We start from the raw sequence: 56621 nt of genomic DNA, 5'->3' as shown, positions 1-56621 counted from the left end.
GTGCAGCCAATGCTGCTGAAAAGTTAAAGCGAATAGCAAAAGAAGCTTTAGTAAATGAAATTATGATAGCAGATTTTTACCCTGACCAAGCAAGCCGACTAAAGGGACATCAGTTACTGGCGGAAAAATTTGATCTTAGAGCTAAATAGCTAACAAGACTAGAATGAAAAGAAGGCGAAACTAATGAAAGAGAAAAAACAACTTAAAATTGGTGGAATTATAGATGGAGTAGGCTGGAATTACATGGGCTGGCGTCACCCAGATATGCCAGCTAATGCCAGTGAGAGCATTGATTACTATGTACAAAAAGCTAAAAGGTTAGAAGAAGGAAAGTTTGACATGATCTTTTTAGCTGACGTCAGCCATATTGGACCGGGGATGATTCCTCATTATCTCAGTATGTTTGAAGGTGTAAGTATTCTGTCTGCCTTAAGCATGGTGACTCATTCTATTGGGCTTACTGCAACAATTGCAACTTCCTATGCGGATCCATTCACTGTTGCCCGTCAGATGGCTTCTCTTGATAAAATCAGTAATGGCCGGGCAGGATGGAATGCTGTCACTTCTAATCCAGGAGGATTAGCAAATTATAGCCGCACCCATCTTTCTAAATCAGACTTGTATCCAATGAAAAAAGAATTTTTAGAGGTTGTGAAAGGTCTTTGGGACTCCTATGAGGATGACGCTTTTATACGGGATAAAAAAACCGGAGTATTCTTTGATCCACGAAAAATGCACACTCTAAACTATGGAGGAAACTATTTTTCCGTGGAGGGTCCGTTAAATATTAGCCGTTCTAGACAAGGAAGACCGGTTATTTTCCAAGCCGGCACTTCTCCGGATTTCATGAATATTGCCTCGAAGCATGCTGAGGGTGCATTGGTTAATGGGGAAGATATAGAGTATGCGAAAGCATTCAGTCAAGAACTAAAGAGAAGGGTGAAATTAGAAGGTCGTTCACCTAATGATTTTCTAATCATGCCTACCCAAAATCCTATTGTAGGACGGACAGAAAAAGAAGCAGAGGAAAAATTTCAAGAGCTGCAGTCACTAATGCCTAACTATCGAATACCAAAGCTGAAATTTTTTGGTTCGGCAGAAAAAGTAGCAGATCAAATTCATCACTGGTACGAGGCAGGTGCGATGGATCTATTGCTGCTAAGACAGGAGCACCCTTCAGGATTTGATGACTTTATTGATTTAGTCGTTCCTATTTTACAAGAAAAGGGAATCTTTCGTAAGAAATATGAATCAAACACTTTACGTGGCAATTTGGGTTTACCTTATCCGGAAAATAGATATTCAATTTAAAAAACCATCTTTAAACAATTTAGACATCTTTAACCTCTTTCCCAATGTTAGGTACAAAAAATAGTACTAGGGCAATTAAAATTTCCCTCTTCCATAATAAGAGTAATGATTTTATTATTGTCTATGCAAATATATTTATTATTTACAAATAGCTCTAATTCAGCTGATGGAGTGACTATATCCAGGATCATCTTCAAAGAAGCATTAAACATCAAATGCTGGACTATTTAAACAAGCAAGGATACGCAAAAAAAATTAGCAAGGAAGAGGAATAAGTACTTGTGAGAAGGGTTCTATCCTATTGGTGGATCTATACTTTTGACCTTCGATCTGGATGAATTCAGCCCGATATAATGGGAATAGGCCCTTAAGCTAAGTTGACACCTGAATTTCACCGTGATATAGTTAGTCCGCTAAATATATTTTGACTAGCGGAGGTTTATCTATGAACGATAAGGTTGGATGCGATATTCGTGAGTCGTTAGATAAAATTTCATCCCAAATGCGTCGAGATTACAGCGAAAGTCTAAGAGAACTTAATCTTCATGTAGGCCAGGATAAACTACTCGCTCGTTTGTGGTTAGGTGATGGAATAACACAAATGCAGCTATGTGAACATTTAAAATGCGAGCCGCCTACGGTAACAAATATGGTTAAATCCCTGGAGCAAAATGGGTTCATATACCGTAAACGTGATGAACAAGATGCAAGGGTTATGCGGATTTTTCTAACAGACAAAGGCAAAGAATTAAAGAAACCGGTTGATTTCAAATGGAAGCAGCAGCAAGAAAAATTACTGCATTCCATTTCACCGGAAGATCTCTTACTATTAAGGCAACTAATGAATCAGATGGAGAAAAACTTATTTTAAGTTTTCTCTAAGTTTATAATTAGTATGCTAAATAATTATTTAGTACCATAAATATTAAATACTTCTATATCGTTTATTTACTAAGAGAAAGGTTATGGGAATCCAATGAAGACGGTGTGTCCAGCCGAAACAATGATAGCAGTATGGCTAAAACGCATTTGCTTCATTTTTGCAGGACCGCGGTTTGTTCCACAGAGAATATGAAGGACAAACATTGCGTGAGAATATGGAAGTTCCTTATCAATACGGAAGTGCTAAATATTAAAATAATTAATAGAGGAGAGGATTCAAATGAATAATACCCTTGAAGTGCTTCATAATCACACATCCATTCGGTCTTTCACAGATCAACCACTGACAGAGGAACAACGGGAGGCGATCTTTAAGGCAGCTAATCAAACTTCGTCTTTCAGCCTTCTACAGGCCGTTTCCATCATTAGAATTACAGATCCAGATCTTCGAAAAAAAGTGATGCAGCTCTCTGCCAATCAGCCTTATATTGAAGAAGCAGCAGAGTTTTGGATTTTTTGTGCAGATTTTAACCGGAATCATCAAATTGCCCCGGATGTTGACCTTGAATATATTGAGTTTCTTTTAATCGGTTCATTCGATGCTGGGCTAATGGCTCAAAATGCTTTAACTGCAGCTGAATCAATGGGACTTGGTGGTGTATATATCGGTGGAGTAAGACTTAATATTACAGAATTAACTGAGGTATTAAATTTACCAAAGTATGTGGTTCCTTTAGTTGGTCTATGCATAGGACATCCTGCTGGAGAGAAACCTGGACTAAAACCACGTTTACCTCAATCGATGGTCATGTTTGATAATCAGTACCAGCCACTCGATGAAGAAAAATTAGCAGCTTATGACCAACAGATGCGTGAATATTATCAAGATCGTCCTGTTAAAGCGCCTTTCACAGTGAAGAAAGTAAAGGGATGGAAAGATCATATTGAGGATCATCTTGAAAGAAGCAAACAGCCCTTCATGCTTGAGTATTTAAACAAACAAGGATTTGCTAAAAAATAAACGGTTATTACTTAAATTGATTTACAAGGAGATATAGAAATGAAGAAGCAATACAATACGCGTGCCATCTTGGTATCGCTGCTTATCTGCGGTTTTGTCGGCATGTTCAGCGAGACCGCTCTAAACATAGCAATGACTAATTTAATGGACGTGTTCCAAATTTCAGCCGCAACCGCACAGTGGTTAACAACCGGTTTCCTGCTGACTCTTGGTATTTTAATGCCGATGAGCGGGCTGCTGCTGCAGAGGTTTACAACGAGACAGCTGTTCACAGGTTCGCTCGTAAGCTTAATTCTAGGTACATTGATCGCGGCGCTCGCGTTCAATTTTGAAATGCTGATGTTCGCTCGCGTTTTACAGGCGGCAGGCATGGGATTGTTGCTGCCGCTCATGTTCAATACGATTCTTGTCATATACCCGCCGGAAAAGCGGGGGGCGGCGATGGGCTTCGTTGGACTTGTGATCATGTTTGCGCCAGCAACCGGCCCGACCATAGGCGGTCTATTAATCGAGTATTTAACATGGCATTATATCTTCTGGTTCTCGCTGCCGTTCCTGGTTATTGGGTTGTTGATAGGGCTGAAGTATTTGGAAAATGTCACCGATGTCACGAAGCCCCGGATAGATCTGCTGTCTATCGTATTGTCAACGATCGGCTTTGGAGGAGTTGTCTTCGGCTTCAGTAAGGCAGGCGAAGGATCTGAAGGCTGGAGCAGTGCAGTTGTGGTCACTTCAATCGTCGTTGGGCTCATCGCGCTGGTGCTGTTCATACTGCGGCAGAACGTTATGCGCGATCCGATGATGAATCTGAGCGTTTTCAAGTACCCAATGTACGTCGTTGGGCTGCTCCTGGTACTGTCATGTATGTTGATCATTATGTCGAGCATGATTATCCTGCCGATGTTTCTGCAGACGGGTGCAGGACTGTCTGTGTTCACTACTGGACTCATGCTTTTGCCGGGCAGCGCGCTGAACGGGATCCTCTCCCCGCGTATGGGGCGCTTGTTCGATAAATATGGGCCGAAATGGCTCGTTATTCCCGGACTCGTGATCGTTGCAGTCATGTTATGGTTCTTTACTACCCTATCTCCTGCTTCATCAGTGGCCTTTATCGTGGCTTTGCATATCGGGCTCATGGTGGGGGTAGGCATGATATGGATGCCTGCTCAAACAAACGGGCTCAATCAATTGCCGCCGGAGTTATACCCGCACGGCACGGCAGTCATGAACACACTGCAGCAGGTCGTAGGCGCGATTGGAACAGCGGTCGCAATCAGTATCCTTACGGGCGGTATGGAGAAATACTTGCACGGCTCCTCCGCTCCGGCCAAACAGGCCGAAATGGCAAACGCGATGACGGCTGGATCACAAAACGTGTTTCTGTTCACGATGATCATAGCACTGATTGGCGTGGTCATAGCGCTCTTCATCCGCCGCGTCGTAGTCAGCCGCGAGGCGGTACATTCGACACATTGATGGCCCTGAGATTACTCCGTTAATGAAAAAGAGAATGTTTACCTCATTGAAGTTAACGACAATGAGTACACTCTTCTTACACAAAAAGGAATGTATTCAAATTAAAAACAGCCAAGAAGATGCTTGGCTGTAAGATACTATTTTTTTATTAGATTGTATTTCTAGTTTGACCAAATCGAAATAAGAATATAAGGAACAATGGGAGAGGGATTATAAAATTCTTCTCCTATTTTCGTTAATTAAATTAAATAGTCTTCTTCATTCCACAGTGGCGGCATTCACGAAGAAAAACCATGTTTTTAATGGAGCTCTTAAAATGAGCATTTCCGCAATGGTCGCAACAGCCACTTTTAATATCAGGATATTCTCGAATGTTATAGATTACACTTAGATCAATTTCCTGCCTGACAATATTATCTGGGATGCACGGGAAGCTAATATTATCGGCATCACGGATAAGCGTACAGGCAAAATTGTATGGCAGATTGGACCTGACTATTCAACACCTGAACTCGAGCATCGGGGATGGATTATCGGACAGCATCACGCCCATATCATTCCGCAAGGCCTGCCAGGCGAAGGCAATGTATTGGTGTTTGATAATGGCGGATGGGTTCCGCGTGCCGAATGCTGCACCGGGAGGAACGGATTCAGTCATTGAAATAAAAGGGGCACAATCGGTTGGTGAGGGAGCTCTATGCGTGGCACGGTACGATGAAACGCTGGAAAAGCAGAATAACTGATACTGGAGGAACAGCAATGAAACGATTAAACGGACTGCTGGTTTTTAGTTTGGTATTATCCCTGTTTTTAGCGGGCTGCTCCAACAATAGTGCAACAGGTGCAGAAGGTGAAGAGACAGCAAAAATACGTATTGGGATTGATACAGCAGCAGGCGGATCCTTGCAGATCCGCGCTGCAAATGCAGAGGGCTATTTTAAAGACCATCAAATTGATCCGTCCCTTTCCAACTTTGCATACGGGATTGATACGATCAATGCATTATTAACAGAACAAACAGATACGGGCCTGGCAGCTGACTATGCATTGCTGAACTCATTAAACCGGGGGGACTTAGTCGTTATATCATCATTAACGCATAGCACACCGGAAACGATCAAACAGTCAGAAATTTTAGCAGTAAAAGGCATTGATGAGCCGTCACAGTTAAAAGGAAAAAAATTGGCGTGGCAAAGGAAACCGTCTTTGAATACCACTGGGCGAAATATTTCGAACATTTAGGCATTAAAGAAGATGAAAGTGCGCGGTTTTTTCTCAGGGAGAAAGACCGCTTTTGTTATATGCTGACTCACAAAGCAGCCCTAATCATCCATACACTGCTTCTACTTAGTTAAGCAGAGACATACAGTAAAAAAATGTACCGGGAAATGTGAAAAATTGCTTCCACAGCTGCAGGGAGACCTGAAGAAGACACAAATTGTAGTCTTTTATTTTTTAGGAGGGGAAAAATGAAAAACTATAGCTATATCTCACATTTAGAGTGCCCAAAATGCGATGGAGTATATGAGGAAAAAAAGGTACAACAATTATGTAAGTGTGGTTCACCATTATTAGTGCGCTATGATTTAGAGAAAGTGAAAGCAAACGTGTCACGTGAAGAGATTGCAAATCGTCCAAATAGCTTATGGAGATATCATGAGTTACTGCCTGTTCATGAAAAGGAGAATGTTGTAACACTTGGTGAAGGAATGACGCCACTTGAAAAGTTCCCAACGTTAGGAGCAGAATATGGATTAAAACACTTATACATAAAAGATGAAGGTGTAATTCCAACGGGTTCTTTTAAAACACGGGGTGCGAGTGTTGGTATTTCAAAGGCAAAAGAACTGGGTGTAAAACATTTAGCTATGCCAACAAACGGTAATGCAGGTGCGGCTTGGGCGCTGTATGCGGCAAAAGCAAATATCAAAGCTACAATTGTCATGCCTTTAGATGCACCGCAAATTACACGTAAAGAAGTATACATTGCCGGTGGAGACTTGCATCTTATCAACGGTTTGATCAGTGATGCAGGAAAGGTTGTTGGCCATTTAGTACAGAACCATGGCGTATACGACGCTTCTACACTTAAAGAGCCGTATCGTATTGAAGGTAAAAAGACAATGGGCTATGAGATTGTCGAACAATTTGGATGGAAGGTTCCAGATGTTATTTTGTACCCAACAGGCGGAGGAGTAGGCATCATTGGAATTTATAAAGCCATTCTTGAACTGCAGCAATTGGGCTGGATCGAAGACGGGAAACTTCCTCGTTTAGTAGCTGTTCAAGCAGAAGGCTGTGCGCCAATTGTAGAAGCTTGGAAAAAAGGCGAAAAAGAATCCAAATTCTTTGAAGACTCAGCAACTTGCGCATTTGGCATTAATGTCCCTAAAGCATTGGGGGATTTCTTAGTTCTTGAAGGGATTTATGGAACAGAAGGTTGTGCAATTGCCATTTCAGATGAGGAGTTATTGAAAGCGCAAAAACAAGTAGCTTCGTTAGAAGGAAACTTTGTCTGCCCAGAAGGAGCCGCAACCTTTGCTGCAGCTAGAATCCTGCGTGAACAAGGATGGATCCAGGCAGACGCGCATGTTGTATGCCTTAACACGGGCTCAGGCCTCAAATATCCGGAAACAGTTGAAATCGAAGGTGTAGAAACACTTCAGCCGGGACAGGAAATATAACCTTCGGAAGATGATTACGAGAAAAAGAATTTACCTTGTCATCATCAAATGCAAGAGGGGCCATGCCTAATTACATGAATCCCGTTCTTTATAGTATTCATCAACTGCAAAGGAAAACAATGATAGAGGAGTGTTTAAAATGTGCCTAAGCGTGCGAAGAATGTATAACGACTTTCCTGCAGAGACAGATGTTCAAGTAAAAAAACGGCATCCAAACACTGCAGGAATGCGTTCAAGTTTGCTGGCAGGCCGCCTCTTTTTTGGTCCGCAGCAGCCAGTTTGTTCAACAAAACTGTAAACTTTACGCCGCCATTTGCGAAGCTTGCGTAGAAGAGTTCAACGATACTTGCTGCCATGAATGTGCACAAGAGGTTCACCTAAAAGGAATGTATGTTTTGCTTAGTAACAAACGAAAAAAAGGGGCCCCGCCCATTGTGAAGCAATTTGAAGGAGTCTTCTGGCCTGTAATGCTATCAAAAAGTTAGTAATCACAAGTATACTTTTGTATAGGTATACTTGTGTTAATATAAAATACTCTCAATATGATAATGGAGCCTTAATAAAATAAGATTTTTATCATTCCTAGCGAGGATACCCTCTTCTTTATCCCGCTAAGTAACCGGCAGGTGAACTTCTCCATTAAGATCTTTGATTTAGGTGGAGAGGTTCATATAGTATAGTGTTTGTTAGCATACTGGTACGTATTTGGAGGGGAAACATATGGAATGGTCAAAAGGGGAGTTTATTGTAAGTAATGAGGTTTCATTAATGAATTTAGATACTGTTTCATATTTGCTTTCATCAACATATTGGGCTGCGAAAAGAACTAAAGAAACCATTGAAACAAGCATCCATAATTCAATTTCTTTTGGCGTGTATCATAATAGCAAACAAATCGGTTTTGCCAGGGTAGTGACCGATAAAGCAGTGTTCTCCTGGGTGCTGGATGTGGTGATTGATGAAAGATACAGAAAAAACGGGTTAGGCCAATGGCTGATGGAATGTATATTAGAACATCCAGAAATTAAAAATACCAAGTTTTCACTTGCTACTTCAGACGCTCACGGTTTTTATAAAAAATTTAACTTTAAAGAAAATCAGTGTATGACAAGAGTATAAGAAAGCATGCAAAGTGAATAAATGAAGTGATTAAAACTTAAAATGAGAAGTCTAAATGACTGTAAAAAAGCAGCCCACACAGCGGGCTGCTTTTTTTTGTATTCAGGGACCGTCGTATGTATGTATAAGTATACAAAAAGAAAAAAGCGACATGAGCTGCCTAAAACAATTCGCAAGAAACAAAAGAGAAAAAGAGCTTTTAACGGGTTCTTACTGCCCGGCTAGATGGCTTATACCATAACTTTAAAGAGCATTGTGATGACTTGTGCCTTCCTATGAGGGAAGCTGTGTGGCTCCAGATAGAATGTGAAACCATCCTTAACGAAAAGCGGCAGAAACTTTTTCAGCCTGCTTGAGGGAATACACTAAGGATGAAGATGTAAGTTACTATGAATACAAAACCTGTCATCAAACATACAGCTAAAAGCAAGGTGAACACAAAGTTATTGAATCTAAAACATGATCACAAAAGGCCCATGGCTATCCCAGTATTCAACATAATACATTATGTGTAAAATTCAAATTAAAAATTAATATAAACATCGTTAAAATTATGAATACAAGGATGCAAAAAAGTTGCTAAAAACCTGTTTAAATTGCCGCAAAATACGTTATTTTAGTGGGTGCAAGAAAACAATTTTGATCTTTCACCAAACTTTCACTCTTGAAGAGTAAAGTAGCATTTGTACCAGAGAGGTACACACAAGCAAAATGAAAATTTTTAGGAGGAATTTACATATGAAAATAAAGAATAAATTATTTGGACTAGCAATGGCAGGAATGATTGGACTGAGCTCTTTAGGTACGGTTTCCGCTTATGCTGCCATAGACACAACAACAAGCACAGCAGCTGTCCAAGAAGAAACAGCGAAAAATACAAAGGCAACCTTAGATGCAGCCGCTCAAGAAAAAGTGCAGGCAATTATGGATAAACTGACAACTGGATTACAAGACCTTGGCGTTGCATTGCCAGAAAAAGGGGATAAAGCAGACTTATTTACGGATCTAGATGCGGATACAAAAGTGAAAGCAGAAGCGATTATGGATAAAGTAAAAGCTGGCACAATTACATTTGAAGAAGCACAAACTCAGCTGAAAGAACTTGGTGTGACGCTTCCAGAGAGAGCGGAAAAAGACAACGATCAAGTAGCAGACCTATTAGCAGGGCTTGATGCTGATGCAAAAGCGAAAGCGCAGGATTTGATTGATCAGGCAGAAGAACAACTAGCGGAGTATGGTATTAATCACCTTCCGCTGCATGGACTGAACCAATCAGCTAAAGCAGAGTAAGCCACTATTTTCCATTTGCTTCACTATTCTTTTAAAACGCTGTAATACTCATTACGGCGTCTCAGCTTGTAGACATAGCCTTCAATTTGAAGACGCAGACTCTAGTAGACAAAGTAGTTCTCAACTCTCTGATTTGAGACCGCTTTGTCTTTTTTAAGCGGTTAGCCGATTAGACGTCCCTGTTTAAGCTGGCTGTTCTGGTTTTCACGACCAGCAGGCCAGCTTTTTAAAGTCCATTATATAAAAAAAGCCTGTAAACATTGCCTTCAAAATGAAGGCTTTGTTTACAAGCTGAAGCATAAAGTCCGCTTTTTTTGTTATTTTGATAGAAGAGATTGTGCTTCATCCAGAGCCATTTTGTTGCCGACCGCGGAGTAATCCAGCCACGGCTGTTCCTTAATCACGAAAATCTGGCCCTGCTTAACTGCTTTAAGTCCCTGCCAGATGGCGCTTTTTTGAATTTCTTTGAATGACTGCTGTGCATCATCTTCTGCATCGACAACGACAAAAATCGTATCGGCATCAAAGTCTGGCAACACTTCCTGAGAAATAACCTCGTACGGTTCATTTGAATTAAGTTCTTCAATCCCTTTAGCAGGTGTTAAGCCAAGATCGTCAAACAAAATCGGTCCAAGTGGACGGGCTGTTGTAAAAACACGAAGCTCTTTTGCATTGATACGAATGGCCATCGCTGTGCCTGACTGAATGGTGTCCGGCAGTTCAGCTTTGACTTGCTGCGCCTTTTGGTCGTATTCCTGAATAAATGTGCTTGCTTCCTTTTCACGGTCGAGCAGCTTGCCAAGCTGGGTTAAATGGTCGCGCCATGTGCCTTGGTCAAGGTCAATGACTTCGACAGGCGCAATGTCTTCATACTTGCTGAGGTCCTGGCCGGCAAATTCTTTATCAACGAGAATTAAGTCGGGTTCTAATGCAAGCAGTGCTTCCATGTTGACATCTTTTGCTTCACCAAGTTTTTCTGTTCCTTTCAGCTGATCGGCTACGTGGGGAAGAAAGTCTCCTACTTTGCCGCCGACAACAGAGCCAGCTGGCTGAATGCCAAAGGCTAATAGGTTATTCGTTACGTGAATAGACAAGGAAGCAATTTTTTGCCCGTTTTCTTGCGATTCTGCTGATTCACCAGATTCCTTGCTTCCACAAGCGGCAAGCAATAAGGTAAGGCACATACATAAGCAGAAGAATGTTATTTTTTTCATTACGTAAGCTCCTATCATGAATGAGTAGATTTTCTAAATACATATAAAAAATAGGGGGCACCGAGCGCTGCAGTCACGATGCCGGCCGGAATGCCAGCTGGCGCAAACAATGACCGGCCGATCGTATCAGCTGCCATTAAAATCAGCATGCCAACCAAGCCGGAGAGCGGCAGTACATACTGATGAAGCGGCCCGGCAATCCGGCGGGCAATTTGTGGAGCGGCGAGTCCAATAAAACCAATCCCTCCAGCCATGGAAACACTCGCACTCGACAGAGCAACGGCGCAAAGCAGCAGGCCGGCCCGCTGTTTGGCCACATTAACACCAAGCCCGGCTGCCGGCGCTTCACCAAGCGACAGCATATTTAATGTGCCTGCATGGAAAAACGAATACGGTACCAAAACGAGCAGCCACGGCAGCAATGCTATTACGTGTATCCATTCCCGTCCCCATATATTTCCTGCCAGCCAATAAGCCGCAAAAGAATACACTTCTTCATCAAGGCGAAGCGACAGCACAAGTGTCAGGGCACTAAAACCCGCTGCGAGCGCGATGCCGTTTAACAACAAGCGCTGCGGCAGAAAGCCGGCCTTGCGGTCAAAAGAAAAAACAGTAATCAACCCTGCTGCGCAAAGTCCACCGATAAAAGTAAAAAGCGGAATGAAAATGGTAAAGCTGCCTTCAAGCGTACCAAAAAAACGCAAAAAGAGAATCAGCCCGAAAGCGGCTCCGGCGTGAATGCCAATCACCCCGGGGTCTGCCAGCGCATTGCGTGATAAGCCCTGCAGCAGGCATCCGGCAATTCCTAGACCGACTCCGGCCAGCATCGCAATTAATAGCCGGGGAAGCCGGTAATCGAACAGCACGATGGAGTCACGGGGTGAACCGAGTCCAAGGGCAGTTTTTAGCACTTCAACAGGACTGAGGCGAATTGTTCCGGTATTTAAGCTGATAAACAGCACACACAGGCATAACAGTAATAAAACAAGCGCGGCTGTTCCAGCTTTTTTCTGGCGTGTCTTCATGATTCGCCCCTCCTTTGTCGGCGGGAGAGGAACAAAAAGAAGGGTACGCCCAAGAGAGCAACCATCGCACTGACCGCCAGCTCACGAGGCGGGTTTACCATACGGGCCCCGTAATCAGCCAGCACAAGTAAGATCGAGCCTCCCAAGGCGCTGATCGGAATAATAAACCGATAGTCAACGCCAACTAGTTTACGGGCAATGTGGGGAACGATCAGCCCGATAAACCCGATTGAGCCGGCTGCTGAAACCGATGTGCCCGCCAGAAGAACGGCGATTCCGATCGCAGCCAGGCGGATCAGCGGCACGTTTCCGCCAAGTCCAGCTGCGGTTTCTTCTCCAAGAGAGAGCAGTGTAAGCGGCCGGGCAAAAGAGAGAGACAGTAAAACAGCGGACAGTATAATCGGTGCCAGGTATGTAAGATGCCCCCATCTAATGCCCGCGGTGCCACCTGCAAACCAAAAAGCAAGGTCCTGACTTAAGTCAAAGTAAATCGCAATTCCTGAGCTGAGTGAGCTGAACAGAGCAGCTAAAATGGCCCCGGCGACCGTCAGGCGAATCGGCGTGATGCCGCCCGGTGCACCAGAGGCAATGAAAAAAATGCATAGTGCACTGATGACCGATCCGAAAAAGCAAAACACAATCAACAGAGAATACGGTATGCCGGGGAAAAGAGCAAAACAAAGAGCTGTCATAAGAGATGCGCCAGCATTGATCCCTAAAATACCCGGGTCCGCCAAATCATTCCGGGTAACCGCCTGCATTAAAGCGCCGGAAACGGCCAGGGCACAGCCGACAAGCGCAGCGCCAAGCACGCGGGGAAGGCGAAGCTCATGAACAATTTGATGGGACGTTAGCTCTGCATTGAAATGAAAAACAGCGGCCCAGACGGTGGACAGGTTAAGTTCTTTCGCTCCCGAAGAAATAGCGGCGAACAGTGACACTCCCAATAAACAAGTTCCCGCCAAAAAAATGATAATAAATAAGGTGTACCGGTTTTTCATCAAAAGAGAACAAGCACCTTTCTAACTGCTATTGATAATCACTTTCAATTAAGTATAATAATAGGAGAAAAGAGCGTCAATGTACGATTTTTAGCTTCTTTTCATGTATTATTTTTGTTTCATTATTTTTTTATCCAGTAGGGGGCATTGCAGGTGAGAATGGAAATTTTAAAAACATGTCTTTTAAGCAGAAAGCAGACTCAGCAAGCTGTGCCTTCTTTTTGTCTTTTATCGATTGAAAAAAGCAGCGGATCGTTAATTATAAATGGAATTAAGCAGGCACTCAGAAAAAAAGCTGTTTTTCTGCTGCATCCAGGCACATCTTTTTCCATTGAAGCGGTAAATGAGGATGAAATAGGCGGCTATATGCTGCTATTCGACTTATATGAGGAACAAAGCCGGACCGCTGGAAAACTGGTATACCAAAAAGTACAGACGTTTTCGGCAGAAGGGCTGGTTTCCTATCACCGTTCGGCGATTTGCCGTCTTCTATCTTCTATACATCATGCCGACCCTCCATATGTGAGGGAAGGAGCAGCGGCAGAACTGATTCACTGGCTTTCTGATCAGCCGTCATCCATTCGGCTTGAAGACAATGAAGAGCGTATTCATCAAACACTTGGTTATATGAGCACTTGTTTTACTGAACCTATCACCCTGTCAGGGCTGGCTGAAATGGCCGGTATGAACCCGGCGTATTATTCTCATCTGTTTAAACAAAAAATGAATAAGACACCGATGGAATGGCTGACCCATCTCCGGCTGAACACGGCGAAAGAGCTGCTTTTAGCAGGAGAGATTAAAATCAAGGAAGGCGCCCGCCGAACCGGGTATCAGGATGAACATTATTTCAGCCGCCGGTTTAAGCAGACCTTCGGTATTTCTCCGTCCCATTACAATAGAAGACATATTAAAAAAGTGATTTCTCTTTCTTATCCGTATACCGACCATTTGCTTGCATTGGGCGTAACTCCTGCAGCCGGCCAGCTTCAGGAAAGCTTCGACGGCCGAATAAAAGAGCTGACGCTTCCTTATCATGCGAACGAGCCATGGGATATTCAGCGGCAGTTTTTTTAGAACAGAGACCGGACTTAATTCTGTGTAAAAACAACGTCGCCGGTATGGCGAAAGAGCATATTGGGGACATTGCTCCTGTTGTATCCATTGACTGGACAAGCATGGACGTATACAGCCATGCAGAAACCATTGCCCGCTTGCTGGGAAAAGAAGAGGCTTTTTCAGCATGGCATGCAGCGCATAACAAAAAAGTCAGAGAAGCACGGGCTTCAGTAGAAAACCGGATTGGAACAGGAAGATCTGCTGCTATTTGGAGTGTAACCAACAAGGGAGTCCGGATGTATGGAGCCCGTAATATGGGACATGTATTTTATCGGCTGCTGGGCTTTCGTGCTCCTGAGTATATTCAGGAAAAGATAGAGGAACATCCAATGGGTACAATGTTTACCTGGATGCCCGCTTCTCTTGAACTGATGAAGAGGGATAGAAGTGATTTCATGTGGATTGTCACGGATAGTGACCACCGCCGGCGGATGATGGAGCATGAAATTAAAATGGATCCTCTCTTGTCAGCCCATCCCGCTGTTCAAAATGGCCGCTGCTTTTTCCTGGACTGGCAGAAGTGGAGTGTGTATGCGCCTCTTGGTATTGAGAAACAGCTTGAGGAAGCCGTGTTTTGTTTACGATCTTACGAAAACTGAAGCATGCCGTTGTAAGTAAAGGGGTACTTGACTAGCTGCTACGATAAAGGTGGGAAGCGTTGATCGGATTTTGAAACCAACACCCCTCTACGCACTTATTATCTCAAAACGCAATAAAAACCGCCTTTTTTAGGTGGTTTTTTATTTTGCTTCTGCTGTGTAAAGGTATGAGGCTTTTTTACAACGGTTCGTCCATACAAATGATAAATATTTTCTCAGATAGAGCAGCAAGCATGCCGATTACAGCTCGATATTCGCCCATTGTTCGTTCATAACTATATGAGTACTTTGTTCGGCATTGGGACGGGCAGCGAATGCGTTAGATTTATGCACATGAACAAATAGATTTATTTACGCCCCCTGAACTAGATGAAAGGCGGTGCGTATTTTCAAAGAGCCGGGCATATTGGAGGGCATAAAGAGGCTTCTTACTAGTTCCACATAAGAGTACTAGCATTTAGCTGGCATCTACTTTTGTTCGTTACATATGAAGATTAAGGCTATATAGAAGAAACACGGAATACAGCCGTCAGCTTAATATTATCTTTCAACTTCTCTTCTCTCTTTTCAGTACAGGCAGCTATAAATGTCAAGGTGGCCGCTGATTCTAAAATAAATACTCCTTCTGATGTTCATTGTCTCACTTCTTTCTCCTCTAAATCTCTTTTTCTGAATAGAATGGAATTTTAACGATAATGATTTTTCTTTTTACGAAAAAGGATGACTTACATACTTAAAGACTGTGAAGCAATCGTCGATACATACATTAAAGACAGAAGGAATAGGAGCGGTGGGAGTGGGAAAAATGAAAAGCATTGCGTGGAAGTTGTCAGCTTTAATTATCGGACTGTTTTTGCTTTTATTTGCCGTGTACGCCATTATGACGAACATGAAGCTTTATGATAAAAGTTTAGAAGATACGGAAGCATATACCGTCAGAACTACGCAATTGTCAGCAGCCAAAATTGGTGATCGATTAAGTGAGACAGAAGAAATGCTGAGCACAATGAAATTCATACTTGAATCTCTTAAAGCCGAAGGAAAGTTGTCCGAAGAAGATGTCCTGCGCAGTTTGAAGACTAATCTGGATGGAAACGAGCATTTATTTGCAGTCGGTGCCGTTATTGAGCCAAAAGAAGCTTTAGCTGGAAAAGATACAGATGAGGCACTTAGGGACAAGGAGAAGCGGTTTGTCCCCTACGTATTTAAAGGAGAAAGTGGTATGGAAACGGAGGGGATTACCGGCTATCAAGAAGAGGAAAGCAGCTGGTATCAGGTCCCGCGAAAAGAGCACCGGGCTGTTTTAACAGAGCCATATGAATACGAAGCAGGTGGAAGAACAATTAATATGGCAACCCTTGCTTTGCCGCTTTTTGATGAATCTGGTGCTTTTTTTGGTGTTTTGACCGCTGATTTTTCTATTGATTTCATGGGAGAGCTGGCAGTTGAGAGTGCACCGGCGGACGGGTACAACCGGATTTTAACGGATCACGGGGTGATTGTTGCAGACAGTACCGATGCAGATCAGGCAGGCCAAAACATCTCTGAAACGCTTGATTGGAAGGCAATTAAGGCGGAAATCGATAAAGGGAAGGAATCGACTTTATATGCAGAATCAAAGAGCCTCGGCGAAAACTCTTTTAATGTATTTGCGCCTGTAGTTGTGGAAGGAATAGAAGAAACATGGTCTGTTTTAGCTGTCGTTCCAAAATCAAGCATTCTGCAGACTTTCAACCAGACACTTCTTTTTACGGTTATTGCAGCGATTGTTATGATTTTGATTATGACGATCGCAACTGTTCTTTTTATTCACCGCCAATTGAAGCCGCTGCACTCTTTACGTTCATCTATTGAAACGGCGGCCACAGGAGATTTAACGCAAAAAGTGGATGAAACAAAGCTTCGCGATGATGAAATTGGTGCCGTGGCGCAGGCGTTTAATCATATGCTTGACCGAGTGGGGGAAGTTGTTCAAACGGTTCGGTCATCAACCGTACATTTGAACGAGTCGACCAGCCGGGTTCATCACGTTTTTGAAGAAGTCGTGGCATCAAGCAGCGAGGTATCCATTGCTATTGATGAAATCGCCCAAGGAGCCTCTAAACAGTCTGAAGACACCGAAGATACAGGGAATCAAATGGCGCAGTTGTCTGACCGTATCGACGCGTTATCCCAATTATCTATCGTAATGAATGAGTTATCACAACAGGCGGGGAGCCGAGCACAGGACGGTTTGGTGCAGGTGGAGCAACTTCAGGATCGTAATGAAGCGGCTAACAACATGAATAGACGCGTTAAAGAGCAAATGCAGGGGTTAGCAGAGAAAATCAATGAAATCGAAATCGTTATTGAATCCATTCATAGCATTACGGCTCAGACCAATCTATTGGCACTTAATGCATCTATTGAAGCAGCAAGGGCTGGCGAGCACGGCAAGGGATTCGCTGTTGTAGCAGAAGAGGTACGCAAGTTAGCTGAGCAATCTCGAAGCGAAACCGAAGTGATTCAAAAAACAGTTCAGGATATTTTAACGGCATCTAGTCAAGCCTCCGTTGTAGTGGATGAGAACTTATCTTTAATGCAAGGGCAAAATGAGTCCGTATTAAGCACACAGGAAGCATTTGCAACCCAAGCGGAAATCGCCGGCCGAATTACCGGGGCAGTCGGTGATCTAACAAAAAGATTAAACGAAATGATTGGCCAGAAAGAGCAAGCGCTTTTGTCCATTCAAAGCGTATCCGCAATCTCAGAAGAAACAGCAGCATCCGCTGAGGAGGTAAGTGCTTCTGCGGCAGAGCAGCAAAATGAGCTTCAGCTTGTAGCGGAGGCAACGGACAATATGAACCGAATTGCCGGTGAACTGCAGGAGGCAGTCAATCAATTTCGAGTATAAACACAAAAAGGCTTGCCGGCATATAAACTGCACCCCCATTGTTAGACACAATTAACAATGGGAAGTGTAGTTTTTTTATGACTAAATATGACAGTGACACTAAATTTTCAGCTGTCCAAGAGTTCAGGGCATAGATCATTTCATTGAAGAGTTAGAAAGCTGCAAGACGTATTATAATCAGAAACGAATCAAGGTAAAATTAAAGGGTATACCTCCGGTTCAGTACCGGAATCATACCCAGGAAGCTGCTTAATATTTGTGTTTAACTTTTTGGATTCAGATCACAAACAAAGGCTCTTTTTTCGATAATTAAGTTTCATTGGTTGTAAATCGAACAAGGTGAATAATTAGATAGAAGATCTCTTCTTTGGTGCTGTATTTGCCAGTCATACTTTCGCAGTAGGCAGCAATGGATTGGGCGCATTTGAACTCCTTTGGATATTTGGTTTTGTGATGGTCGTATAGAAATGAATCTTTGGAATTCAGTTGTTTGTTGTCGAAGATTCGTCGGATAAAGTATTGCAGGTGGGTGACGAATCGGTTGTATCTCATGGATCGGTGATCAAGCTTGACTTTTAATTGATACTGTACGATGTTGAGTATGTCTTTGAGCATGGTAACAGCGAGTACAGTGTTTTCAAAGTTTTCTTCCTCGTTTTTGGCATTGACGAGGTGAAAGGCGATATTGCCGGCTTCTTCTTCTGGTAAATTGATGTGCAGATGCTCGTTTAGGTGTGTGATAACGATCATGCCTGCTGCGTACTCTTCCGGGTAGTGAATGCGTACATCATTTAAGAGTTTGTTTTGTAAGATTACACCTTTTTTGACGCGGTCGATGGCAAAGGCGATATGGTCGAGTAGCATTAAGAAGTAGCGGTCGTCGAGTTCGTTACGCCAATGGAATTTCATTTCTTCAAGTGCGCTATTGATTGTGCCCAAATAGTCTCGTGGGATGCTTTCGAGCAGGTGGACATATTCTTGTTTTGTGCGCTGATCGTTTGGCGTGAAGATTTTTTCGATAGAGCTTTCCTGAATGAGATCGCCTTCTTTGCTGTTGAAGCCAAGGCCTTTTCCCATGACAATGATTTCTTGACCGTTTTCATCGCTTGAGAGCACAAGGCTGTTATTTAATATTTTTTCTACCTTCATAAATCATCACCATTCTTATCGTGACATTTACCTGCTTCGGCATAGCCCTTCGTTTCCGTTGGATGTAATGACACGTTGATACCAGTAAAAACTGTCTTTTTTGATTCGGCTCATATCTTTTAAGTCAAATTCTCCTCGGTTTACGTAAATGAATCCGTATCGTTTAGCGTAGCCTTGGTGCGTGCTGACAACGTCTATCGCCGCCCATGGGCAGTAACCGAACACTTCAACGCCGTCGGAAAGAGCCCATTGAATTTGTTCAAGATGTACTCGGATAAAGTCAATTCGGTAATCGTCGTGAACACATCCATCTTCTGTAAGTTCGTCGGGTGCGCCGATGCCGTTTTCAGTAATGATAATCGGCAGCTGGTACCGTTCGTATACTTTTCTCAAGGTGAGGCGCAAGCCAACCGGATCGATGACCCAGCCATATTTTGTTTTATCAACGTATGGGTTTTCCTCTGGTCGATAGACGCCGGGTTCGCCCAGCATGATTTGCTGGTCACCAGCTCGAGGGCTTACGTCACTTGCGTCTCCCGTACTCTCTGCAATCGTTGCGGTCGAGTAATAATTGATGGCAATAAAGTCAGGCTGCCCCTGTTGGATCGCAATCAAGTCCCCCTTTTCAATTGTAGGTGTCCAGTCGCGCTCTGCTAGATAACTCCATAATAATCGGTTGTACCTTCCATGTACAGCAAGATCGAGAAAACTCCAGCCGCGGAGTGTTTCCCAGTTATGAGCAGCAATCGCGTCTGCTGGTTTGCTCGTTGCTTGGTACATGGACGTCATATTTAGTGCGGGTCCAATTTTTGCGTGTGGACAGAGTTCGTGGCAGAGCGACATTACCTTTCCTTGTGCAACGAGCATATGGTGGTTTTGCTGATAGAGCTCCTTTTTCGATGGCAACGATCCGCCTTTTGGAATGCCAACAGCGCCAGGATGTAAAATAAGTGTGTTTTGTTCATTAATCGTGAGCCAGTGCAGGACTTTGCTGCCAAAGTGCTCAAATAAAATACGGGCATAGTTTTCGAAGGCATCGATTGTTTCGCGGTTATTCCATCCGCCTTTTTCTTCAAGTGCGTAAGGGAGGTCAAAATGGTACAGCGTGACGATGGGTTCAATTCCATAATGAAGTAATTCGTCGATAATACGCTCGTAGTGGGCGAGTCCTTTTTCATTAATCGTTCCGGTGCCTTCTGGTAAAATGCGCGTCCAAGCGATAGAAAAACGGTATGCTTTTAGACCGAGCTCATGAAACAGTTTGATGTCTTCTTTGTAGTGATGGTAGTGGTCGCTCGCTACAGTGAAGCCGGCTTTGCCTTCTGGATGATCCATCATATCAATAACTGATTTTCCCTTGCCGTCTTCATTCCAAGCGCCTTCTACTTGATAAGCAGAGGTGGAAGCCCCCCAAAGAAAATTCTTTGGGAATGGCTTCAGGTTTGTGTAATGCATGATTTATGCCTCCAGTTTGGTAATGTGCATCAGTGGTTCGCCTAAAGAAATACGCTTTTCTTTAATTGAATCCAATTCGTTAAATTCGTCATGGTTAGTGATGATAACCGGTGTGACGGTTTCATACCCTTTTGCCTGAATGGATTGACGGTCGAACGTAACGAGTATATCTCCTTTTTCTACCCGGTCCCCTTGTTTTACGTACGTCTCAAAGTATTCCCCTTTTAGGTTTACGGTGTCAATTCCCACGTGGATCAATAATTCAGTGCCATTGTCACTTCGAAGACCAACGGCATGCTTAGATTCCATCATTGTCACGATCTCACCGGCAAACGGTGCCTTCACTTCATTTTGATCCGGTATAATGGCAATCCCTTTTCCAATCAGTCCATTTGAAAAGACATGATCGTTTACAGTGCTTAGCGGAATGACTTTTCCGGATAGTGGGCTAGCGATAACTTCTGATTGATTCGTTGTTTCCGTTTTTGCATGTGTTTCTGTTATTTCTTCTGCTGGATCTTCAAAGCCTAAAATCCATGTTGCGACAAATGCGACAATAAACGCAATGGCAATGGTAATAAGTGCGTGTATGATATTCATTGGATTCTCCCCGATAAAGGCAGGGATAGCTGCAAGTCCCGGTGAGACGAATGCGTAGCGGACAAGACCAGAAAGCCCGGCATAAATTCCCGCACATGCTCCGCCAATCATCGCTGCGATTAATGGTTTCTTTAATTTAAGCGTAACTCCGTAAAGTGAAGGCTCTGTAATCCCAATTAAGGCAGTGAAACCCGCAGAACCCGCTAGTTGTTTTAGTTCTTTGTTTTTTGTTTTCATCGCAACCGCAAGCGTAGCGGCACCTTGTGCGATGTTGGATGCAAGCATTCCTGGCCCATTAATCATTTCTTGTCCATTATTGGATAGCTGCGTTGTAGCAATAGGAGTCATTGCCCAAGCAGTTCCAGTGATAATTAGGAACGGCTGTAGTCCACCCATCAGCATTGGGATTAACCAGCTCGCACGGTTGTTAATGCCTTCTGCGCCAAGAGCAACGAGATCGTTTAAATATGTGCCAATTGGTCCAATGACAACTAACGCGAGAGGAGCGGTAATGATTAGGATTAACATTGGTTTCAAAAAGAACTTAATGATCGATGGTGAAACACGTTCAGCAAAGCGTTCAATATACGACATAATCCATACAGTAATAATTATCGGTAAAACCGAACCAGCATAATCGGTTAAGCGGACTGGTATCCCCATAAAGAAAAGAGCTTCTTCAGAGGCTAAAACTGATGACCAGTTTGGGTGCAGTAACACGCCAGCAATGGTCATGGATAACACTGGGTTGGTTCCGAATTTAATCGATGCTCCGTATGCAAGTAGTACTGGCATAAAGAAGAACGCTGCATCCGCGACAGTGTTTAAGATAAAGAAAGTTTGACTTTCATCTGTTAATACGCCTGTTAACACAAGCACCGCCAACACGGCTTTGATCATCCCAGCACCAATAATGGCAGGGATAAATGGGGCGAATGTAGTGGAGATGACGCTAATTAAACGAGAAATCATACTCTTTTTTTCTTTCTTCGCGGTACTAGCATTTACACTCGGCTGTTCACTCATTTCGTTTTTGATAGTACGGAAGGCTTGTTGGACTTCATTTCCTACGATGACCTGAAATTGACCGCCTTTATTGACGACTGAGATGACGCCGGGTAACTTTTGGATTTTAGCGGCTTCGATTTTAGAAGAGTCGTAGAATTCAAATCGAAGCCGGGTCGCACAATGGGTTATCATCGCTACATTTTCTTTTCCACCTACAAGTTTTAATATGTCTTTGCCTAGCTGTTTATAATCCATACCATCATCCCCCTTTACGCATTACTGATATGGGTAAAATAAAAAAGACCAAAATAAGATGCACCTATCTCGTTAAGAAATAGAGCAAATTATTTTGGTCTTGCCTGCTTTACCAGTAACACGCCAATTTAATTTGTTGTTTATTATGAAACGCTTACAAATAAATTATCATAACTATTTATGTATTACAAGAGCTTTTTTATAACCTTCTCATTTTTTAATATAGGCTTTTCCAATGTTATGATCCTCTAACAGGTGCACTGTGCTGGCGGAGGTCTTTCGCAATGTTGACTTTGTATACCTTCTGGCGGAGCGTATCATCCGAGAACGGGCAGTAACGGCATTCTTTTGAACACGTAATTTCACTGTTTGACAGGCGGGCTCATAGTTAGGGTCATTCTTGCTTCTTTTTATAAGCATGCGGATTCCGCTTATTGATTTTCTGTAAAATATAAATGCTTCTGATGTAGATTATGAAAGCCTTCGAAGAGAACTTGAAGTGGCAAAACAGGAGAAAACGGCGATAGAAACAAAATATGAGGAGCTTGAGAAAAGAGCACTCACCATGCAGCAAGACTATGAGGATTTAGTAAAGATTAAGATTATGGATAGGGCCAGAAAGATGGTCGTATTCGGTGATGCAGCGGCTAGAAAGCCTTCCATGCAGCTAGAGAACAATAAAGATTTGGAAATAGCAGAGTAAAAAGCATAGCGTATCAGCTGTGCTTTTTTGTATTACTTATACATCTGATAGATAAAACAGACAAACTCAGAGAATTGCTAACGGTCACCAAAAACTTAAACCAATATAAAGATGCCCCTTAAGCAGGTTATTTAGCTTCTTCTCTTCTCAACAAAATGGGATAGAAGCATTATGTTTACAAGTCCCAGCTTGAATGGATTATCTTTTCTAAACAACATTTCTATATACATAAATACAAAAGTGTTTCACTCTAAGGTCTTTTAATATTAAGACCCTATATAAAGACCCTTATTGTTTATTAATAGTGTTAATTAAGTGAATGAATCTAAAGGTATTTACCAATTTAGCAGCAGTAAAATTTTGTTGAATGTTGATTTCTCATTGACAGAATTATCTAAACAAGATAACATTTTTATTGTTAACTATTTATTATATTTAGTTAACAATAAACCAGAATTACTTTCAAAGTAACAGCCATGATTTGACCGGCTATGTTAAATCTTAAAATGGAGGCTTGGTAAAAAACATGCAAGAAAATAAGTATTATAGCGTTAGAATGAGAGCGTCCAAGAATCAATCTCATGAAAAAGGCGGACAGCACCTATCAGGCGGTGAACAGCTGGTTACATACAGCGATATTAAACAAGCAGTTGATGCTCTGCTGGCTAAAAGCTTGTCTCACTCTAGAGGAAAACCGGATTTTATGCAGATTCAATTTGAGCGCGTAGACGGTCTGGTTCAGCATCTTAACCCTCTGCCGGTTACAACTAACACGGTTCATTCTACTGAACAAGGGCAGCAGTTGGCCCGGCAGCTGCTAGAAAAAGCAGGTATTCCACCGCAAACTATTCAAAAAGCTTACCAGCTTCTCATGAAATATTCTGGACTTAGCGGAGCGATGCTCGTAGATATTCATTCCGGAAAAAGATTGGACGAACCAAACCAAAAAGGCATTCGGGTGTCTAGAATGGATTGGCCCGAGGAAAATTTCAAGAAATGGACTCTATTTAGCCAGATGGCTCCAAGTGCTCGAGTAAAAGAAGCTATGACGCTTGCCGTAAAAGTAAGCGGGCATCCGGCCGCAGTAGCAGAACTATGCTGGTCAGATGATCCTGATTACGTAACCGGCTATGTAGCCGGCAAACAAATCGGCTATCAGCGCATTACAAATTTAAAAGAATACGGTGACGAACGGGGCTGCCGCATTTTTTTTGTGAACGGCTTGGAAGATATAACCGATTACATACGTTACTTGAAAACACAGCCTGTTTTGGTGCAGTGGGAGGAACACAATGACATATGAACTAATTGAGAAAAGCAAAAAGTATCTTTGGCTTCCGTTTACGCAAATGAAAGATTATGATGAACAGCCCTTTATTGTTGAAAGTGGGGAAGGCATTAAAGTAAAAGACATTCATGGAAAAGAATATTACGATGGATTTTCTTCGGTGTGGCTCAATGTACATGGACATCGTAAAAAAGAGCTGGATGAAGCCATTAAACAACAGCTTGACAAAATTGCCCATTCTACATTGCTTGGCATGACCAATGTTCCGGCAACAGAGCTTGCTGAAAAGCTTGTTGGCATCAGCCCGGAAAATCTGACACGTGTTTTTTATTCAGACAGCGGGGCCGAAGCTATGGAAATTGCACTGAAGATGGCGTTTCAATACTGGCAAAATATCGGAAAACCGAGAAAGCAGAAATTTGTATCTATGAGAAATGGCTATCACGGCGATACCATTGGCGCTGTTAGTGTCGGTTCAATAGAGCTGTTTCACCATGTATACGGACCACTAATGTTTGACAGTTTCAAGGCACCGATTCCGTATGTGTACCGTTCGAAAAGCAGTGATCCGGCCACCTGCCGTGATGAATGCCTCCGGGAGCTTGAGCAGCTGCTGGCAGAACACCACAATGATATTGCTGCTCTTTCCATTGAGTCAATGGTTCAAGGTGCGGCAGGCATGATTGTTATGCCAGAAGGATTTTTGTCAGGCGTACGCCGGCTTTGCACCCAGTATGATGTATTAATGATTGTAGATGAAGTAGCAACCGGCTTCGGGCGCACTGGGAAAATGTTTGCCTGTGAGCATGAAGGCGTACAGCCGGACTTGATGGCGGCTGGTAAAGGTATTACGGGAGGATATCTGCCCATCGCAGTAACATTTGCGACAGAACAAATTTACGAAGCATTTTATGATGATTACACAAAATTAAAAACTTTTTTTCATGGCCATTCCTATACTGGAAACCAGCTTGGCTGCGCAGTAGCGCTGGAAAATCTGCGTTTGTTTGAATCCGAAAACATTGTACATACAGTTGCAGAAAAAAGTTCGGAACTAAACCAGCTTCTCAGCGGGCTGAATGAATTGCCATGCGTGGGAGACATCCGGCAGCTCGGGTTTATGTGCGGCATCGAGCTTGTTCAATCTAAACAAACAAAACAGCCATTCCCCGCAAATGGGCGAATCGGTTATCATGTTTCTTTGAAAATGAGGGAGCTTGGCATGCTGACACGGCCGCTTGGTGATGTCATTGTATTTATGCCGCCGCTTGTGAGCACCAAAGAAGATCTGCAGGCGATGATTGCGATTATGAAACAAGCCATTATGGAGGTAACTAACGTTGCAATTCGATGACTGGCTCAGTGGGCGTCTTTTGCAAACAAGAAAAGCTGGTCTGTACCGGACATTACGGACCATGCAGGGGGCTCCACACACCGAGATGGTCATTGACGGTGAAGAACAGATTGTTTGTTCGTCCAATAATTATTTGGGACTGGCTGCTGACGAACGGCTTATCGATGCTGCTCAATCAGCCCTGACGACATTTGGTTCGGGAAGCAGCGGATCACGGTTAACCACAGGCAATACGGAATGGCATGAAAAACTGGAAAAAAAGCTGGCCCATTTTAAGCACACCGAAGCAGCGCTGCTGTTTTCAAGCGGCTATTTAGCAAACATTGGTGTGCTGTCATCACTCCCTGAGAAAGGAGACGTTATTTTAAGCGACCGCTTCAACCATGCCAGTATTATTGACGGGTGCCGGCTGTCAAAAGCAAAAACGGTCATTTACGAGCACATTAATATGCACGACCTGGAAAGCAGGCTTCAAGAAACACAGCAGCATGCACGTCGGTTTATTGTAACAGATGGGGTGTTTAGCATGGACGGAACCATCACGCCATTGCCAGAGCTTATGCGCTTGGCTAAGCGCTATCATGCTTACGTCATTGTGGATGACGCCCATGCAACAGGTGTGTTAGGGAAATACGGGCGGGGAACGAGTGAACATTTCGGCGTGCAGCCTGATGTTGTGATTGGCACATTAAGCAAGGCAGCGGGGACAGAAGGAGGATTTGCTGCCGGTTCTCAAATGCTAATTGATTTTTTACGCAACCATGCGCGTACGTTTATTTTCCAAACGGCCATGGCACCTGCCAGCTGTGCCGCTTCGTTTGCTGCTCTTGAAATCATTGAACAAAGTGAAAAGAAACGAATACGATTATCTGCATATATAACCAAAATAAAAACGGGATTAACCAAAATGGGCTACTTTGTCAAAGGAGATTTCACGCCCATTATTCCTGTTATGATCGGCCAGGCAGAAAAAGCAGTACTGTTTTCCCGAAAACTACAGGAACAAGGCATTTATGCGCCTGCCATTCGGCCGCCGACTGTGCCAGAAGGCGAAAGCAGGATTCGGCTGACAGTTACGGCAGATCATACGGAAAAAGAAATTCAGCATATACTGGCCTCATTTAATTTGATTGGAAAAGAGCTGAGGATCATTTGAAAAATGGATTTTTTATCACAGGTACGGATACAGAGGTAGGGAAAACGGTTGTTTCCTGCAGTTTAGCAGCGCTTTTAAGAAAAGAAACAGGAGACGTGGGAGTATTTAAGCCGTTTTTAAGCGGAATAAACCGAGAACATCCGGACAGCGATACAAGCTGGCTGAAGAAAATGTCTGAAACGGCTTTATCCCATGAAGAGATTACACCTTTTGCATTTAAAGAGCCGCTTGCTCCATATACGGCCGGCAAGCTCGAAGGCGAAACAGTGGAATTAGACGACATGCTCAGCCACTGGTCACGAATCAAGCAAAAACACACCTCTTTTATTGTTGAAGGAGCCGGCGGTATTTCAGTACAGCTCGGCGAAGATTTTCTGGTCAGCGATATGATTAAAGCACTTGACCTTCCCGTCATCATTGTAGCCCGGCCTAATCTCGGTACACTGAATCACACATTTTTAACCGTTCATTATGCCAAAAGCAAAGGGCTGAAAATTGCCGGCATTATTATTAACGGAATCAGTGAAAATCCAGGCTTAGATGAACAAACCAATCCGGAATCCATGAAGCAGCTTTGCGGGGTGCCGATTTTAGGCATGACACCTAAGCTTCATGAAATCTCAAAAGAAAGTATTGAAGATATGGCACAAAAATATTTAAATACAGAACTGATTTTACATCAAATGGAGAGCGTAAAATGAATAAGTGGTCAAGTTTGGCGGAGCAAGTACTGCTCGGGAGAAACCTTACAAATGAAGAAGCACTCTCTATTTTGAATTGCCCCGATGAAGACGTTTTGCTGCTGATGCATGCAGCTTTTCAAATACGGAAAAAATATTACGGAAAAAAAGTGAAATTAAATATGATTATGAATGCAAAGTCGGGGTTATGTCCAGAGAACTGCGGCTACTGTTCACAATCAGCGGTTTCAACGGCACCAGTGAAAGCATACCGGATGGTTAACATAGAGACGCTGCTTGAAGGCGCCAAGCGTGCCCATGATTTAAATATCGGTACATATTGCATTGTAGCGAGTGGCAGAGGGCCGTCCAATAAAGAAGTAGATCAAGTAGTTGAAGCAGTGAAAGAAATCAAAGATACATACGGGCTAAAGGTTTGCGCGTGCCTTGGATTGTTAAAGCCAGAGCAGGCTGTGCGTTTAAAGGAAGCCGGCGTAGACCGGTATAATCATAATATCAATACATCGAAAAGCAACCATGCCAATATCACGACATCACATACATATGATGACCGGGTAAATACCGTTGAAATGGCTAAAGAATCCGGAATGTCCCCTTGCTCAGGCGTTATTATCGGCATGAAAGAAACCAAACAAGATGTAGTCGATATGGCTAACAGTTTAAAAGCACTAGATGCAGATTCGATCCCAGTTAACTTTTTGCATGCGATAGATGGCACAATGTTAGAAGGTGTAAATGAACTAAATCCGCTTTATTGTTTAAAAGTACTGGCATTGTTCCGTTTTATCAATCTGACGAAAGAGATCCGTATTTCCGGCGGACGTGAAGTGAATCTTCGTTCTTTACAGCCGTTAGGGTTGTATGCTGCTAATTCTATTTTTGTCGGTGATTACTTAACAACGGCTGGGCAGGAAGAAACCGAAGATCATAAAATGCTGTCGGATCTGGGATTTGAAGTAGAGTCTGTACAAGAAATGAAAGACAGCCTGGCAGCCGGAAAATAAAAGTAGAAAAAGCAATCGGTACACCACCGGTTGCTTTTTCTCCCGCTATTACTTTTCCATTCAATTAAAGCTATGAAAATTTCCTGTATAAAAGAATTATATTTGGAGGAATAACATGACAACCAACTTGCACGATATACCGCCATTGTACGTTGCTTCCCAGGAATTTTTACAAAACCCATATCCTTTTTATGAAACACTTCGTTCCATTCATCCTGTTTATAAAGGAAGCTTATTAAAATATCATGGCTGGTTTATAACGGGTTATGAAGAAGTAGTAGCAGTGTTGAAAGATACTCGGTTCCAAAGCCGCTTCCCACTTCCAGAAGCATCTAAAAAATATGAACAGCTTAAAAATATTCAAAGTGGCATGATGCTGTTTAAAAACCAGCAGGATCACAAGCGCCTTCGTCTGCTTGTCAGCCAAGCATTTACGCGAAAAACGGTGGAACGCTGCCGGCCTTTTATACAAGAAACGGTGAACGATTTGCTTAAACAGGTCTATGACAATAAAAAGATGGATGTTGTATCAGATTTTGCGTTTCCATTAGCAAGCCTCGTGATTGCTAAAATTCTAGGAGTACCAGAAGAGGATCGGTATCAATTTAAAGAATGGACAGCTGCCTTTATCCAAACGATCGACTTTACCCGGTCCCGAAAAACATTAGCAAACGGCACCGAGATAACCAGAAAAGTATTAATATATTTTAAAGAGTTAATCGAAAAGCGGAGAGAAGAGCCACAGGATGATTTAATCAGCCGGCTTATCCAAGAAGAACAGCAGGGAGATAAACTGAGCTATGATGAACTGCTGGCAGCCTGCATACTACTAATGATTGCCGGACACGAAACTACGGTGAACCTGATTAGCAATTCAATTCTTTCCTTATTACAAAATCCGGAGCAGTTGAAAAAATTACGAAGCCAGCCTCACTTGATTGAAACAGCAGTAGAGGAATTCCTGCGTTTTGAAAGTCCTGCGCAGCTGATAGCTCGCACTGCCTCAGAAAATATTGCGGTAGGGGAAACTACTATTCAAAAAGGAGAACAGGTTTATCTTCTTTTAGGAGCGGCTAATCGAGACTCTAAAAAATTCATGAATGCCCACATGCTCGATATTACAAGAAGCCCCAACCCACACCTTGCATTTGGCTATGGTGTTCATTTTTGTTTAGGTTCTTCACTAGCACGGACAGAAGCACAAATTGCGATTCAGGCCCTTGTGCAAAATACTACAAACTTGCAATTGTCATCATCTAACCTACACTATCGACAGTTAATTGGCTTTAGGTCTCTAGCAGAATTGCCGGTGACTTTTGATTAAAAATCGACTTTTCGGGAGAGACATAAACAATAGTAAAGAATAAAAAACGGTCAAACACTTTAAAGTCCTTCGTTATTAAATAGAAGAAGACCCTGTTTTAATAAATGCTGATTAAAACAGGGTCATGTTCCTTTACATTAATATATAATTGGTATCAACACACTTTTCTTATAAGAAGTTAAAAAAACAGACCCATTTAGAGTCTGTTTTGATTGGCGGCTAATTATAATTTATGAACATTAACGGCTTGAGGCCCTCTTTGACCTTGTTCAACCTCAAATTCCACTTCTTGTCCTTCATCAAGATTCTTGAAACCTTCACCTTGTATTGCTGAGAAATGTACAAATACATCTTCTCCGCCGTTACGTTCAATAAATCCAAATCCCTTTTCACCATTAAACCACTTAACTTTTCCGCGTTCCATTATTTATATGCCTCCTTACATTCGAATCCGTTTTATTATACCCAAATTGAATTGTTTTAAACTTTTTACAAATAAAAAAAGACTCCCATAAAGGAACCGATGATTATCATGATGTTTTTATTTTTTCGCTCTTTTCTTAACGCTCTTTTAGAAAAGAATGTTGCTTTTTGATTTATTTTAAAGCAACAATCAATACGAAAACAGTATTTTTTAAAATGGATTTAAAACACGAGTAAGCAAAATAAAAGCCGCAAGACGGGGGACGTTATCTCTTTTTTCGTCCGGATTTTGCCATATCCTATCATAATGCACCCGTATTCCCGCTTACGGAGTTTTTGCTTGTGTGCTTATCAAGTGCTTGCCCTTTATAATACTCTCAGGAATCTTGACTACTAGTAATTAGGTAAACACGGGGGTAGCACTCTAAATTTTCAGATTTCAATATAGCATCAATTGGGTAGAAAACAGAACATAGTAAAAAAGAACCCGAGAAAAAACCGGGCTTTGTTACGTATGTATGTGTGAATCACTTACTTACATTTTTGTTTCAATCCATCGAATCATACTGTTTAAATCCTTAATCCCAGCATCAATAATCTGTTCAAGTCCAACGGACAATTTTTGATTTTGTTCCAGCTGATCTCTGCGTGACTGCATTTCCTCTAAAATCTCCCGTACAGTAAGTGACTGATTTTAGTGTTGACAATCCAAAATCCCCACATAAGGAAGCCAATAAATACTATATATTATAAAAAATTTTGGACAGTTAAAGGGGAGAACTTATAATGGGTTTATTTGCAGCTTTGGGAGTACTTATTTTATATTTTTCCTAAAATTTCAGTTTTAGGAAAATTTAATAACAAAAAAGCAGGCACTTAAATGGCAGACCGCTTAACTTACTTTTTTAATAATCGGCTTATAGTAATTTACGAAATCTTTGTTTCCGACAAGCGTTTCTTGAATAATCCGATGGATAGCACCTTTGACGAAAGTTTCAATATTTGAGTGATCAATCATCTTTAGAACAGCCAGTACTTTCTTATGACCGCCACGATCTGAAACAGCTTGAATATAATCGGCTACCGTAAGATAGTATCCATTGAATTCAAATTTTTTATCGGCTTCGATTCCATGTTCAATGACGATAATCTTATATAACTCGTTATAAGGTTCCATATGTGAAGCCTCCTAAAGTTTTAAATAAGATTAGTTTACTCAGAGTCTTATGTTAATATACATATTATTTATTGCTTCGTTAGCTTTCAAAGAATAACAGGGAAAAACACGAAGGGTTAATGTAAATTAGTTTTTAATTTTAGTTTGGATAAGCTATATTACCAGCAGTAAAAGTGTTTCGCCTCAAAATGGAGGCGACTCTTATCATATTAAGATACAATAGAATAAATGAAGCTTTTTTGTAATTAACGAGACTACACTTTGCAAATACTGAATATTTTCTCTATAATGAAGATATAATAACAAACAGGGATGCTGGACACATCCCCGTCTTTACAGCTCATGACAGAATGTCGGCGGCTAATTGAATAGGTCAAAAAAATAACCCAGTATAGAGCCGCGAACTCTGTACACAGGACGGGTTATTTTTTTGTTGCAACAATAATCGAAACAACAAGAGATGCAAACATAATCATAAGTGAGAGTGTTTGAAACGTCGTCATTGGCTGCACCCCCCTTCTACCGGGGATTGCCGCCACCCATCCTGTATGTAGCTGTTACTAGTATTATATCATATAACCTACCCAACAAGAGAGTATGAGTTCAGATATTGCCGCTTCCGCCCAAATTATTAGTTACATTAAAAGAGTATGTTAAAACTAATGATTTAAAGCCAAATGACCCGCTTTGTTACGGATTAAAAGGACTGCCTCTTGCAAATAAACAACTAAACCGTCTTACTGATATAGTTTGTAAACGTTTAGGCTGAACAGAAAAAAAGAAAGAACACCTCACGGATACCGATATTCCATAGCAACACTGTTTGAGGAACGGGAAATAGAACGTGAAAATATTAAATATTTGCTGGGGCATAGTGATAAGGAAAATATTGCGCGGTATCTTAAGAACGATAAACGTAAAATTCCCCAGCTAAGAACGGCTTTGACAGAAATTGAAGAAGAATTAGAAGGGGCTCTGCAGCAAAAATCGGATAAGGAACAAAGCAATAAACTTGCCGAGGTAACTGCGGGAAATGAGACAAAAGAGGTTCAAAGCAATGGGAATCTAAACTTATCTGCTGATGAATTAATGCGTATCTACACGACACATCCAGACCTGTTTAAAAAATTGGTTTTAGCAAACAATGCAGCAAGTTAAAAATAACTGTCTCATGAAAATGAGACAGTTATTTTTACTCTATCTTAAAAGAGTGGATGGCTTTCTTTTTTTGTTCAAAGTCAATGTGTGTATACATAGATGTCGTTGCTAAACTTTTATGCCCCAATAATTCTTGAAGGGTTTTAAGGTCAACTTTACCATCAGCCTGTTGCAATAATAACGTTGCAAAAGTGTGTCTTAAATGATGAAGGGAAAACCGTTTCGGCGGCAGCCCGGCTTTTAGTAAGATATCCTTGAATATAACATGCAAGCCGTGAGGAGTCATTTTTTCTCCATTTTTATTTAAAAACACGGGTTCTGTATCATGTAATTGATGTTCTCCTAAATGTTCTTTGTACCGATGAAATAAAGGCACTACCATCATATGCATAGGGAGGAGGCGTTCTTTTTTTCCTTTTCCAAACACTCTAATAGTCTGATTATCCAGGTTTACTTGCTCCCATGTTAAATCAACAAGCTCCTGTCTGCGCATTCCTGACGTAGCCAGCAGCTTAAATAACAAATTATTTCGGTAAGCAAGCGGTCGCTCATCTTTTTCTAAAAAGCGAAAGAGTTTTTTTAGTTCTTCCAAAGACATATAAACAGGAAGATTTTTATCAGATTTCGGAGCTTGAATGCCTGCCATAAAGTCTGATTCCATATAACGTTCTTTTAAACAAAATGAACTCAATGACTTTAAACAGGAAATGCGGCGCTGCAAGGTTCGGGGTTTGGCGTTATGATTCAATACTTGGTCCTGAATAAATCTTCGGCTCGTTGATGGTGTTAAGTCATTCAGTTCCAGTGAGCGCTTGTGACTGCGCAAGAAGTCTTCGTAAGCCCTTAAATCATTTGCGTAACCAACGATAGTGTTTTTTGAATAATTTTTTTCCACTTCCAGTGACATTAAAAAATCATCGGTCGCTTGTGCGAAGTTCATGAGTAACAACCTCCAAAAAAGTTAATTATCAGTACGGACCCGAAAGTTACTGGACGTACCTGAATATTATGGGGACGACTGCAAAGCTTATTGGGATAGACCTAATGATTATAGTCAACTTGGAGAGCAGAGGTTTCTTATAACTAATATTATAAAAACGTGGGGGGACCAGTTATGGTCCTATTTGAATTTTTTAAAGTTAACATAATATTTATTATAGAAAGTCGAATATCTTTTTTCTCATTTAAGAAGTAAACTTTTAACAATGAGAAAAAAGAGAAATTTTACGTTTCAGTTTTTATCCAGTCCTGGATCCATTTATTTGTTTTTATTTTAAGCGATGATTCTTGTTTTACGTACTCGCGGTCGATTAAATCATCCCTGTGCAGCAAAAACATTCGGTATGCCCATTGATAATCTTCATGGTCTTCAGGAAACTGGACATTGGAGACGAGCACCAATTCAAGTCTGTGTATAATAATATCTTTTACAGCAATCACAAAAAATGCTGCAGCCGCTTTTTAATTCGATTTCAACCACTTTCTCCGTGCTGCCTTCCAGTAATCTGGAAGGCATTTCAATGGCAATTTCAAGCTCTTCATGGTACCATTCGCGTGCTGTCCGTTTAAATGCCAATTCATCTGTCAGCAGCTTGTTGAATTGCTCCCATTATCTTTTTTATGAAAACAAAAAAAGAGGCTATACGTCATAAAGCTGCTTTCCTTTCTAGGAAAGCAGCTTTATTGGGTTCAGCCCCTGCCCGCTTGAAAACCAGGATACTTCGTCATGCCTCCGTCGGCAAAAAGCGTGATGCCTGTTACGTAGCTTGATTCTGAAGAAGCAAGCCAGGCGGCAGCAGCCGCGATTTCTTCCGGTTTTCCAATATAACCCATTGGAATGAGAGATTCAACGTCTGCTTTTGCCTTCGGGTCCGAAAATTTCTCGGCATTAATCGGCGTATCGATCGCTCCAGGCCCGATACTGTTCACACGGATGCCTTTCGGGGCATATTCAAGCGCCAATGTCTGTGTTAACATGTTCACGCCGCCTTTACTAGCTGCATAATGAACAAAATGCGGCCATGGAATTACTTCATGAACGCTTGACATATTAATGACATTTCCTTTAATCCCGTGGTCGAGCATGTAAGAGATGGCTTCACGGCAGCCGAGGAACATTCCGGTTAAATTGGTATCTATGACTTTGTTCCAATCATCCAGGCTCAGCTTTTCGGATGGAACCTCATTTTCAATTCCGGCGTTGTTAATCATGATATCAATAGAGCCGAACACTTCTGCTGTTTTTGTAATCAAGGCTTTTACATCCTGCTCCTTGGATACATCTCCCTGCAGCCAAATTGCTTCCCCGCCCGCTTGCTGCACTTCCTGGGCTACTTTTTTCCCGTCCTCTTCATTTTGATAATAATTTACTGCCACCTTCGCGCCTTCACGCCCAAATCGGACAGCCATCGCCCGGCCCAGTCCTGAAGAAGCGCCGGTAATCACCACTGCTTTTCCTTTTAAGTCAGGATACATGCTTCTTCCTCCTTTAGCATATTACGTTTTTGTAAAACCGACGAGCACGCCGCCGGCTGCGATAAGCAAGCAGCCTGCCAGCACAAGAACAAGCTGTTTTTTCGTTTTCTTTTCTCCTAATAGAAAAATGCCGCCCAGTGTTGAAATAATGACGCCCGTTTGAGACAAGGAGAAGCTGGTGGCTACGCCGATCCGCGGTATGGATAAAAGCAGTCCGAGATTGCCAATGCCCCAAAGAATGCCAGACAAAGTATTGCGTAGAGCATATTTGTTAAAGGGCTTATGTTTAAGCGTCAGCAGCACGGCACCAATAAACATCCCGATTGCTTGAGGCAGAATAGCGGCCCAGCTGTCGATGTTAAACCAGCGGATAATCACAACGTAGAGCAGGTAGCCCGCTGTTGAAATGAGCAGCAAAAGCAGCCCTTTTCGCCGGCTGCCCGATCTTTTACCTGGGTCTTCTCCGCCTTCTGTAATCGATGTCAGCACGACCCCTGTGATAATCAGTACGATCGATATAATCCCTAGTAAAACCGCTGTAGCAGTCGTCCATTCTTTAAAGACAATAACGCCAAAAAGAGTTGTAGCGGCCAGCTGCATACCGGTAGAAATCGGAACGGCTTTTGAAACACCAAGATGCGGTACACTGCCGAGCTGGTTTTTCTGGCCAACTGCCCAGAAAAGACCGGAGACAATACCCGCCATCCAAGCGGTTGTATTCACAAAAGGCTGTGCCCACAGATACATACCGAAAGCAAAAACAAGCGCTCCAATGGTAATGCCAAGAGTCTGGCTATGAGAATCGCCGCCTAATTTTACGCTCACCAGTACGATACTTCCCCATGTCAGAGCAGGAAGAAGTGCAATTAAAATCGTTATCATTCTAAGTCCCTCAGTTCTTCTGTTGTTGGACATCCACGGGTTATGAGCGTTCTATCTATACAGAAGGTAGTTTTTGTCCAATGGAAAACGATTATACGCAAAAAAACGCTTAGTCTTAAACTAAGCGTAATCGACAGACCCATATTAGTATGAAAGCGTATACAAAACCCTGCAAAGAAAGAGATCCTTGCTGTACACCGGCGGATTAGGCGTGCCGTTGATCTGATGTTTCATCATTCATAACCTGCTCAGCCCGGCCAATATAGTGAACACCCTCCATCAGCTGCGAAGCATCACAAATTAAATGAACTAGTGTTTCTTTTTTCGTCCATGCAATTAAATCATTCGCCAGAATAGGCTTTTGGCACTTGCTGCAGCACCAATTTATGTTTCGATTCATTTTGTCCACGCACCCTTTTTTTCTTTTTATCATACCGTTCTGCGAAAGAAAAGCGTGTCAAACGACAACCGATTTTTTTGGCATGTTTTGTCGAATTCTTTTCTTCTACATCGCCATGCGGACACATTACCTTCGTGATACATATGATGAAGAGCAGGATTTAAATTTAATGGGCGGAGGAGATGCAATATGTATCCATACTGGCATCCTTATTACGGTTTTTATGGCATGCTGCCTTATGAAGCTGTTCCAGCCAACGTGATCAGCGCGCAGGGGCAGCCAGACAGATTAGGACGTCGCTGGATTGTTCAAGAAGGTGCTTGGCGGGCCGTCTGGACGCGGCGTGGAAACAGTAACGTGTTTGATGGAAGATGGTCGTTGGCAGGTCAGCCGGATATCACGGCCGTTCTAACCATTTATACAGCTGGATCTTTTGTTTTTGTGCTGCGCCGAAACAGCAGCGATGGAAATAACTGTAACTATACAGGGAACTTCGGTGCTGATGGCCGGACGGTAAGCGGACAATTTATTTGTAACCGCGGCGGTGGCACCTGGAGTGCCGTAATTGAACGGCGTCAGCAGCCCGATGACCGGGATCGGCTCGGCCGGAGATGGGATGAGCAGGAAGGCGCCTGGCGCGGGGTATGGACACGTCGCGGGAACAGCAACATCTTTGATGCAAGATGGACACAGCCCGGTCAAACGCCTGTTACGGCTGTTTTAACGATTACGCTGCAAGGAAACAACGTCCGCATTCAAAGACGAAACAGCAGCGACGGAAACAACTGTGACTACAGAGGTACACTGTCTGCAGACGGCAGAACAGCTTCCGGACAATTCACCTGTGACCGCGGCGGCGGCAGCTGGAGTGCTACGATTACCCGGTAATACAAAAAGGCTTCCGGACACCCGGAAGCCTTTTGATTATTCGCCTGCTTTTTCTGCTAAGTATTCCCATCTTTCCATCATGTGGTCAAGCTTTTCTTTGAGTTCTGTTTCTTCTGCCATTAACAGGTTTAATTTCCCAAAATCACTGCCCGCAGTCGCCATTTCCTCTGAGATAGCCGCCAGCCGCTGCTCTGCGGCTTCCATGTCATCCTCAATCGTTTCCCATTCGCGCGTTTCCGAATACGACATTTTCTTTTTTCGTTCCGGGCGCGGCGGTGCAGCTGCCACTTTTGGCTTCGCTTCTTCAACAGGTGCCTCCTGCTTTTCTTCTAGAAACTCAGAGTAACTTCCATAGTAAAAATCGACGGTACCCTGTCCTTTGAAAACAAGCAGCTGGTGACACACTTTATCAAGGAAGTAGCGGTCATGGGATACCGTTACAACCACACCAGAAAAATGCTCCAGGTAGTCTTCTAAAATCGTCAGGGTCTGCGTGTCGAGATCATTCGTTGGTTCGTCTAGTAAAAGAACGTTTGGTGCGGACATTAAAATATTTAATAAATAAAGGCGCCGCTTTTCCCCGCCTGAAAGCTTTCGGATCAATGTGCCATGCGTATGCATAGGGAACAAAAACTTTTCCAGCATCTGTGCAGCTGAAACGAAGCTGCCGTCTTTAAGCTGGATTGATTCGGCGGTTTCCCGAATGTACTCGATCATTCGCATGTTCTCGTCCATGTCTTCGTTTTCCTGTGTATAGTATCCGATTTTCACAGTCTGACCCTGGTCCAGACTGCCGGCATCTGCCGTCTCCCGGCCTGCGATAATATTAAGCAATGTGGATTTCCCGCTGCCGTTGCGTCCGACAATTCCAATCCGGTCCCCTCGCTTAAACAAAAAGGAAAAATCGGTTAAAATCGCCTGGCTGCCAAAAGATTTTTGAATGTTTTGAAGCTCGAGTACTTTTTTGCCAAGACGGGCGCCGCCAAGGTCCATTTGAAGAGATTCGCTGCTGTGCTTCTGTTTCACTTCCGTATCCAGGACTTCAAAGCGCTGAATACGGGCTTTTTGTTTGGTGGTACGGGCTTTGGCTCCTTTGCGCATCCAGGCAAGCTCTTTTTTAAACAAGCTTTCTTTTTTGCCCTGCTCAAGCGTCTCGTTTTCTTCCCGAATAGCTTTTGCTTCAAGAAAGTCTGCATAATTGCCTTTGTACTCATACAATTTCCCGCGCTCAAGCTCCCAAATTTTATCCGCGACGGCATCGAGAAAATACCGGTCATGCGTGACAAACAGCACCGCTTTCTGCGATTTCTTCAAGTATTCCTGAAGCCATTTAATACTGTCATAGTCCAAGTGGTTCGTCGGCTCATCCAAAATAAGCAGATCCGGTGTTTCAATGAGCGTTTTAGCAAGAGCAGCCCGCTTTTTCTGGCCGCCGGACAGTTCAGACAGCTTTTGCCCAAAATTCGGCAGGCCCAGCTTTGTTAAGATCGTTTTGGCTTCCGCACTTGTATCCCATGCGCCCAGGTCATCCATTCGCTGCTGCTGCTTCATCAGCTCCTGCTGCACCGATTCGTCTTCGGCATTTTCCTGCAGCCGAAGAAGCGCCCGCTCATACTCTTTAATCGCCGAAAAAACCGGTGATTGGCTGGCATATAAATAATCCATAATAGTCATATTCTCATCAAAGTCCGGATTTTGAGACAAGTAGGAAATCGAATAGTCATTCGGATGGTCCTTTTTTCCTTCGTCCCAGTCATCCAGGCCGGCAATCACGTTTAAAAGTGTTGTTTTGCCAGTTCCATTGATACCGAGAATACCAATTTTATCTCCTTCTGTGATCGAAAAAGAAATATGCTGAAACAGCTCTTTTTCCCCTACTGTTTTTGTTACGCCTTCCATTGTAAAAACGTTCATGGTTTTCCCCTTTTCATGCTGGTCTTTTTTCATTTTACCATTCTTCCCTGTATAATGGACCCGAGGTGGTTGAATTGGTTAAAACGATTTTGCTCTCCGGCTACAAAAGCCATGAGCTTGGTATATGGGATCAAAGACACCCTGGCATTTCCGTGATCAAACTTGCGCTTGAGGGGCGGCTGCGTACGCTTCTTGACGAGGGGCTCCAATGGGTGATTATCGGTGGACAGCCCGGCGTGGAGCTGTGGGGAGCGGAAGTGGTTTTTTCCTTGAAAGAAGAGTTTCCGGACTTGAAGCTCGGTGTTTTAACCCCTTTTTTAGAGCAGGAGAAAAATTGGAAGGAAGAGCGGCAGGATTACTATAACAGCATTATCGACCAGGCCGATTTTGTAGATGCCGTATCTAAAAAGCCATACATAGGACCCTGGCAGTTCAAAGCGAGAGATGAGTTTTCACTCGATAATACGGACGCGCTTCTGCTCGTTTATGATGAAGAAAGAGAAGGATCGCCCAAGTTTTTAAAAGCAGCAGCGGATAAACGGGCGGAACGAGGCGATTATACGGTTTTCATGATCACGATGTATGACCTGCAGACAGCAGCGGAAGAGCTGCAAGAGCGGGAGCGTACTGACTTTTATTAAATCGGCAGCATGCCCCGTAAAAAAGGAACCTGATTCAGGTTCCTTTTTTTAATCGTGTCGTTTTATTGGTATTCCACTGTAATATGAGCGGCAGCGGCTTCCGCCTGCTCACGCGCTTTCTCGACCGTTTCAGCGCTGTTTAGCACAACAGCCATGCGGCGGCCTTTTTTTGTTTCCGGCTTCCCAAACACACGCACCTGCGTTTCGGGCGCTGCCAGTGCTTTTTCAATTCCTTTGATTTCATAAGAAGTCTGCTCTTCCCAGGCTTTGATCGTACGGCTCGCACCAGGTGAAAGAAGTCGTATTCCAGGAATCGGAAATCCAAGGACAGCCCGGATGTGAAGAGCAAACTCAGATAAATCCTGCGTTACCATTGTCACCATTCCTGTATCATGAGGACGCGGTGATACTTCGCTAAAGTAAATGCCGTTTTCGGTAATAAACAGCTCTACGCCAAATAAGCCGTAACCGCCAAGCGTATCTGTTATTTTTTGGGCAATCGCTTCTGCTTCTGCAGTCTGGATCTCCGTCATGTTATGCGGCTGCCATGATTCAATGTAATCGCCATCTTCTTGAATGTGGCCGATTGGCGCACAGAAGGTTGTACCGGAAACGGAACGGACAGTTAACAGTGTAATTTCGGATTCAAACGTAATAAACTCTTCTACAATCACCCGAGTTTTTTTCGCCCGCCCTCCTTCAAGCGCGATATTCCAGGAAGATTCGATCTCTTCTTTTGAGCGGCAGACGCTCTGGCCTTTGCCGGATGAACTCATAATCGGCTTGATCACACACGGTGTACCGATCGTCTCTACCGCTTCTTGCAGCTCTTCAAGCGTATTGGCAAACGCATATTTTGCGGTAGGCAGTCCCAGTGTTTCGCTGGCAAGACGGCGGATTCCTTCGCGGTCCATCGTTAAATTTGCCGCTTTGGCTGTTGGCACAACATGATACCCTTCTTCCTCCAGCTCAATCAGTGTCTCAGTGGCAATGGCTTCGATTTCCGGAATAATAAAGTCGGGTTTTTCCTGTTCAATTAGGGCACGCAGCGCTGCCCCATCAAGCATATTGATCACATGGGAGGAATGAGCGACCTGCATCGCGGGCGCATCCGCATAACGGTCTACGGCAATCGTTTTTACGCCAAGCCGCTGAGCTTCCATCACTACTTCTTTGCCCAATTCTCCCGATCCGAGCATCATAATCGTTTTTGTTTTTAATCCAGTCATCTTCATATTCTCCTTAACATCCGCCATTGGTGGCTTTTTCTCTTCTTTCCCTATTTTCGAATCCATTATAACATGCAAATAACGAACATATTCATCTGCATGACAATAAATTATTCGTTTGATGGAGCGCGTTAACTTTTTGAAAAAGAGGGAAAACAAAAAACAGAATAAGAAAGCGGGTGATGGAATGATACAGAGTGATACAAATACATGCCTGTTATGTGAAAACGAGCAATCTTTAATACCAATCAAACAGCACTTTATGTGCAGCGAATGCCTGGATGAAGGAAATGACTGGCGGCTGGCACAGTGGGAATCGTGGTTTCAAAAGCGGATCAGCCGGTATTTGCATTTATGCCATAAATGCTTAAAAACGGATGATATCGAAGCAGTTCATCAAGCCCGGGTAACAGGAAGAAAGATCATGGCTTTGCTTCAATTTTTAAACGTACCTAAAAATCATTCTGTTATAAAGGTGTTAAAAAACATCCATTCTTTACTTAACCCGGTGCGTGAAGCGGATGTGTTTTTAGAGACATTTGAGAGCCGAAACGATAAGGTTCACCAGCAGCTTTTAAAAAAAGTCCGTAAAAAACGAAAAAAGCTGCAAAAAAAGCTGCAGCAAAGCCTGCCCCCATTAATCGAAAAAGCGAGCCGCCGGCTGTCAGCTTTTTCTGCAGAGGAACTGCCTTTTTACGCATTATCCATTGACCCGGAGGCCCAGATCCTTTTGTTTGAAAACCAATTCAACGAAAAAATTGAGCGATATAAGCAGTCCATGGATGCATATGGGAAACGAGCACCTGGATCCATTAAAGCGCTTCACAAAGTACGGATTCAATCTAAAGCGCTCCGCTACATGTACGCAGAGCTCGGCGGCTTGATGGGACAGGACTTTTCAAAAAAAGAAAAGCATTATAAAGACATTCAAAGTCAGTTTGGCGAGATTAACGATGTGCAGGACTGGCTGAGTAAGCTGGATCGTTACAAAAACAAGCTGGATGCATCCGAAGAAGAAATGGCTGCTGTCGAAAAAAAGTGGCAGAACCGGTTAAAAGTACTTCTCGAGGAAGTGGAACTTGTACTGATCGAAAATCGGGCAGGCTAAGGTGTGCCAATTCTGCCGCGCATTGAAATAATCATAAAAAAAGCCGCCTATTGGCGGCTTTTTTATGATCGCTTATTCCGTATACGGGCAACTTCATCCGCCACAAACTGTACATTCGTGCCGACAATAACTTGAATGCTGTTTGGGCCTACAACATGGGTGCCCGGCACACCGGTTGATTTGATTTTTGCTTCGTCTACTGCTTTCATATCTCTTACTTCAACGCGCAGGCGGGTCACACAGTTATCAACAGAAGCGACATTGGCGTCACCGCCAAGCCCTTCGTAAATGACAGCAGCCATTTTCTCAAATCGGCTGCCTGGAGCAGCATCTTCCATTTGTGCTGTTTCTTCTTCTCGTCCCGGTGTTTTCAAATCGAACTTTTGAATTAAAAATCGGAACATGACGTAATAAATCAGGCCAAAGACAAGACCCTGCAAAAGCAGCATATATGGCATATTGGCGAGCGGAAGCCTTGAACTGAGCACAAAATCTACAAGCCCTGCACTAAAGCCGAAGCCTGCGGTCCAGTGGAAAAACGCAGCTACAGCAAGAGACAGCCCAGTCAATGCCGCATGCACGACATATAGCGCCGGTGCTAAAAACATAAAGGAGAATTCCAGCGGTTCTGTCACACCGGTGAAAAAGGACGCGAATCCAGCCGCAAGCAATAGAGATGCAGCCTGCTTTTTCCGCTTCGTTTTGGCTGTATGATACATCGCCAGCGCCGCAGCCGGAAGACCGAACATCATCACCGGGAAAAATCCCGCCTGGTACATGCCAGTTACGCCTTTTTCACCGGTTCCGGACCAAAAATTGCCGATATCATTAATCCCCGCTACATCAAACCAGAAAACAGAGTTTAAAGCGTGGTGAAGACCGGTTGGAATCAGGAGACGGTTGAAAAAGCCGTACAAGCCGGCACCAATAAAATCAAGCTTACTGATCGCTGTTCCAAATGAGACGAGTGCTGTGAAGATAACAGGCCAGACAAAAAACAATACACCGGAGATAACAAGCATCGCCACCGCCGTCATAATCGGCACGAGACGTTTGCCGCTGAAAAAAGCAAGCGCATCATGAAGCTGCACATGACTAAACCGGTTATACATCATAGAAGCCACAATACCCGATAGAATACCGATAAACTGATTGCCGATTTTGTCAAATGCCGCATTGACGTTTTCAGGGTCCGTCCCTTGCAGCATGGCCACCGAATCGGTTGACAGGAGTGTAGTGACTACGAGATAAGCAACCAGCCCGCTCAGCGCTGCCGATCCATCTTTGTCTTTTGACATGCCAAGCGCAACCCCGACTGCAAACAAAATCGCCATATTATCAATAATTGACGATCCCGCTTTAATTAAGAAAGCAGCGGCCGCATTGTCTGCTCCCCATCCGGCCGGATCAATCCAGTAGCCGATTCCCATCAAAATCGCGGCAGCCGGAAGTACAGCTACCGGCAGCATTAACGAACGGCCAATATTTTGCAGATATTTCATCATGAATATCCATCCCCCTTAAAAAGTAAATTAGAAAACGGTTTCGTTAACAGCACTTTATCACGTCTAAAGTATAGTTGTCTATACCAATAAATGAAATTTCAAAAGTATAACCCCGTAAATTTTGAGACTACAGTTGCTAATTGGTATAGACAACTAGTTTTCACTCGGTTACACTAAAACTAAATATATACAAAATGAGGTGCTGTAAAATGAAGGAATATGTGATAAAAGGCGGCTCCGTTTATGCAGAAAACGAAGTATTTTCTCCCGGATTTGTTCATATAACAGATGGGAAAATTGCTGCTGTAGGCCCCTTGTCAGCGTGTCCATCTGACGTGCCGTCTGTTTCCACTTCTGCTGAGTCGATGATTCTGCCTGGAGCAGTTGATATTCATATTCACGGCGCAGCCGGTGCCGATACAATGGATGCCACACAGGCTTCCCTGCATAAAATGGCGGCGTATCTTCCGTCTGAAGGCACAACCACTTTTTTAGCGACGACTATGACACAAGCAAAAGAAGCGATTGAACAAGCGCTAGACTGCTTTTCGCACTACGAACAGAAGCCGGGTGAAGCAGAAATAGCTGGTATTCATTTAGAAGGCCCTTTTATTTCTCCAAAACACCCTGGCGCCCAGCCGCGTGAAGCGATTCAGAAGCCGGATGTAGAGCAGTTTAAAAAATGGAATACCCTCTCCGGTGAAAAGATCCGCCTCGTTACACTGGCACCCGAAGAAAAATACGGAATGGATCTTGTCGCTTATTTAACACAATCAGGCGTTACCGCATCCGCCGGCCATACTGATGCTACATTTGATGAACTCTGTAATGCGGCCGAAGCCGGACTGACCCATATCACCCATCTTTATAACGGAATGCGGGGCATGCACCACCGTGAACCCGGTACTGCCGGAGGTGCCTTGCTTCACAGCGGGCTTTATGTGGAAATGATCGTGGACGGCATTCATATCCATCCGCAGATGGTGCGTCTTGCCTTTGAACAAAAAACAGCGGACCGGACTATATTGATTACGGATTCTATGCGCGCTAAAGGCGTACCGGACGGAGAATATGAGCTTGGCGGACAGGCGGTCACCGTTCAAAACGGAAGGGCTGTTCTTGAAGACGGTACTCTGGCCGGCAGCACGTTATCTATGCAGGGAGCCATTCAAAACATGCGGAAGTTTACGGACTGCACGATACGGGATATTGTTAAAATGACCGCCGAAAACCCAGCAAAGCAGATACGGCTGTTTGAGCGAAAAGGAAGTATTGCACCAGGAAAAGACGCTGACCTTGTCGTATATGATGGACAGTTTTGTGTACAAAAAACGATTTGCCGCGGCGTTGTGGCATTTGAAAAGGAGAGGGAAAAATGAAGATTATCCGCGTTCCCGATTATGAAGCGATGAGCAAACAAGCCGCAGATGTTTTAATAAAAAAGATCAAAGAGCTTCCCGCTCCTGTTATCGGCTTGGCGACAGGCTCTACCCCAAAAGGGATGTACGAGCAGTTCATTTCTGCGCATCAAAACGAAGGCATTTCCTTTCGGCATGTGACGACCTTTAATTTAGACGAATATATCGGACTGCCGACATCTAATCCGAACAGCTATCATTCATTTATGCAGGAAACCTTTTTTCAGCATATTGATATCCCATTGGAAAATATCCATATACCTAATGGAGAAGCGGCTCTTTTAGAAAATGAGTGTACCCGGTATGAAGCGCTCATTGACAAAAAAGAAATCGATGTGCAGGTGCTTGGCATCGGCGAAAATGGACATATTGGCTTTAACGAGCCAGGCACATCCTTCGATCAAATCACCCATGTGACGACACTGACCCATTCTACCCGGCAGGCAAACGCCCGGTTTTTCGAATCAGCAGAAGCAGTGCCAAAGCAGGCGATTACAATGGGAATTGCGTCTATTATGAAAAGCCGTGAAATTCTTTTGCTTGCCTCAGGCTTGCGAAAAGCAGAAGCAGTCGCACGCTTGTTTTCAGGAAATATCTCAGAAGAGTTCCCGGCGTCTGTACTGCACCATCACCCATGTGTTACAATAATAGTAGATAATGAAGCGCTTTCATTGTCGAATATGGAAGGAAGAACGATATGATTGACAAACGCTCGCCTGTGCCAATTTACTATCAGCTTGAACATATGATTCGTCAGCAAATCGATACGGGCGAATTACAGCCTGGTGACCTTATTCCTTCTGAACGGGAGTATGCCGAACAGCTTGATGTCAGCCGGATGACCGTGCGGCAGGCCATTACAAATCTCGTAAATGAAGGACTGCTGTACCGGCAAAAAGGCCGCGGCACGTTTGTCGCAGAACAAAAATTAGAACAAAACCTTTCTGGACTCACGAGTTTTACCGAAGATATGAGAGCGCGGGGAATGGTCCCTGGCAGCGCACTGCTTGCATTCCAAATTGTGCCGGCGGACAAAAAAGTGGCAGACCGGCTGTCGCTCGCTGAACATGCGCCTGTATATGAAATCAAACGAATCCGGCTGGCCGATGAAGTGCCAATGGCTCTGGAGACCGTATACATGTCTGCCAACTTAATCAAAGGCTTAAGTGAGGTCATTGTTATGGCTTCTCTTTACCACCATATAGAAAAAGAACTCGGACTTGAGATTGGGCGCGCCGTTCAATCAATGGAGTCTGCGATCGTCAGTGAAGCAGAGCGGCCGCATCTGCTTGTGCCAAAAGGAGCGCCTGTTTTGCTGATTGAACGGCATACCTTCTTAAAAGACGGTACACCCCTTGAATATGTGAAGTCATCCTACCGCGCGGACCGCTACAAGTTCACACTCGACATAAACCGGTAAAGGAGCGGGATACGATGATGTACTTAAAATATGTTCACAGAGTCGCGGATATGCTTGTTGATGCAGCGCACAAACAAACAAGTCAGGCGGATATTGCCGCTGAATGGATTGTCAAAAGTGTCCGGCGCGGAGGAATTGTTCACGTATTCGGCTGCGGGCATTCGCATATGCTGGCAGAAGAGCTGTTTTACCGGGCTGGAGGACTCGCCTGCATTCAGCCGATTTTTTTAGAAGATGTGATGCTTCATAAAGGAGCCGTGCGCTCTTCGACCTTTGAACGCCAAAACGGCTATATCGCTTCTTTGGAGGATGAACTCGATATTCGGCCGGAAGATGTGCTGATCGTCGTATCCACATCGGGCATTAACCCGGTTCCGATTGACATTTTGCTTCGCGGCCGAAAAGCAGGCGTGAAAACAATCGCGATTACTTCCTTGGAATATAGCCGAAGAGCCCAGACCCGGCACGAGGAAGGAACGACCCTGCGTGATGCCGCGGATCTTGTCATTGATAACAGCGCTCCTTATGGAGATGCGCTGTTAACAGACAAAAAAGCGCCAGCACCGTTCGGGCCGGCGTCCACCCTGCTCAGTGCCGCTCTGTTAAATGGCATTATGGCTTCGGTGATTGCCAAAATGATTGAACGTGGATTGGAGCCGCCGATTTTTTTAAGCGGCAATCTGCCGGATGCCGATGAACATAACCGCATGCTGGTTGAACAATATAAAGAACGGATTCCTCTGCTTCGTTAAAACGCCCTTCCCTGCGGAAGAGCGTTTTTTTAACGGTACTGTTCCCGTATTTGCAGGACGGCGAGCTCCTTCATTTTTGCTTCCACCATCACATCAATGGATGAATCCGGCAAATGCTCGATAAAATAGCGCCAGTCATCTTCTAAAATATAATTATGATGGGCGCGATCTGTTTTTCCGTCCCGTCCGGAGCTGATATGCATTTTCGGTGGGATTTCTTTATGCTGCCACGTGTCGATGGCACGCTGGATTACTTCGTCAATTTTCGCGTCTTCTTCATGGTTACATGTATGATGATGAATATCAAAACAAGCCGCTGCACCGGTTTCGCCGCACACATCCAGCACATCATGGATGGTAAAAATCTTATCATCATTTTCAATCCGCATCGTTTGTTTGATCGCTTCCGGAAGCTGCTTAAACGTTTCAGCAAAACGTTCCTTTGCTGATTCCTTATCTCCATATGCACCGCCGACATGCAAAATCATATCGCGCCCGCCGGTAAGATCTAAGAGTTCCTGATGGTGAATCAAGTCTAAAATCGACTTTTGCACCACTTCCTCGTTAGGAGAATTGATCAACGTATACTGGCCTGGATGAACCGACAAACGAACATCGTATTCAGCTGCCAGTTCCTTGATTTCATCGGTAATTTTTAAAACATCTTCATCTTTCCCCCACTCCCATGTCACCACCGGATGGGTGGCAAGCGGTATGAGGTTGCTGCTCATCCGGTAAAAATAAATCCGGTTGGCCACATTCCATTTAATGATTTCCAATGTTTCATTTAAGTTATGAAGCGCCAGTTCTTTTATTTTGGCCATTCCTTCTGTTTCGGCTGTTTTCAGCCGGCACGTTTTAAATTTGGACGGCATCGACATATTGATACAAGCATATCCGATTCGCATAGGTGAACTCCTTTTTTGGTTTCGTTTCTTTATCTTTTCCCTAACCGCCCGGGGATGAACCGCTTCACTATACATGAATTCAGGCTTTTCCTGCAAGAAAGAATCGGCTATACTAGAAGTAAAGATAACTATAGATTATATGGACTATACATAATTATTTTACGGTAAAGGACTGAAAAACATGAATCTGCCGGCGATTTTAGCCTCACACGAAGCGTTTTTGCAGCTGCTTCAATCAAAAGAGCATATGCTTGATGAAGAGCGCAACTTGTCTCTTGCCCACTGTACAGATGAAGAATTTTTAGAGTATTTTTTTGCGATTGGCCTTTTAAAAGAAAACCGGACATTTTCTCCACACACGATCAAGGCGTATCGAAGTGATGCGAAAACGCTTCTTTCTTATCTTTCTCACCATAATCTTGAATTCCGTGCAATTGGCTTTCCGGAAGTCAAGGCCTTTAACCGGTTTATTATTAGCACATACAAGCCAAAAAGCGCCCTGAGAAAATTAGAGTTTTTCCGCCGTTTTCTTGAATTTGGTTTTCATACGCATTTTTATACCGCCCAGCTGTCGGTTTGGATCCAAAAACCACGCGTTCAAAAAGGACACACAGCGGAAACGGGTGAAAACCGGACCGTCATGCGCGAGCTGTCTTCACAGGAAGCACGATATATTATCGATTGCTTTGCAAAAACGATTAAAACAACGAAAAATGCAGAAGCGATTGAAGCCCGCAACCGGCTGATCGGGATGATGCTGTTGACACTCGGCATCCGCGCTTCCGAATTGATCGGGTTAAATTGGGGAAGTTTCCGGCGCAGCCGGCAGGGTGATTTGTTGGTGGATGTGATAGGAAAAGGCGGAAAAGAACGCACTCTTCCGGTTATGAGAGAAACCGAGTCTCTTCTTTTTCATTATCGAAGTGTATGCGGCGAAACAACGGAACTGCAGCCTCATTCAGCCGAGCCGCTTTTTTATGCCCTGTACAATAAAACCGATATACATGCGGATAAAAAAAGACTTTCCTACGCCGCTTTGTACAAGCTTGTAAAAAAAGCCGTCGAATCTGCCGGGAGCCGGCCTGATGTCAGCCCTCACTGGTTCCGGCATACATTTGTCACAAATTTGCTTGAACAGGATGTTCCGCTTGCTGTTGTAAAAGATCTGGCAGGACATTCAGATATTTCCATTACTAATCTTTATTTAGAGCGAATTCAAGAAGATCGCATGCATCATCACCTCCAAAACATCCGTTTTTAACCATGCTTGAGATTCGCTTTCTCGCGCATCGAGAAACAGATAGGTGAATAACTGTCCATCTCGATGCAAATAAAAACAGCACTCATTTTGAGTGCTGTTTTTCCTTATAATGGATCATTCCTTGGGCGCTGACTCTGAGATCAATAGCAAGCAGTTCATAAACTGGATGATCATTCTCAACTCCGGCCTGTTCAAGCTGTTCGCGGACTTTTTGCATGAGTACCGTTTCGATCTCTTCGACTGTGCTGTTTTTTTCCAAAACCTGCATATACACATCAAGCCAGTCCAACACCATGTTTGCAGCTCGCTTCGGCTGATCGTTCATTCCATAATGACTAAAGAAAAATCGTTCCGGATGAAAGGCCATCATTTTATCGATAGACTGCTTCATCAAATGCGGGTCAAATTGATTCGGTGAGGTAGTCGGCATAAAAAGCTCGGTTTCTTTGTTTTTTAGCTGGGCATATTTAATACCTGCTGTGTCGCCGGTAAACATACCAGCCGATTTTTCATCCCAGATGGAAAAGTGATGGTTCGCATGCCCTGGTGTATGAAGAAACCGCAGAATGCGGCCGTCAAGATCCAGCTCGCCTCCGTCTTCCATTTCAATGATTCGTTCTTTTGGTACCGGCACAATTGGATCAAATAATTCATCGAACGCTTCTCCATATACCATTTTTGCACTGGCAATCAGCCGGCTCGGATCTGCCAGGTGGCGGGCGCCTTTTGGATGCACAATCAATTTTGCATTCGGGCAGGATTCCAAAAACAAGCCGGCGCCGCCTGCATGATCAAGATGAATATGCGTGACAATCACATAATCAATCTCCTCTGGCTGTATGTGTAGTTCCTTTAATCCTTCCAGTAAAAAAGGAACAGAAGGGCTGGCACTTGTTTCAATAATCGCTTTTTTCGGCTCATGAAACACATAGCAGCTCGTCTGCTCTTCAAACCCGGAATCGTGTAAATCAATTAACGATAAGCCAAATCCTAACGAAACCGCCGTCATTTTTTTGCCTCCTTTTGAAACGAAACGAACTGCCCAAAGGAGCAGTTCGTTTCATCCGTACAGTGTAGGAATTATTTTGAAACGGGAACTTCCGTTACCCATCCAAACTCGTCTTTGATCTTACCTTTTTGAATGCCTGTAATTGTATCGTAAATACGTTTTGACAATTCACCTGTCTGGCCGTCGTTCAGCACCATTTTTTCTTCTTCCCATAAAAATTCACCAATTGGAGAAATAACCGCAGCAGTGCCTGTTCCAAAGGCTTCTTCCAATTTCCCATCACGGTAAGCCTGTGCAACTTCCTCGATTGAAATGCGGCGTTCTGAAACCGGTACATTCCAGTGTTTTAAAAGCTGAATAACTGAGTCGCGTGTGACCCCGTGCAAAATACTGCCGTTTAGCGCAGGTGTCACCACTTCCCCGTCAATTTTAAAGAATACATTCATGCTGCCCACTTCTTCGATGTATTTTTTCTCTACACCATCAAGCCAGAGCACTTGTGAGTATTCTTTTCCGGTTGCTGCTTCCTGCGCTTTTAAGCTGGATGCATAGTTTCCGCCTGTTTTCGCTTCACCTGTTCCGCCTTTTACCGCACGGACAAACTCATTTTCCACGAGAATTTTAACCGGCGCAATTCCTTCTTTGTAATACGAACCGACCGGCGACATGATAATCATGAAAATATAGTTTTTCGATGGAGCAACACCTAAAAACGGTTCTGTGGCAACAATAAATGGACGGACGTATAAAGATGTGCCTTCCGCTGTCGGAATCCATTCCTGGTCTACCTCAATCAGCTTTTTTAACCCGTCAATCACAAAGTCACCATCAATTTGCGGAATGCAAAGACGTTCATTGGAGCGATTTAAACGTTCCATGTTTTTCTCCGGGCGGAATAAAAAGACTTTTCCTTCTTCTGTTAAGTAAGCTTTCAATCCTTCGAATACCGTTTGTCCATAGTGGAACACCATAGCCGACGGATCAAGGGTAATCGGCTGGTATGGAACGATGCGCGCATCATGCCATCCTCTGCCTTCCGTGTAATCCATCATAAACATATGATCAGTAAAAATACGGCCGAATCCAAGGTTGGATTGATCCGGTTTTTCTCTTTTTGTGTCAGCTAATTGTACGGTTAATTCTTGTGTCATCTTCAAGGACTCCTCATGTGTAAAAATTCGTCAGCACAGGGGCTGATGTATGTACTTCTTCTATCATACAATTTTTTAGAATATTTTCACACTATAAAATCAAATTTTTTGAATGTGCGCCGCTTTCAACTATAATAGATAAGAAAGAAAAGGTGAACTGATGTGTCTTTGGGCATCACGGCCGGCTCATCAGGGTCTTGAAAGAAAAATGGAGCTGGTTAAATGAATATAAACGAACTAAAAGCTTTGTTTGGAGAAAGAACTCCGGATATACTGGGCGGCGAAAATCTAGTCAAGTTTTCAGTCCTGCTGCCGCTTATTCAAAAAAACGGCGAATTGCATGTGCTTTTTGAAGTCCGTTCCCTTTTAATGCGGCGGCAGCCAGGTGAAATTTGCTTTCCGGGCGGCAAAATCGATCAAAGTGACGAGAGCCCCGCTCATGCGGCCATTCGTGAAACGAAGGAAGAGCTGGGAATCCCGGTGGAACATATTGAGATCCTCTTTCCTCTTAATTACATGCTTTCGCCGTTTGGGACAATCATTTATAGTTATGCCGGCCTCATTGACATATCTCATATGCAGCTGAACGAAGCAGAGGTAGGTGAAATATTTACCGTACCGCTTTCATTTTTGCTGCAAACGGAGCCGGAGCTTCACTACGTGGCGCTTAAGCCGGAGCCGGAAGAAAATTTCCCCTATCATTTAATCGTACAGGGAGAGAATTATGCCTGGCAGACGAAGAGAATGGAAGAATATTTTTATCTTTACGAAGACCGGATTATATGGGGGCTGACCGCACGAATTTTAAAGCATTTCCTTGATATCCTGCGTTCTCATCCACATATGCTTGACAAATAGTTAGAATATACGATAATAAAAACAAATATATCAAAATGATGGGATTAGTATACAGACAGCTGCCGGATTAGAGAGGGAGTTCATTGGCTGAAAAACTCCTGCGGAAAAGCACTGTAGAACCTGCCCTAGCCAACATTGCTTATGAAAACATAAGCCGGTCTTTCCCCGTTATGGATGCAGAGTGGGCGCAGTTTTGCGTCAAAAAAGGTGGTACCACGGAAAGCATACCCGTCCTTTATGGACGATTCGGTATGCTTTTTTTTATGGAAAAGGATGAGATAATCAATGAAAAAGCAACGTATTGTCGTAAAAATTGGCAGCAGTTCTTTAACAGATGACAGCGGCAACATTATGGAAGAAAAAATCGCAGATCACACATCTGCGATTGCGGCGATGAAGCAAGCAGGACACGAAGTCATTGTTGTGTCCTCTGGTGCTGTAGCAGCCGGCTTTCGGGCGCTTGGCTACCCCGCGCGGCCGAAAGTAATGGCCGCACGCCAGGCCTCGGCGGCTGTCGGACAAAGCTTATTGATTCAGCGGTATATTGCCCACTTGTCGCCAAAAGGCATTACAACCGCCCAAATGCTGCTTACAAAAGGCGATTTTTATTCAAAAGGACGGTTTCAAAATTTCTACACGTCGATGAGTGAACTGTTAAGCCGCGGGGCTGTGCCGATCATCAACGAAAACGATTCTATTTCGATTGAGGAGTTAACGTACGGAGACAATGATATGCTTTCGGCACTTGTCAGCGGCTTCCTGCAGGCGGACGGCCTGGTCATTTTAACGGATATTGATGGCTTATATGACAGCAATCCGAAAACAAATCCAAATGCAAAACGGTTTAACTTTGTTCCGTCTATTACGGAAGAAATGCTTCAGGCAGCGGGCGGAAGCGGCTCGTCTGTCGGTACCGGCGGTATGAAATCAAAATTGCTGGCTGCAGACAAAGCCCAGTCTCTTGGCGTTTCTGTTTTTATTGGCAACGGAACCGGCGAACGAAAGCTGCTTGATATTATTGAAGGAAAAGGGGCCGGCACCTATATCGGCTCACCGATGCAGCCGCATATGCAGCGAAAAAAACAGTGGCTCGCTCTTCATGCAAAGCCAGCCGGAACGGTTACGGTAGATGCAGGAGCCGAAAAAGCAGTGTTAAAAGGAGGCAAAAGTCTTCTTCCTGTCGGCATCCTGGCTGTAGAAGGCTTGTTTGACGCATTGGATGTTGTAGATATACGCAACCAAAGCGGCGAATTACTCGGCCGCGGCCAGGTCTTTTACTCATCGGTTGATTTAGAAAAAGTAAAAGGCCTGCCCGGTCCTGAAGCAAAAGCTTATTCCATCAACGAACGGGCTGAAGTGATTCACCGCGATAACTGGGTAACATTAAAAAACGAGAGCTAGGAGTGGAAAACATGAGTGAACTATTACAAAAAGCAGCACGGTTGAAAGAAGCATCTTTTGATATGGCAATGAAATCAACAGCCGAAAAAGATGAGGCACTTCTGCTGATTGCGGATGCTTTAGTCGAACAGACACCTTACATTTTAGCGGCAAATGAGCAGGACATGGCCGCTGGACGTGAAGCCGGCTTTACCGATTCTCTGCTTGACCGGCTTCAACTGACGGAAGAACGTTTAATCGCTATTGCTGAAGCAGTCCGCCAGCTGACAAAGCTAAACGACCCAATTGGTGAGACAGTCGAATCGTGGACGACTGAGCATGGCCTTGAGATTGAAACGATCCGAGTACCGCTCGGAGTGGTCGGCATGGTATATGAAGCACGTCCAAACGTAACGGTTGACGCAGCTACTCTTTGCTTAAAAGCAGGCAATGCCGTTCTGCTCCGCGGCAGCACTTCTGCGCTCGAATCCAATAAAGCGCTCGTTTCGGTGATGAAAAAAGCGCTCGAGCAGTCTGCTCTTTCCGCAGATGCGATTCAGCTTTTAGAAGATACAAGCCGCTCTACTGCAGCTCAAATGTTTAAGCTGAATGAATATTTAGATGTATTAATCCCGCGGGGCGGCGCCGGCCTCATTCAATCAGTGATTGAACAGGCAACTGTTCCAGTTCTTGAGACAGGGGTCGGAAACTGCCACATTTTTATTGATGAGTCGGCTCAGCAGGACATGGCTATCGATATCGCGTTAAATGCGAAAACACATCGTCCTTCTGTTTGTAACGCAGCAGAAAGCCTGCTAATTCATCGAAACTGGCCTTATCAGCGCGAGTTGTTTGCGGCTCTTCAGGAAGCCGGCGTAGAAGTACGGGGCGATGATAACCTGACCCATTCCTATGAGTATATTAAAGAAGCATCCGAAGAAGACTGGGGCCAGGAATACTTGGCTATGACGCTGTCTGCAAAGCTCGTTGACAGTACAAAAGAAGCGGTGGCCCATATTAACCGTTACGGCACAAAGCATTCAGAGGCAATTGTGACGGACAATGAAGAAAGTGTGGAGTTATTTTTCCGTGGAATCGATGCAGCAGTTTTATACCGAAATGCGTCTACCCGGTTTACGGACGGAGAACAATTCGGTTATGGAGCAGAGATTGGCATCAGTACCCAAAAACTGCACGCACGTGGTCCTATGGGGTTGACGGCCATTACAACCGTAAAATCCCTTGTTCGCGGATCCGGACAAATACGTCAATAAAAAAGCGGCGAGAGAAATCTCTCGCCGCTTTAGACTGCCCGCAAAGCCCGCTTTCTTACTTTGTCTACGCTCTTGAGCGGCGGAAAAATCCGCCGCTTTTCACATAAACGCTTTGTCAATATAGTTGCTTTGTTTTAAAATCAATCCATCTTCTACAAGCGCTTCCCATATTACGCAATCAAGCGCATAAGGTGCTTCTGCCTGAAGCTCCTTCAACATTTGTTTTGTTACCGTAAAAGAGTGCGAGAAGCCGTCTATAATAAACAAACCGGAAACATAATCCTCCTGTTTGTCCCAGTTGAATAAAAGAAGCGTGTCATAATCCCAGTCTGCCAGCTGTTTTTCCATGCAGTTGATCACGTGAAAAAAAAAGCTTTCCTGATCCATTACTTTAGCCAAATACCCGCGAAGCATTCCAGATGTATTCATATCTCCCATCCCCCTATAGTCCTTGCTGTCTTATAGTTTTTTCTTCCCTTTGCCTGTCCCTTTTAAACGAGAAAAGCGCATCATGTTTTGATGCGCTTTTCACTTTATTTTACCTCATTAATAACAAGCTGTTCACCGTTTTCTTCATAAACAAATGTCACACTTTGGCCAGGTTCCATTGATTCAAATTTTTTCATCGTTTCACTTTCAGCTTCTACTTGATAAGCGTTTGGTACGCCGTCTACTTCAATTTCTACTGTATGCGGATCGGCTACGCCGTTAAATGTCCCCGTTGCTTCTTTTCCCTGCACCGTTTCGGTCACTTCTTCCGTCGCATTTTCTGTAGCTGTTTCGGCTTGTTCTCTCGCGTCGCTTGCGCCCTGTTCAACGGCTGCGCCGGCATCAGCTGCTTTTTCTTTTACCGTATCGGCAGCTTTGCTTGCTTCATCCTGTACACCCTGTGTAGCTTGATCCGCTTCCTCAACGGCTTTTTCAGTTGACTGGGCTGCATTATCAGCTGCCGTTTTGGCATCGCTGGCCGCTTCATCTGCTGCTTGCTCTGCGTCTGTTGTTGTTTCTGTTTCTGTTGTTGTTTCCGTTTCTTGCTGCTCGGTCTGCTGCTCAGTTTGCTCTGTTTCTTCCTGAGGCGCCGTTGTTGTTTCTTCGGCTGTGTTTTCGTTTTCCTCTGGTGATGCATTCTCAGAATCAGCTGAACAGCCGGCAAGAAGTCCTCCAGCTAGTAAAGCGGCTCCCATGAAACCTGTTGCTTTCTTCATTATGTAGCTCCTCCTCATATGTTGTTACCTCACACTATACTTGTTTTTTGTTTTGAAGAAAAGTAATACGATAATAATAGAGGAGAAATGGATGATTTTGACTATTCCGATGGTCCTGCCAGTCAAGGCGGATTCGGCCGGTAACCTTTTTTTAATGGTACAAAAATGGAGTTCATCTGTCTTTGAAGGTTGAACGGATGCAGCTTTCTTTGGTTTTTCCTGTTTCGGTTCATGCTGTTGCGTTCAGTTTGTTCAATCAAGACAATGCCTCTTCTTTTGCCCATTCAAGCACCTCTTTCAATTTAGGAAATAGTCATGCCGCTTCTCTTACTATCATACGGTACAAGTATGAAGAATATGTAAATATGTTATTAAAGATTGTAAATTTATCAATCACCTATCCTGCTTAGCCGAGCAGTGATGTACCTCTCAACTTTCTTTTTCATTTCTGTGAAAAAGCGGTATAATTATGTGTTGAAAGATTAAAGAGGTGTTTTTAAAATGAAAAAAACCATTTCACCCGCGTTTGATCCGTGGGAAAGCTATATGGATAT

The 56621-nt window shown here is 43.7% G+C and carries 60 protein-coding genes, 2 pseudogenes and 1 other annotated feature (2 of these 63 cut by a window edge); of the genes and pseudogenes, 36 read left to right on the top strand and 26 right to left on the bottom strand.

The genetic code is table 11. The features are described 5' to 3' along the window. The 5 genes from RG959_RS13495 to RG959_RS13475 all read left to right on the top strand — a co-directional run. Nucleotides 1-149, top strand: partial view of an LLM class flavin-dependent oxidoreductase gene (locus RG959_RS13495; RefSeq protein ID WP_342797541.1) — the 3' portion only. 889 nt of this gene lie to the left of the window's left edge; 149 of the gene's 1038 nt are visible here — the last part of the coding sequence; its start codon lies beyond the left edge, outside the window; the stop codon is at nucleotides 147-149. 34 nt (nucleotides 150-183) lie between these two features. Beyond that, on the top strand, nucleotides 184-1311 hold the full coding sequence (locus tag RG959_RS13490; protein WP_342797540.1) for an NtaA/DmoA family FMN-dependent monooxygenase: 1128 nt from the start codon (nucleotides 184-186) through the stop codon (nucleotides 1309-1311). Nucleotides 1312-1756: 445 nt separating this feature from the next. Then, nucleotides 1757-2182, top strand: coding sequence for a MarR family winged helix-turn-helix transcriptional regulator (locus tag RG959_RS13485; RefSeq protein ID WP_342797539.1), 426 nt, complete (start codon nucleotides 1757-1759; stop codon nucleotides 2180-2182). Nucleotides 2183-2473: 291 nt separating this feature from the next. Further along, the gene (nfsA, locus tag RG959_RS13480) at nucleotides 2474-3214 is read left to right on the top strand and encodes an oxygen-insensitive NADPH nitroreductase (protein WP_342797538.1); all 741 of its coding nucleotides are present in this window, start codon (nucleotides 2474-2476) and stop codon (nucleotides 3212-3214) included. Nucleotides 3215-3229: 15 nt separating this feature from the next. Beyond that, nucleotides 3230-4690, top strand: coding sequence for a DHA2 family efflux MFS transporter permease subunit (locus tag RG959_RS13475; protein WP_483298886.1), 1461 nt, complete (start codon nucleotides 3230-3232; stop codon nucleotides 4688-4690). 244 nt (nucleotides 4691-4934) lie between these two features. Here RG959_RS13475 and RG959_RS13470 read toward each other — a convergent pair whose 3' ends face one another. After that, a complete protein-coding gene (locus RG959_RS13470; RefSeq protein WP_342797557.1) occupies nucleotides 4935-5114 on the bottom strand; it encodes a DUF8096 family protein in 180 nt (59 codons plus the stop codon). Between RG959_RS13470 and RG959_RS25605 the strand changes: the two are divergent. The 4 genes and pseudogenes from RG959_RS25605 to RG959_RS13455 all read left to right on the top strand — a co-directional run. Next, nucleotides 5088-5303: pseudogene (locus tag RG959_RS25605) on the top strand (thioredoxin); the annotation flags it as partial. The gene RG959_RS13470 and the pseudogene RG959_RS25605 overlap by 27 nt on opposite strands. Beyond that, the gene (locus RG959_RS25600; protein WP_483298885.1) at nucleotides 5275-5433 is read left to right on the top strand and encodes a hypothetical protein; all 159 of its coding nucleotides are present in this window, start codon (nucleotides 5275-5277) and stop codon (nucleotides 5431-5433) included. The pseudogene RG959_RS25605 and the gene RG959_RS25600, both read left to right, overlap by 29 nt. Nucleotides 5434-5449: 16 nt before the next feature. Beyond that, nucleotides 5450-5932, top strand: coding sequence for an ABC transporter substrate-binding protein (locus RG959_RS13460; protein ID WP_342797536.1), 483 nt, complete (start codon nucleotides 5450-5452; stop codon nucleotides 5930-5932). 227 nt (nucleotides 5933-6159) lie between these two features. Then, complete coding sequence (locus RG959_RS13455; protein ID WP_342797535.1) at nucleotides 6160-7374, top strand: threonine synthase; 1215 nt, start codon at nucleotides 6160-6162, stop codon at nucleotides 7372-7374. A 134-nt stretch (nucleotides 7375-7508) separates the two neighbouring features. On the opposite strand, the gene RG959_RS13450 is transcribed toward RG959_RS13455, so the two are convergent. Next, a complete protein-coding gene (locus tag RG959_RS13450) occupies nucleotides 7509-7742 on the bottom strand; it encodes a hypothetical protein (protein WP_342797534.1) in 234 nt (77 codons plus the stop codon). Between RG959_RS13450 and RG959_RS25595 the strand changes: the two genes are divergently transcribed. The 3 genes from RG959_RS25595 (at nucleotide 7635) to RG959_RS13440 (ending at nucleotide 9783) form a co-directional block, all read left to right on the top strand. Beyond that, complete coding sequence (locus RG959_RS25595) at nucleotides 7635-7859, top strand: hypothetical protein (RefSeq protein WP_483298884.1); 225 nt, start codon at nucleotides 7635-7637, stop codon at nucleotides 7857-7859. The two genes, RG959_RS13450 and RG959_RS25595, sit on opposite strands and share 108 nt — an antisense overlap. A 235-nt stretch (nucleotides 7860-8094) precedes the next feature. Beyond that, on the top strand, nucleotides 8095-8493 hold the full coding sequence (locus tag RG959_RS13445; RefSeq protein WP_342797533.1) for a GNAT family N-acetyltransferase: 399 nt from the start codon (nucleotides 8095-8097) through the stop codon (nucleotides 8491-8493). Between the two features lie 738 nt (nucleotides 8494-9231). Continuing rightward, nucleotides 9232-9783, top strand: coding sequence for a hypothetical protein (locus RG959_RS13440; RefSeq protein WP_342797532.1), 552 nt, complete (start codon nucleotides 9232-9234; stop codon nucleotides 9781-9783). A 317-nt stretch (nucleotides 9784-10100) separates the two neighbouring features. Here the strand turns inward: RG959_RS13440 and RG959_RS13435 are convergent, their stop codons facing one another. From RG959_RS13435 to RG959_RS13425, 3 genes are read right to left on the bottom strand one after another with little or no spacing between them, the layout of a single operon-like run. Next, complete coding sequence (locus tag RG959_RS13435; protein WP_342797531.1) at nucleotides 10101-10997, bottom strand: ABC transporter substrate-binding protein; 897 nt, start codon at nucleotides 10995-10997, stop codon at nucleotides 10101-10103. Nucleotides 10998-11011: 14 nt separating this feature from the next. Further along, nucleotides 11012-12022, bottom strand: coding sequence for a FecCD family ABC transporter permease (locus RG959_RS13430; RefSeq protein WP_342797530.1), 1011 nt, complete (start codon nucleotides 12020-12022; stop codon nucleotides 11012-11014). After that, nucleotides 12019-13023: a FecCD family ABC transporter permease gene (locus RG959_RS13425; protein WP_342797529.1), complete on the bottom strand. Its 1005-nt coding sequence runs from the start codon at nucleotides 13021-13023 to the stop codon at nucleotides 12019-12021. Before RG959_RS13425 ends, RG959_RS13430 begins: the two co-directional genes overlap by 4 nt. Before the next feature lie 159 nt (nucleotides 13024-13182). Here RG959_RS13425 and RG959_RS13420 point away from each other — a divergent pair, with 159 nt between their 5' ends. The 4 genes and pseudogenes from RG959_RS13420 to RG959_RS13405 all read left to right on the top strand — a co-directional run. After that, nucleotides 13183-14100: a helix-turn-helix transcriptional regulator gene (locus RG959_RS13420; protein ID WP_342797556.1), complete on the top strand. Its 918-nt coding sequence runs from the start codon at nucleotides 13183-13185 to the stop codon at nucleotides 14098-14100. After that, nucleotides 14073-14741: an ABC transporter substrate-binding protein gene (locus RG959_RS13415; RefSeq protein ID WP_342797528.1), complete on the top strand. Its 669-nt coding sequence runs from the start codon at nucleotides 14073-14075 to the stop codon at nucleotides 14739-14741. Before RG959_RS13420 ends, RG959_RS13415 begins: the two co-directional genes overlap by 28 nt. Nucleotides 14742-15546: 805 nt before the next feature. Then, nucleotides 15547-17634, top strand: coding sequence for a methyl-accepting chemotaxis protein (locus RG959_RS13410; protein WP_342797555.1), 2088 nt, complete (start codon nucleotides 15547-15549; stop codon nucleotides 17632-17634). 142 nt (nucleotides 17635-17776) lie between these two features. Beyond that, nucleotides 17777-17887, top strand: a pseudogene (locus tag RG959_RS13405) (IS3 family transposase); the annotation flags it as partial. Between the two features lie 56 nt (nucleotides 17888-17943). Here RG959_RS13405 and RG959_RS13400 read toward each other — a convergent pair. The 3 genes from RG959_RS13400 to RG959_RS13390 are packed head-to-tail and all read right to left on the bottom strand — an operon-like array spanning nucleotide 17944 to nucleotide 22101. Then, the gene (locus RG959_RS13400) at nucleotides 17944-18783 is read right to left on the bottom strand and encodes a PRD domain-containing protein (protein WP_342797527.1); all 840 of its coding nucleotides are present in this window, start codon (nucleotides 18781-18783) and stop codon (nucleotides 17944-17946) included. A 27-nt stretch (nucleotides 18784-18810) separates the two neighbouring features. Next, the gene (locus tag RG959_RS13395) at nucleotides 18811-20238 is read right to left on the bottom strand and encodes a glycoside hydrolase family 1 protein (protein ID WP_342797526.1); all 1428 of its coding nucleotides are present in this window, start codon (nucleotides 20236-20238) and stop codon (nucleotides 18811-18813) included. A gap of 3 nt (nucleotides 20239-20241) precedes the next feature. Further along, nucleotides 20242-22101, bottom strand: a complete 1860-nt coding sequence (locus RG959_RS13390; RefSeq protein ID WP_342797525.1) for a beta-glucoside-specific PTS transporter subunit IIABC — start codon at nucleotides 22099-22101, stop codon at nucleotides 20242-20244. Between the two features lie 499 nt (nucleotides 22102-22600). Between RG959_RS13390 and RG959_RS13385 the strand changes: the two genes are divergently transcribed. The 7 genes from RG959_RS13385 (at nucleotide 22601) to RG959_RS13355 (ending at nucleotide 29631) form a co-directional block, all read left to right on the top strand. Continuing rightward, the gene (locus RG959_RS13385) at nucleotides 22601-22804 is read left to right on the top strand and encodes a hypothetical protein (protein WP_342797524.1); all 204 of its coding nucleotides are present in this window, start codon (nucleotides 22601-22603) and stop codon (nucleotides 22802-22804) included. A gap of 526 nt (nucleotides 22805-23330) precedes the next feature. Beyond that, nucleotides 23331-24107: a 6-carboxyhexanoate--CoA ligase gene (gene bioW, locus RG959_RS13380; protein ID WP_342797523.1), complete on the top strand. Its 777-nt coding sequence runs from the start codon at nucleotides 23331-23333 to the stop codon at nucleotides 24105-24107. Continuing rightward, nucleotides 24097-25446, top strand: a complete 1350-nt coding sequence (gene bioA, locus RG959_RS13375; protein WP_342797522.1) for an adenosylmethionine--8-amino-7-oxononanoate transaminase — start codon at nucleotides 24097-24099, stop codon at nucleotides 25444-25446. Before bioW ends, bioA begins: the two co-directional genes overlap by 11 nt. Continuing rightward, nucleotides 25433-26602: an 8-amino-7-oxononanoate synthase gene (gene bioF, locus RG959_RS13370; protein ID WP_342797521.1), complete on the top strand. Its 1170-nt coding sequence runs from the start codon at nucleotides 25433-25435 to the stop codon at nucleotides 26600-26602. Before bioA ends, bioF begins: the two co-directional genes overlap by 14 nt. Then, nucleotides 26599-27303: a dethiobiotin synthase gene (bioD, locus tag RG959_RS13365; RefSeq protein ID WP_342797520.1), complete on the top strand. Its 705-nt coding sequence runs from the start codon at nucleotides 26599-26601 to the stop codon at nucleotides 27301-27303. Before bioF ends, bioD begins: the two co-directional genes overlap by 4 nt. Further along, complete coding sequence (bioB, locus tag RG959_RS13360; protein WP_342797519.1) at nucleotides 27300-28307, top strand: biotin synthase BioB; 1008 nt, start codon at nucleotides 27300-27302, stop codon at nucleotides 28305-28307. Before bioD ends, bioB begins: the two co-directional genes overlap by 4 nt. A gap of 115 nt (nucleotides 28308-28422) precedes the next feature. Next, nucleotides 28423-29631, top strand: a complete 1209-nt coding sequence (locus RG959_RS13355) for a cytochrome P450 (RefSeq protein ID WP_342797518.1) — start codon at nucleotides 28423-28425, stop codon at nucleotides 29629-29631. Between the two features lie 223 nt (nucleotides 29632-29854). Here RG959_RS13355 and RG959_RS13350 read toward each other — a convergent pair whose 3' ends face one another. From RG959_RS13350 to RG959_RS25165, 4 genes are all read right to left on the bottom strand, one after another. Further along, nucleotides 29855-30055 carry a cold-shock protein gene (locus RG959_RS13350; RefSeq protein WP_315692093.1) on the bottom strand — a complete coding sequence of 67 codons (201 nt, stop codon included), beginning with the start codon at nucleotides 30053-30055 and terminating at the stop codon, nucleotides 29855-29857. Nucleotides 30056-30589: 534 nt separating this feature from the next. After that, entirely contained in the window at nucleotides 30590-30712 is a 123-nt protein-coding gene (locus RG959_RS13345) for a hypothetical protein (RefSeq protein WP_342797517.1), read from the bottom strand. Between the two features lie 234 nt (nucleotides 30713-30946). Continuing rightward, complete coding sequence (locus RG959_RS13340; protein WP_342797516.1) at nucleotides 30947-31231, bottom strand: hypothetical protein; 285 nt, start codon at nucleotides 31229-31231, stop codon at nucleotides 30947-30949. Between the two features lie 422 nt (nucleotides 31232-31653). Then, nucleotides 31654-31734 carry a putative holin-like toxin gene (locus RG959_RS25165; protein WP_369335182.1) on the bottom strand — a complete coding sequence of 27 codons (81 nt, stop codon included), beginning with the start codon at nucleotides 31732-31734 and terminating at the stop codon, nucleotides 31654-31656. Nucleotides 31735-32173: 439 nt separating this feature from the next. Here RG959_RS25165 and RG959_RS13335 point away from each other — a divergent pair, with 439 nt between their 5' ends. After that, nucleotides 32174-32389: a hypothetical protein gene (locus tag RG959_RS13335; RefSeq protein ID WP_342797515.1), complete on the top strand. Its 216-nt coding sequence runs from the start codon at nucleotides 32174-32176 to the stop codon at nucleotides 32387-32389. A 34-nt stretch (nucleotides 32390-32423) separates the two neighbouring features. Here RG959_RS13335 and RG959_RS13330 read toward each other — a convergent pair whose 3' ends face one another. The 5 genes from RG959_RS13330 to RG959_RS13310 all read right to left on the bottom strand — a co-directional run bounded on the left by RG959_RS13330 (nucleotide 32424) and on the right by RG959_RS13310 (nucleotide 36146). Continuing rightward, nucleotides 32424-33329, bottom strand: a complete 906-nt coding sequence (locus RG959_RS13330; RefSeq protein WP_342797514.1) for a tyrosine-type recombinase/integrase — start codon at nucleotides 33327-33329, stop codon at nucleotides 32424-32426. A gap of 284 nt (nucleotides 33330-33613) precedes the next feature. Further along, the gene (locus RG959_RS13325; RefSeq protein WP_342797513.1) at nucleotides 33614-33829 is read right to left on the bottom strand and encodes a hypothetical protein; all 216 of its coding nucleotides are present in this window, start codon (nucleotides 33827-33829) and stop codon (nucleotides 33614-33616) included. A gap of 249 nt (nucleotides 33830-34078) precedes the next feature. Beyond that, a complete protein-coding gene (locus RG959_RS13320; protein WP_342797512.1) occupies nucleotides 34079-34864 on the bottom strand; it encodes a glucose-1-dehydrogenase in 786 nt (261 codons plus the stop codon). A gap of 21 nt (nucleotides 34865-34885) precedes the next feature. Continuing rightward, on the bottom strand, nucleotides 34886-35743 hold the full coding sequence (locus tag RG959_RS13315) for a GRP family sugar transporter (protein WP_342797554.1): 858 nt from the start codon (nucleotides 35741-35743) through the stop codon (nucleotides 34886-34888). Nucleotides 35744-35951: 208 nt separating this feature from the next. Next, nucleotides 35952-36146: a hypothetical protein gene (locus RG959_RS13310; RefSeq protein WP_251272251.1), complete on the bottom strand. Its 195-nt coding sequence runs from the start codon at nucleotides 36144-36146 to the stop codon at nucleotides 35952-35954. A gap of 189 nt (nucleotides 36147-36335) precedes the next feature. Here RG959_RS13310 and RG959_RS13305 point away from each other — a divergent pair, with 189 nt between their 5' ends. Further along, nucleotides 36336-37034: a hypothetical protein gene (locus RG959_RS13305; RefSeq protein WP_342797511.1), complete on the top strand. Its 699-nt coding sequence runs from the start codon at nucleotides 36336-36338 to the stop codon at nucleotides 37032-37034. 36 nt (nucleotides 37035-37070) lie between these two features. Here the strand turns inward: RG959_RS13305 and RG959_RS13300 are convergent, their stop codons facing one another. After that, the gene (locus tag RG959_RS13300; RefSeq protein WP_342797510.1) at nucleotides 37071-38948 is read right to left on the bottom strand and encodes an ABC-F family ATP-binding cassette domain-containing protein; all 1878 of its coding nucleotides are present in this window, start codon (nucleotides 38946-38948) and stop codon (nucleotides 37071-37073) included. A 74-nt stretch (nucleotides 38949-39022) separates the two neighbouring features. Between RG959_RS13300 and RG959_RS13295 the strand changes: the two genes are divergently transcribed. Continuing rightward, a complete protein-coding gene (locus RG959_RS13295) occupies nucleotides 39023-39589 on the top strand; it encodes an SLOG family protein (protein WP_342797509.1) in 567 nt (188 codons plus the stop codon). 62 nt (nucleotides 39590-39651) lie between these two features. Here RG959_RS13295 and purT read toward each other — a convergent pair whose 3' ends face one another. Then, nucleotides 39652-40818 carry a formate-dependent phosphoribosylglycinamide formyltransferase gene (gene purT / locus RG959_RS13290; protein ID WP_342797508.1) on the bottom strand — a complete coding sequence of 389 codons (1167 nt, stop codon included), beginning with the start codon at nucleotides 40816-40818 and terminating at the stop codon, nucleotides 39652-39654. Nucleotides 40819-41005: 187 nt separating this feature from the next. Here purT and RG959_RS13285 point away from each other — a divergent pair, with 187 nt between their 5' ends. Then, a complete protein-coding gene (locus RG959_RS13285; RefSeq protein ID WP_342797507.1) occupies nucleotides 41006-41926 on the top strand; it encodes a CHAD domain-containing protein in 921 nt (306 codons plus the stop codon). Between the two features lie 62 nt (nucleotides 41927-41988). On the opposite strand, the gene nagE is transcribed toward RG959_RS13285, so the two are convergent. Continuing rightward, a complete protein-coding gene (gene nagE, locus RG959_RS13280; protein WP_342797506.1) occupies nucleotides 41989-43431 on the bottom strand; it encodes an N-acetylglucosamine-specific PTS transporter subunit IIBC in 1443 nt (480 codons plus the stop codon). Nucleotides 43432-43640: 209 nt separating this feature from the next. Here nagE and nagA point away from each other — a divergent pair, with 209 nt between their 5' ends. The 4 genes from nagA to RG959_RS13260 are packed head-to-tail and all read left to right on the top strand — an operon-like array spanning nucleotide 43641 to nucleotide 47021. After that, on the top strand, nucleotides 43641-44810 hold the full coding sequence (gene nagA, locus RG959_RS13275; RefSeq protein ID WP_342797505.1) for an N-acetylglucosamine-6-phosphate deacetylase: 1170 nt from the start codon (nucleotides 43641-43643) through the stop codon (nucleotides 44808-44810). Next, nucleotides 44807-45550, top strand: coding sequence for a glucosamine-6-phosphate deaminase (gene nagB, locus RG959_RS13270; RefSeq protein WP_342797504.1), 744 nt, complete (start codon nucleotides 44807-44809; stop codon nucleotides 45548-45550). The genes nagA and nagB overlap by 4 nt, the downstream gene beginning before the upstream one ends. Continuing rightward, a complete protein-coding gene (locus RG959_RS13265; RefSeq protein ID WP_342797503.1) occupies nucleotides 45547-46269 on the top strand; it encodes a GntR family transcriptional regulator in 723 nt (240 codons plus the stop codon). Before nagB ends, RG959_RS13265 begins: the two co-directional genes overlap by 4 nt. Before the next feature lie 17 nt (nucleotides 46270-46286). Then, on the top strand, nucleotides 46287-47021 hold the full coding sequence (locus tag RG959_RS13260; protein WP_396120283.1) for an SIS domain-containing protein: 735 nt from the start codon (nucleotides 46287-46289) through the stop codon (nucleotides 47019-47021). A gap of 29 nt (nucleotides 47022-47050) precedes the next feature. Here the strand turns inward: RG959_RS13260 and uvsE are convergent, their stop codons facing one another. Next, a complete protein-coding gene (gene uvsE, locus RG959_RS13255) occupies nucleotides 47051-47929 on the bottom strand; it encodes a UV DNA damage repair endonuclease UvsE (RefSeq protein WP_342797502.1) in 879 nt (292 codons plus the stop codon). 181 nt (nucleotides 47930-48110) lie between these two features. Here uvsE and RG959_RS13250 point away from each other — a divergent pair, with 181 nt between their 5' ends. Then, a complete protein-coding gene (locus RG959_RS13250; protein ID WP_342797501.1) occupies nucleotides 48111-49190 on the top strand; it encodes a tyrosine-type recombinase/integrase in 1080 nt (359 codons plus the stop codon). An 82-nt stretch (nucleotides 49191-49272) separates the two neighbouring features. Here RG959_RS13250 and RG959_RS13245 read toward each other — a convergent pair whose 3' ends face one another. Further along, nucleotides 49273-50199 (bottom strand): MBL fold metallo-hydrolase, encoded by a 927-nt coding sequence (locus RG959_RS13245; RefSeq protein ID WP_342797500.1) that lies wholly within the window; start codon nucleotides 50197-50199, stop codon nucleotides 49273-49275. 71 nt (nucleotides 50200-50270) lie between these two features. Then, the gene (locus RG959_RS13240) at nucleotides 50271-51350 is read right to left on the bottom strand and encodes a branched-chain amino acid aminotransferase (protein WP_342797499.1); all 1080 of its coding nucleotides are present in this window, start codon (nucleotides 51348-51350) and stop codon (nucleotides 50271-50273) included. Nucleotides 51351-51572: 222 nt separating this feature from the next. Between RG959_RS13240 and RG959_RS13235 the strand changes: the two genes are divergently transcribed. The 3 genes from RG959_RS13235 (at nucleotide 51573) to RG959_RS13225 (ending at nucleotide 54862) form a co-directional block, all read left to right on the top strand. Beyond that, nucleotides 51573-52208, top strand: coding sequence for an NUDIX hydrolase (locus RG959_RS13235; RefSeq protein ID WP_342797498.1), 636 nt, complete (start codon nucleotides 51573-51575; stop codon nucleotides 52206-52208). A gap of 30 nt (nucleotides 52209-52238) precedes the next feature. Then, nucleotides 52239-52447 (top strand) — a binding site (T-box leader). A 46-nt stretch (nucleotides 52448-52493) separates the two neighbouring features. Further along, the gene (gene proB / locus RG959_RS13230) at nucleotides 52494-53609 is read left to right on the top strand and encodes a glutamate 5-kinase (RefSeq protein WP_342797497.1); all 1116 of its coding nucleotides are present in this window, start codon (nucleotides 52494-52496) and stop codon (nucleotides 53607-53609) included. A gap of 11 nt (nucleotides 53610-53620) precedes the next feature. Beyond that, nucleotides 53621-54862 (top strand): glutamate-5-semialdehyde dehydrogenase, encoded by a 1242-nt coding sequence (locus RG959_RS13225; protein WP_342797496.1) that lies wholly within the window; start codon nucleotides 53621-53623, stop codon nucleotides 54860-54862. Between the two features lie 99 nt (nucleotides 54863-54961). Here the strand turns inward: RG959_RS13225 and RG959_RS13220 are convergent, their stop codons facing one another. From RG959_RS13220 to RG959_RS13210, 3 genes are all read right to left on the bottom strand, one after another. Beyond that, nucleotides 54962-55291 carry a hypothetical protein gene (locus RG959_RS13220; protein WP_309088160.1) on the bottom strand — a complete coding sequence of 110 codons (330 nt, stop codon included), beginning with the start codon at nucleotides 55289-55291 and terminating at the stop codon, nucleotides 54962-54964. 104 nt (nucleotides 55292-55395) lie between these two features. Further along, nucleotides 55396-56067 carry a hypothetical protein gene (locus RG959_RS13215; protein WP_342797495.1) on the bottom strand — a complete coding sequence of 224 codons (672 nt, stop codon included), beginning with the start codon at nucleotides 56065-56067 and terminating at the stop codon, nucleotides 55396-55398. A 122-nt stretch (nucleotides 56068-56189) separates the two neighbouring features. After that, nucleotides 56190-56351 (bottom strand): hypothetical protein, encoded by a 162-nt coding sequence (locus RG959_RS13210; protein WP_242232955.1) that lies wholly within the window; start codon nucleotides 56349-56351, stop codon nucleotides 56190-56192. A 217-nt stretch (nucleotides 56352-56568) separates the two neighbouring features. Here RG959_RS13210 and yfkAB point away from each other — a divergent pair, with 217 nt between their 5' ends. Next, on the top strand, nucleotides 56569-56621 hold the beginning of the coding sequence (yfkAB, locus tag RG959_RS13205) for a radical SAM/CxCxxxxC motif protein YfkAB (protein WP_342797494.1). The gene runs 1075 nt beyond the window's last position; only the first 53 of its 1128 coding nucleotides appear in the window; it begins with the start codon at nucleotides 56569-56571; the stop codon falls past the right edge of the window.

It is taken from the genome of Domibacillus sp. 8LH (genome assembly GCF_038806185.1).
Lineage (GTDB): Bacteria > Bacillota > Bacilli > Bacillales > Domibacillaceae > Domibacillus > Domibacillus indicus_A.
The sequence above is the reverse complement of the archived record's forward strand: the minus strand, read 5'-3'. Positions and strand labels throughout refer to the sequence as shown.

Excerpts from the sequence above, each read along its gene's own strand:
- RG959_RS13490 (WP_342797540.1), top strand. The coding sequence starts at position 184 with ATGAAAGAGAAAAAACAACTTAAAATTGGTGGAATTATAGATGGAGTA.
- RG959_RS13485 (WP_342797539.1), top strand. The coding sequence starts at position 1,757 with ATGAACGATAAGGTTGGATGCGATATTCGTGAGTCGTTAGATAAAATT.
- nfsA (WP_342797538.1), top strand. The coding sequence starts at position 2,474 with ATGAATAATACCCTTGAAGTGCTTCATAATCACACATCCATTCGGTCT.
- RG959_RS25600 (WP_483298885.1), top strand. The coding sequence starts at position 5,275 with ATGTATTGGTGTTTGATAATGGCGGATGGGTTCCGCGTGCCGAATGCT.
- RG959_RS13460 (WP_342797536.1), top strand. The coding sequence starts at position 5,450 with ATGAAACGATTAAACGGACTGCTGGTTTTTAGTTTGGTATTATCCCTG.
- RG959_RS13455 (WP_342797535.1), top strand. The coding sequence starts at position 6,160 with ATGAAAAACTATAGCTATATCTCACATTTAGAGTGCCCAAAATGCGAT.
- RG959_RS13445 (WP_342797533.1), top strand. The coding sequence starts at position 8,095 with ATGGAATGGTCAAAAGGGGAGTTTATTGTAAGTAATGAGGTTTCATTA.
- RG959_RS13440 (WP_342797532.1), top strand. The coding sequence starts at position 9,232 with ATGAAAATAAAGAATAAATTATTTGGACTAGCAATGGCAGGAATGATT.
- RG959_RS13435 (WP_342797531.1), bottom strand. The coding sequence starts at position 10,997 with ATGAAAAAAATAACATTCTTCTGCTTATGTATGTGCCTTACCTTATTG.
- RG959_RS13430 (WP_342797530.1), bottom strand. The coding sequence starts at position 12,022 with ATGAAGACACGCCAGAAAAAAGCTGGAACAGCCGCGCTTGTTTTATTA.
- RG959_RS13425 (WP_342797529.1), bottom strand. The coding sequence starts at position 13,023 with ATGAAAAACCGGTACACCTTATTTATTATCATTTTTTTGGCGGGAACT.
- RG959_RS13420 (WP_342797556.1), top strand. The coding sequence starts at position 13,183 with ATGGAAATTTTAAAAACATGTCTTTTAAGCAGAAAGCAGACTCAGCAA.
- RG959_RS13415 (WP_342797528.1), top strand. The coding sequence starts at position 14,073 with ATGGGATATTCAGCGGCAGTTTTTTTAGAACAGAGACCGGACTTAATT.
- RG959_RS13410 (WP_342797555.1), top strand. The coding sequence starts at position 15,547 with ATGAAAAGCATTGCGTGGAAGTTGTCAGCTTTAATTATCGGACTGTTT.
- RG959_RS13400 (WP_342797527.1), bottom strand. The coding sequence starts at position 18,783 with ATGAAGGTAGAAAAAATATTAAATAACAGCCTTGTGCTCTCAAGCGAT.
- RG959_RS13395 (WP_342797526.1), bottom strand. The coding sequence starts at position 20,238 with ATGCATTACACAAACCTGAAGCCATTCCCAAAGAATTTTCTTTGGGGG.
- RG959_RS13390 (WP_342797525.1), bottom strand. The coding sequence starts at position 22,101 with ATGGATTATAAACAGCTAGGCAAAGACATATTAAAACTTGTAGGTGGA.
- bioW (WP_342797523.1), top strand. The coding sequence starts at position 23,331 with ATGCAAGAAAATAAGTATTATAGCGTTAGAATGAGAGCGTCCAAGAAT.
- bioA (WP_342797522.1), top strand. The coding sequence starts at position 24,097 with ATGACATATGAACTAATTGAGAAAAGCAAAAAGTATCTTTGGCTTCCG.
- bioB (WP_342797519.1), top strand. The coding sequence starts at position 27,300 with ATGAATAAGTGGTCAAGTTTGGCGGAGCAAGTACTGCTCGGGAGAAAC.
- RG959_RS13355 (WP_342797518.1), top strand. The coding sequence starts at position 28,423 with ATGACAACCAACTTGCACGATATACCGCCATTGTACGTTGCTTCCCAG.
- RG959_RS13350 (WP_315692093.1), bottom strand. The coding sequence starts at position 30,055 with ATGGAACGCGGAAAAGTTAAGTGGTTTAATGGTGAAAAGGGATTTGGA.
- RG959_RS13345 (WP_342797517.1), bottom strand. The coding sequence starts at position 30,712 with ATGCAGTCACGCAGAGATCAGCTGGAACAAAATCAAAAATTGTCCGTT.
- RG959_RS13340 (WP_342797516.1), bottom strand. The coding sequence starts at position 31,231 with ATGGAACCTTATAACGAGTTATATAAGATTATCGTCATTGAACATGGA.
- RG959_RS25165 (WP_369335182.1), bottom strand. The coding sequence starts at position 31,734 with ATGACGACGTTTCAAACACTCTCACTTATGATTATGTTTGCATCTCTT.
- RG959_RS13330 (WP_342797514.1), bottom strand. The coding sequence starts at position 33,329 with ATGAACTTCGCACAAGCGACCGATGATTTTTTAATGTCACTGGAAGTG.
- RG959_RS13320 (WP_342797512.1), bottom strand. The coding sequence starts at position 34,864 with ATGTATCCTGACTTAAAAGGAAAAGCAGTGGTGATTACCGGCGCTTCT.
- RG959_RS13310 (WP_251272251.1), bottom strand. The coding sequence starts at position 36,146 with ATGAATCGAAACATAAATTGGTGCTGCAGCAAGTGCCAAAAGCCTATT.
- RG959_RS13305 (WP_342797511.1), top strand. The coding sequence starts at position 36,336 with ATGTATCCATACTGGCATCCTTATTACGGTTTTTATGGCATGCTGCCT.
- RG959_RS13300 (WP_342797510.1), bottom strand. The coding sequence starts at position 38,948 with ATGAACGTTTTTACAATGGAAGGCGTAACAAAAACAGTAGGGGAAAAA.
- purT (WP_342797508.1), bottom strand. The coding sequence starts at position 40,818 with ATGACTGGATTAAAAACAAAAACGATTATGATGCTCGGATCGGGAGAA.
- RG959_RS13285 (WP_342797507.1), top strand. The coding sequence starts at position 41,006 with ATGATACAGAGTGATACAAATACATGCCTGTTATGTGAAAACGAGCAA.
- nagE (WP_342797506.1), bottom strand. The coding sequence starts at position 43,431 with ATGATGAAATATCTGCAAAATATTGGCCGTTCGTTAATGCTGCCGGTA.
- nagA (WP_342797505.1), top strand. The coding sequence starts at position 43,641 with ATGAAGGAATATGTGATAAAAGGCGGCTCCGTTTATGCAGAAAACGAA.
- nagB (WP_342797504.1), top strand. The coding sequence starts at position 44,807 with ATGAAGATTATCCGCGTTCCCGATTATGAAGCGATGAGCAAACAAGCC.
- RG959_RS13265 (WP_342797503.1), top strand. The coding sequence starts at position 45,547 with ATGATTGACAAACGCTCGCCTGTGCCAATTTACTATCAGCTTGAACAT.
- RG959_RS13260 (WP_396120283.1), top strand. The coding sequence starts at position 46,287 with ATGTACTTAAAATATGTTCACAGAGTCGCGGATATGCTTGTTGATGCA.
- uvsE (WP_342797502.1), bottom strand. The coding sequence starts at position 47,929 with ATGCGAATCGGATATGCTTGTATCAATATGTCGATGCCGTCCAAATTT.
- RG959_RS13250 (WP_342797501.1), top strand. The coding sequence starts at position 48,111 with ATGAATCTGCCGGCGATTTTAGCCTCACACGAAGCGTTTTTGCAGCTG.
- RG959_RS13245 (WP_342797500.1), bottom strand. The coding sequence starts at position 50,199 with ATGACGGCGGTTTCGTTAGGATTTGGCTTATCGTTAATTGATTTACAC.
- RG959_RS13240 (WP_342797499.1), bottom strand. The coding sequence starts at position 51,350 with ATGACACAAGAATTAACCGTACAATTAGCTGACACAAAAAGAGAAAAA.
- RG959_RS13235 (WP_342797498.1), top strand. The coding sequence starts at position 51,573 with ATGAATATAAACGAACTAAAAGCTTTGTTTGGAGAAAGAACTCCGGAT.
- proB (WP_342797497.1), top strand. The coding sequence starts at position 52,494 with ATGAAAAAGCAACGTATTGTCGTAAAAATTGGCAGCAGTTCTTTAACA.
- RG959_RS13225 (WP_342797496.1), top strand. The coding sequence starts at position 53,621 with ATGAGTGAACTATTACAAAAAGCAGCACGGTTGAAAGAAGCATCTTTT.
- RG959_RS13220 (WP_309088160.1), bottom strand. The coding sequence starts at position 55,291 with ATGAATACATCTGGAATGCTTCGCGGGTATTTGGCTAAAGTAATGGAT.
- RG959_RS13215 (WP_342797495.1), bottom strand. The coding sequence starts at position 56,067 with ATGAAGAAAGCAACAGGTTTCATGGGAGCCGCTTTACTAGCTGGAGGA.
- RG959_RS13210 (WP_242232955.1), bottom strand. The coding sequence starts at position 56,351 with ATGGGCAAAAGAAGAGGCATTGTCTTGATTGAACAAACTGAACGCAAC.